Below are 57,155 nucleotides of genomic sequence, written 5' to 3' on the forward strand. Positions count from 1 at the left end.
GGGAGCGGGGGGAGAGGGGTTTCCCTGGGGGAGTGCCCCCTTCTGGGGAGGGGGGCCCCCCCCCCCCCCCCTGGGAGCCGGCGCATAGGGTCGGTCGACCACCAGCGAACCCGGGAGCCGTTCCATGCCGTCCGCCAAGCCCCGTCTCCTGCTCGTCACCGACCTCGCCTACGAGGCGCGGGGCCGCCGCTACTGCGACGAGGACATCGCGCTCGCCTCCCGCCTGCGCGAGGACTTCGACACGGCGCTCTGCCATCCGCTGGACGCGGCCGCGCTGATGGACTCCTTCGACGCGGTACTGATCCGCAACAGCGGCCCGGTCCTGCACTACCAGGCGGCCTTCGACGCCTTCCGCACCCGCGCGCTCGCCTCGGGCACCCGCGTCCACAACCAGCTGACCGGCGGTGCGGACATGGCGGGCAAGCAGTACCTCGTCGACCTGACGGCACAAGGCCACCCGGTGATCCCCACCGTCGACCGCCTGACGGACCTCGACAAGCTCCCGGACACCGCCGAGTACGTGATCAAGCCCAAGCTGGGCGCGGACTCGATAGGCCTGAAGATCCTCTCCCGGGCCGAACTGCCGGACCACGTCGGCGACGGGGACACCTTCCTCGTCCAGCCGCGCGTCGACTTCACGTACGAGGTGTCGTTCTACTTCATCGACGACACCTTCCAGTACGCCCTGCACGCACCGCACCCCGACAAGCGCTGGGTCCTCGAGCCCTACGCCCCGACCCCCGCCGACCTGGCCTTCGCCCAGCGCTTCATCGACTGGAACACCCTCACCCACGGCATCCAACGCGTCGACGCCTGCCGCACCCGGTCGGGAGATCTATTCCTGGTCGAACTGGAGGACCTCAACCCGTACCTGTCCCTGGACCTCGTCCCCCGGGAGCGCCGCGACGCCTTCATCACGAACCTGAAGGCGTCGCTGCGCAGGCTGCTCGCGGGCTGAGGGTCAGTCCGCGACCACCAGCGCCGGGGTGTCCCGCTTCAGGACCTCGCCGCGGAAGAACGCCGGACTCTTGCGGCCCATCACCAGCATGATCACCACGCCGAGGAGCAGCAGGCCCACGCCGATCACGAAGACCGAGCCGACACCGAAGACAGAGGAGCCGCTGCCGTAGGCGGGGTTCCACATGTCGATCAGGGTCTTGGTGAAGACGCCGGTCAGCAGGACGCCACCGAGGATCGGGAGCAGGCCCTTGAAGACGAAGTCCCGGACGGAGCCGAAGAGCTCGCGGCGGAAGTACCAGGCGCAGGCGAAGGCCGTCAGCGCGTAGTAGAAGCAGATCATGAGGCCGAGCGCGTAGATCGTGTCGACCAGGACGTGCTCGGAGACCAGCGTCATGACCGTGTAGAAGACGGCGGTGGCGACGCCTGCCGTGACCGTCGCGCGGCCCGGCGTCTTGAAGCGCGGGTGGACGCGTGCGAACGACGACGGGAGCGCCTCGTACGAGGACATGGCGAGGACCGTGCGGGCCACGGGGATGAACGTGGTCTGCAGGCTCGCCGCCGCCGACGCGAGGACCGCGACGAAGAGCAGGATGCCGAGGGTCGGGCCCATCACGGGGCCCGCCAGGACGGCGAAGACGTTGTCGGAGGTGTCGGGGTTGGCCAGGCCGAGGCCCTTGGTCCCCGCGCCCACCACCATCTGCGCGGCGACAGCCGTGGCGAGGTAGGAGCCGACCAGGACGACCATCGCGATGAGCGCGGCGCGGCCGGGGGTCTTGTCGCTGCCGGTCGTCTCCTCGTTGGCGGCCAGGCACGCGTCCCAGCCCCAGTAGATGAAGATCGCGAGCGAGAGGCCCGCGGTGAAGGAGGAGAACGACTTCACGGCGAACGGGTTCAGCCATGACCATGAGAAGTCCTGCGACAGCGGGAAATCCGCGCTGCCCGCCTTCTGGAAGGCCATCACGACGAAGATCGCGAGCACGACGAGCTGGAGCCCCACCAGGGCGTACTGCACGCCCTTGGTGGCCGTCATCCCCCGGTAGCTGATCGCCGTCGCCGCGGCGATGAGGGCGAGGCACGTGAGGATGTGGACGGCCTTGTTGTCGTCCAGGGCGGCCACCGAGTCGCTGCCCGTGATCTCGCCCGCCAGGAGCCAGAAGTACGAGGTCGCCACGCCCGCCAGGTTCGACAGGACGATGATCGTGGCGATGACGAGGCCCCAGCCGCACATCCAGCCGATCCGCGGGCCGAAGGCCTTGACCGTCCAGGTGAAGGACGTGCCGCAGTCCGGCATGGCCTTGTTGAGCTCCCGGTAGGCGAACGCCACCAGGAGCATCGGCAGGAAGCCCGCGAGGAAGACCGCGGGCATGGCGAGGCCGACCTCGCCGGCCGTGGAGCCGAGGGTCGACGTGAGGCAGTAGACGGGGGCGACGGTGGAGATGCCGATGACGGCGCTGCCCATGAGGCCCACGGAGTTCCCGCCGAGGCCTTTGGCGCGTACGCCCCCGTCGGGGGCGCCGCTTACCGTGTCTCCGGCCTGTGGCCGTACGTCCAACTGGGTCATGAACAGGACGTTAAGTCCTGCGGTTTCCACATGCGGAAGGTCGAGATCCGGATCTCTTGGCTTGTAATCGACGGAGGAAACAGGGCACTCGCCATTGATTGGCAGAGCTCTTAGCGAAAATGCTTATTCATTGCCAGGCAAAAGCCAGACTGTCCGGTATGCGGGAACCGCAGCCCTGTCCATTTTGACCCGTTTCCAAATTTTCCCGCGCCACTTCCCGCATTTCACATACCGGACTTCTCGCGGCCCTCAGCCCGGCCACACGATCGACTGCAGCTCGCTGTACGCGTGCAGCGCGTACGAGCCCACGTCCCGGCCCACCCCGCTCTTCTTGAACCCGCCGAACGGCGCCTCCATGTTCCGGCCGATCGTGTTCACGCCCACCCCGCCCGCACGCAGCCGCCGCGCGACCCGGAAGGCGCGGGCCACGTCGCCCGACCAGACGTAGTCGAGGAGGCCGTAGTCGCTGTCGTTGGCCAGCGCGATGCCTTCCTCCTCGTCCTCGAAGGGGACCACCACCACGACCGGGCCGAAGATCTCCTCCCTGACCACGCGCATGTCGTTCGTGCAGTCCGCGAGCAGCGTCGGGGCCACGTAGAAGCCCTTCTCGAACACGGCCGGGCGCTCGCCACCCGCGACGACCCGCGCGCCTTCCTTGCGCCCCAGCTCGACGTACGACTCGATGCGGTCCCGGTGCGCCGCCGAGATCACCGGGCCGACGATCGTCCCCTTCTCCCGCGGGTCCCCGACCTTCATGAAGCCGATGTAGCCCGTCAACTTCTCGATCAGGGCGTCATGGACCGCGCGGTGCACGATCACCCGGGTCGGGGCCGTGCAGATCTGTCCGCTGTAGAAGGAGAACGTCGTCCCGATCCCCGCCACCGCCGAGTCCAGGTCCGCGTCGTCGAAGACGAGCGCCGCGCCCTTGCCGCCCAGCTCCATCAGCTGGCGTTTCATGTCGCGGCCGCACACCTCCGCGATCCGCTGCCCCACCGACGTCGAGCCGGTGAAGCTCACCATGTCGACGTCCCGGGAGTCGACGGCCGCCTCGCCCACCTCGGGCCGCGCGCCGCTCACCACGTTCACCACTCCCGGCGGCGCCCCCGCCTCCTCAAGGGCCGCCGCCATCCGGTACACCGACAGCGGGTCCTGCGGGGCGGGCTTCACGAGGACCGTGTTGCCCATGGCCAGGGCGGGCGCCACTTTGCCCGCCGGGTTGGCCCACGGGTTGTTGTACGAAGTGATGCAGGTGACGACGCCCACCGGCTGGCGGACGGTGAGCGCCCCCACGACGCCCGCCTTCCCCATCGGCCCAGCCTCGTTGATCTGCGGGGGCAGACCCGCCTCGACCGGTTCCATCGCCCCCTTCGCGTACCTCTTGAAACGCGCCACCGACACCGCGACCTGCATGCCCCGCGCCGTACCGGTCGTCGCGCCGCTCTCGGCCTGGGCGAGCTCCGCGTACGGGCCCAGGTCGCGCTGCATGATCGACGCGGCGCGGTCGAGCACCGTGGCCCGTTCCTCCGGGGTCGTACGCGACCAGGTGGCGAAGGCCTCGCGGGCGGCGCCGGCCGCCGCGTGCACCTGCTCGCGGCTCGCCTCGGGAGCGAGCCCGACCACGCCTTCGGTGGCCGGATTGACGACCTCGTAGTACCCACCGGCGGGTTCGACCCACTCCCCACCGATGAACAGCCTTTGCTCCTCGGGGAGTTCGCCGCTCACTTGGTGCTCACCGTCCGGGTGTCGCGCCCCGAACGGAGCACCGTGCCGGGAGTCGCGCCCGTCACCCGGTCCTCGCGGATGGCCTCGACGCCGTTGACCCAGACGGCGTTGATGCCGATGGCCTTGGAGTCCAGGCGCGGGCTGTCACCGGGCAGGTCGTGCACAAGGGTGGCCTTGCCCGCGTCGATGCGCTCGGGGTCGAAGAGGACGAGGTCGGCGTGGAAGCCCTCCTCGATGCGGCCCCTCTCCCGCAGCCCGAAGAGCTGCGCGGGATCGTCGGTGAGCATCTTCACCGCTGCCTCCAGACCGACGAGCTTCCGCCCGCGCAGACAGTCCCCTATGAACCGGGTCGTGTACGGGGCTCCGCACATGCGGTCCAGGTGCGCGCCCGCGTCGGAGCCGCCCAGCATGACGTCCTCGTGCTGCCAGGTCTCCTGCCGCAGGGCCCACGAGGCGGGGTCGTTGTCGGAGGGCATCGGCCACAGGACCGTACGCAGGTCGTCGTTGGCGCAGATCTCGACGAGGCACTGGAAGGCCTCCTGCCCGCGCTCGGCGGCGATGTCGGCGACGACGCGGCCGGTGAGTCCCTCGTTCTCCTTGGAGTACGTGTCCCCGATGACGTATCGGTCGAAGTGCGCGAGCCGCCGGAAGACCCCGGCCTCCTTGCTGTCGGCGCGCCGCAGCATCTCGCCCCTGACGTCCGGGTCGCGGAGCTTGGTGATGCGCTCGGGCACGGGCAGGCCCAGTACGTCTCCCCAGCCGGGGATCAGGTTCAGGGCGCAGAAGGTGCCGAGCGACATGTTCATGGGGGTGAGGATCGGCATGGTCAGCGCGACGATCCGGCCGCCGGACTCACGGGCCCGCTCACTGGCGATCAGCTGCCGTGGGACGCGCTCGGGCACGGCGGCGTCGATGGTGAGGACGTTCCAGTTGAGCGGCCGCCCGGCGGCGGCGCTCATCTCGACGAACAGATCGATCTCGTCGTCGCTGAACTGATCGAGACAGCCCGCGACGATGGCCTCCAGCTGGGTGCCCTCGTGCTCGGCGACGGCCCGGCTGAGCGCGAGCAGTTCGGCGGGCTTCGCGTGCCGGGAGGCGACCGGCTGCCCGTCGCCGTCGGAGTGCGTGGACGACTGGGTGGTGGAGAGCCCCCAGGCGCCGGCGTCCATGGCGTCATGGAAGAGCCGCAGCATCTGGTCGAGCTGCTCGGAAGTCGGCTGCCCGCCCACCGCGTCCGCACCCATGACGTACCGCCGCAGCGCGCAATGCCCCACCATGAACCCGGCGTTGACGGCGACACGCCCCTCCAGGGCGTCCAGATACTCGCCGAACGAACTCCACGACCAGGGCGCCCCCTCTTCGAGGGCCACCAGGGACATGCCCTCGACCTTGGACATCATCCGCCGCGTGTAGTCGGCGTCCTCGGGACGGTCGGGGTGCAAGGGGGCAAGGGTGAAACCGCAGTTGCCGCCCGCGACGGTGGTGACGCCGTGGTTCAGGGAGGGGGTCGCGTAGGGGTCCCAGAAGAGCTGGGCGTCGTAGTGCGTGTGCGGGTCGACGAAACCGGGGGCCAGCACCCGCCCCTGGGCGTCTTCGCTGGACCGGGCCTCTTCGGTCGTGGTCCCCGGCTCGGCTATGACGGCGATGCGCCCGTCCCGGATGCCTACGTCGGCGGTGTACGCGGGGGCGCCGGTTCCGTCGACTACGGTCGCGCCTTTGATGAGGTGATCGAGCATGACGGTGGACAGCCCCCTTGATCGGCGGTTTTCGGTGCGGATTCGGCCCGTCCAGAACGGGTGGGCGGGCGGGATAGAGCCCGTCCGGCGCTTGAGGACACGCCCGAAGGGCGCAGAGGGTGCCCCGGCCTCCGTCCGGGAAGAGGAAGCCGGGGCAGCTAAGGGGGGGTCAGGAAGCCCCCGCCTGACGGAAGCGCGACGTCCGGTGCACAGGATCCGTATCGATCTTCGGAATGACGTGCTCACCGATCAACTTGATCGTGTTCTTCGTGTCCTCGGGCGAGATCCCGATCGGCAGACCGAAGCTGAGCTGATCCGCCCCCGCCTGCTCCCACCGCTTGCACTGCGTGAGCACCTCGTCCGGGTCGCCGCAGATCATCAGCTCCTCGGCGATGAGCAGCTCGATGATCTCCTCGGTGTACTCGGGGAGCAGCTCGGGCCACTCGGGGATGCCCTCCGGCCGCGGGAAGGTGTCGTGGTACCGGAACAGCAGCGACTGCAGATAGTTGAGCCCGCCGCTGACGGCGATCTCCACGGCCTTCTTGTGCGTCTCCGCGCAGATCGCCGTGGAGGTCACCATGACGTTGTCGTTGACGAAGTCACCGACCGGCTCGGCGTTCTTCACGGCCGTCTTGTACGACTCCAGGACCCACTCCATGTCGGAGACCTTCTGCACGCTGAAGCCCAGGACCCCGAGCCCCTTCTTGCCGGCCATCGCGTACGAGGGCGGAGATCCGGCGGCGTACCACATGGCCGGATGCGACTTCCCGTACGGCTTGGGCAGGACCTTGCGGGGCGGCAGCGACCAGTGTTTGCCCTGGAAGCCGACGTACTCGTCCTGGAGCCACATCTTGGGGAACTCGGCGATGGTCTCTTCCCAGAGTTCCTTGGTGTGGTTCATGTCGGTGATGCCCGGCATGAAACCCAATATCTCGTGCGACCCGGCCCCGCGGCCCGACCCGAACTCGAAGCGGCCCTCGGAGAGATGGTCGAGCATGGCGACCTTCTCGGCGACCTTGACCGGGTGGTTCACCGGGGCGAGCGGGTTGAAGATCCCGGAGCCCAGGTGGATGCGGTCGGTCGCGTGGGCGAGGTAGCCGAGGAAGACGTCGTTGGCGGAGAGGTGTGAGTACTCCTCCAGGAAGTGGTGCTCGGAGGCCCAGGCGTACTTGAAGCCGGACTTGTCCGCCTGGATGACGTACTCGGTCTCCTCGATGAGCGCCTTGTGCTCTGCTTCGGGGTCGACCTTGGCCCGCTTGGCGGGCACGTATCCCTGTACAAAGAGGCCGAATTCCAAGGAGGTTCACCATCCTCGTGAGTATCTTCGAGTTACGAGTTTCTGACGAACCGTCAGATCGTGATGCGACGACTGTTCCACCGGCCGCGGGGACCGTCAATACCCGCGGGCGTCGATACTGACGTTCCGTCAGACGATGCTGACCCCCGCCAGCCACCCGCCGTCGATGACGAACGGCTGCCCGGTGATGTACGCCGAGTCGTCCCCGGTCAGGAAGAGCGCGAGCGCGGCCACCTCCTCGGGCCTGCCGATCCGCCCGAGCGGCACGAGCTTCTTGTAGAGCTCGGCGACGGCGTCGCCCGCCTCGACGGGGTCGGCGGTCGGGTCGAGCTGCGCGGGATTGGTCATCGGGGTGTCGACGGCTCCCGGGCAGACGGCGTTGACGCGGATGTTCCGGGCGGCGAGCTCCAGCGCGGCGACCCGGGTGAGCCCGAGGATGGCGTGCTTGGTCGCGGCGTACGCGCCGACGTAGGCCATGCCCGTCATCGCCGTGTACGAGGCGGTGTTCACGATGGTCCCGCCACCGGCGGCGGCGATCTCTGGGGCGACGGTGCGGATGCCGAGGAAGCAGCCGACCTGATTGACCTGGATGATCTGCTGGAACTCTTCGAGCGGGGTGCTGACGAGCTCGTTGAAACGCAGGATCCCCGCGTTGTTGACGAGGCCGTCGATCTTCCCGAAGGCGTCCTTCGCGGCGGACACGGCCGCACCCCAGTCGGCCTCCTGGCTGACGTCGAGGTGCACGTACTTGGCTGTCTCACCGCCGAGCTCCTTGGCGAGAGCCTCGCCCTGGTCGTCGAGCACGTCCCCGATGACGACCCGCGCCCCCTCGGCGGCGAAAAGCCGTGCCTCCTGCTCGCCCTGCCCGCGCGCGCCGCCGGTGACGATGACGACGCGGCCGTCCAGCTTGCCCATACGAGTCTCCTTGAGTGAGGTCAGGGGGTGCTCAGTTGAGGTGCGGGGCGACTTCGGCGGCGAAGGCGGCCATCTGGTCGGTGAGTTCGGTGCGACTGCGACTGCGGAACCGCACCTGGACCTGCTGCACACCCATGGCCCCGTACGCCCGCAGCGACTCGGCGAGCGCATCCGGCTTCCCGCTCAGGGTTCGCCGCCCCACGGACCAGGTGGGCTCCCCCACGTACAGCGGCTCGGCGATCGCCCCCACGACGACCGGCTCCGCGACCCCCGCCTCCTCCCTCAGCCGCTTGAGCCTGGCGATCTGCGCGGGCAGCTTGTCGCGCGGGTCGCCCTGCGGCAGCCACCCGTCACCGCGTACGGCGGCCCTGCGGACGGCGGCGGGCGAGGAGCCCCCCACCCAGACGGGCACGCGTTCCTGCGCCGGGCGCGGCAGCTGACCGAGCCCGCTGAAGTCGTACCGCTCGCCGTGGTGTTCGGGGTACTCCTCGGGCCCGAGGGCGCCCTTCAGCGCGTCAATGCTCTCGTCGAGCACGGGCCCACGCCGCTCGAAGTCGGCACCGACGGCGTCGAACTCCTCTTCCACGTGACCGGCCCCCACGCCCAGGATCAGCCGCCCACCACTGAGCCGGTCGAGGGTGGCGTACTGCTTGGCGCTGACGAGCGGATGCCGGAGGCCGACGACGGCGACGTGGCTCATCAGCCGTACGTTCTCGGTGATCCCGGCGAGGAAGGAGAGCGTGGCCACCGGGTCGTACCAGACGGTGCTCATGGTGTCGGCGAGCCGCCGCGGAATGGCCACGTGATCACAGCAGGCGACGTACACGAAGCCTCCGCGGTCGGCGGCGCGGGCGATCTCGGCGAGGTCGTCAACGGTGGCATCCGCCTCCCACGCCTCGGCGTAGATGACGCTCTGCGACTGGACCGGAAGCTGCATCCCGTAGACCAGCCGCCCCTGCGGAAAGATGTGCGCCAGCGCGTTGGCAGCCATGAAAACCCGACCCCTTTTGCTCGATCTGACGGTACGTCACATGAAGCGACGGCACTCATCGTCGTAGCTGATGGGACGTCAGGCAAGGGGTTGGGGGCGGCGTTCGCGGGACGATGCCGCCGGAAGCCATCCGCCGGGCAAGGGGCCCTGGTCGCCGCCCGCCGGGCAAGCCGCCGCAGGCCGCTGCCCCTCCGGGCAGCGGCCTGCGGGGTGGCTCCGTGACTACGCTCCAGGCCCCGCCCACAGCCCGTCTGCCGTCAGACCGAGCAGGTCGATCGCGTTGCCCCGCACGATGCGGTCCACGATGTCCGGGGCGAGGTGACCCATCTGGGACTCCCCCACCTCCCGCGACTTCGGCCAGGTCGAGTCGGAGTGCGGGTAGTCCGTCTCGTAGAGGACATTCCCCACGCCGATCGCGTCGAGGTTCTTCAGCCCGAAGGCGTCGTCGAAGAAGCACCCGTACACGTGCTCGGTGAAGAGCTCGGACGGCGGCCGGTGCACCTTGTCGGCGACCCCGCCCCACCCCCGGTTCTCCTCCCACACCACATCGGCGCGCTCGAGGATGTAGGGAATCCACCCGATCTGCCCCTCCGCGTACATGACCCGGAGATTCGGGAAGCGCTCGAACTTGCCGCTCATCAGCCAGTCGACCATCGAGAAACAGCAGTTGGCGAAGGTGATGGTGGACCCGACGGCGGGCGGCGCGTCCGCGGACGTGCTCGGCATCTTGCTGCTGGACCCGATGTGCATGGCAATGACCGTGCCGGTCTCGTCACACGCGCGCAGGAAGGGGTCCCACTCGTCCGTGTGGATGGAGGGGAGGCCCAGATGGGGCGGTATCTCGGAGAAGGCGACGGCACGCACCCCGCGAGCGGCGTTGCGCCGGACCTCCGCGGCGGCGAGCTCCGCGTCCCAGAGCGGAATGAGGGTGAGGGGGATCAGCCGGCCCCGCGCCTCGGGCCCGCACCACTCCTCCACCATCCAGTCGTTGTACGCGCGGACACCGAGCAGACCCAGCTCGCGGTCCTTCGCCTCGGTGAACGTCTGCCCGCAGAAGCGGGGGAAGGTGGGGAAACAGAGGGCGGACTGGACGTGGTTGACGTCCATGTCGGCGAGACGGTCGGGCACGCTGAAGGACCCCGGCCGCATCTGCTCGTACGTGATGACCTCCAGCTTGATCTCGTCCCTGTCGTACCCGACGGCGGTGTCGAGACGGGTGAGGGGCCGGTGCAGGTCTTCATAGACCCACCAGTCACCTATCGGCCCGTCGTCCCCTTTCGCCCCCATCACCGGGGCGAACTTCCCGCCCATAAAGGTCATTTCCTTCAGCGGCGCCCGGACGACACGCGGCCCGCTGTCGCGGTATCGGGCCGGGAGCCGGTCCCGCCAGACATGGGCGGGCTCCACGGTGTGGTCGTCCACCGAGATGATCCTCGGGAACGTCGGCAAGGTCTCAGTGGTCTCCATGTGCTCCACGGTAGCGCTGATCTGACGACCCGTCAGCTACCTGTCAGGCACGAGTACGCGGGCTGTCGCCCGGCCCCTGTGTGCGTGGACCCTGTGAGAGCCGTCTCGCACGGCTGACGTATCCGCCATGAACAAGGCAAACTGGCGGGCAGCAAGAATCAGGTAAAGAACGGAACCTGGACAAGCACAGAAGGCACGCAAGGCGCAGAGGCACAGAAAGCGCAGAAAGCACGCACATCGCGGGCAGGGCAGACCCGCGGCGCACGACCAGGCACGGTGACGGCCGGGCACGTCAGGGCAGCAGGGGGAGCGATGGACGGTGTACCGCGAGTACCGGACCAGAGGCGTCCGGCCCCGGGGAACGCCCCCGAGGAACTGAGACCGCACTTCAGCGTGCTCGGCCCCGTACGCGCATGGCACGGCGCCGAGCAGCTGTCCATGGGCTCACCGCAACAGCGCGCGCTCCTCGCGGCGCTCCTGCTGCGCGACGGGCGCACGGCGACCGCACACGAACTGATCGACGCGCTCTGGGGCGACGACCCGCCCTCGCAGGCCCTGGCCGCGGTCCGGACGTACGCGTCCCGGCTCCGCAAGGTGCTGCCCGCGGGAGTCCTGGTCAGCGAATCGGGCGGGTACGCCATCGCGGTGGCCGAAGGCGCACTCGACCTGGCCCTCGCGGAAGACCTGTCGACGGAGGCGGAGAAGGCACGCGGAGTGGCCGACCTGTGCCAGGCCCGCTCCCTGCTGAACAAGGCCCTGAGCCTCTGGGACGGCGAACCCCTCGCCAACGTCCCCGGCCCGTACGCGGAAACGGAACGCACACGCCTGGAGGAATGGCGCCTCCAACTCCTCGAATCCCGCCTGGACATGGACCTGGAGGTCGGCTGCCACGCGGAGGCCGTCTCCGAACTCACGGCCCTCACCGCGGCACACCCCCTGCGCGAACGCCTGCGCGAACTCCTGATGCTGGCGCTGTACCGCAGCGGGCGCCAGGCGGAGGCCCTCGCGGTGTACGCGGACACGCGCCGCCTGCTCGACGACGAACTGGGCGTGGACCCCCGCCCCGGCCTGAAGGAACTCCAGCAGCGCATCCTCCAGGCGGACCCGGCACTGACGGAACCCTCGGCAGCAGCCCCGGAACCGGCGGCGGCAGTCGTACGCCCCGCACAACTCCCCGCCACTGTCCCCGACTTCACCGGCCGCGCATCCTTCGTCACCGAACTGAGCGAGATCCTCTCGGCGGCCGAGGGCCGGGTGATGGCGGTCTCGGCGCTCGCGGGCATCGGAGGCGTGGGCAAGACGACCCTCGCCGTCCACGTGGCCCACGTGACACGGACGCACTTCCCCGACGGACAGCTGTACGTGGACCTGCAAGGCGCCGGCGCCAGAGCCGCGGAGCCCGAAACAGTCCTCGGCGCGTTCCTCCGCGCCCTCGGCACCCCGGACACCGCCATCCCGGACTCCCTGGAGGAGAGGGCGGCGCTGTACCGCTCGGTCCTCGACGGCCGCCGGGTCCTGGTGGTCCTGGACAACGCCCGCGACGCCGCCCAGGTACGCCCCCTGCTCCCGGGCATGGAAGGCTGCGCGGCCCTGGTGACGAGCCGCATCCGCATGGTGGACCTGGCCGGCGCGCACCTGGTGGACCTGGACGTGATGTCCCCCGAGGAGGCCCTCCTCCTCTTCACCCGGATCGTCGGCGAGGAGCGGGTCACCTCGGAGCGCAAGGCCGCGCTCGACGTGGTGGCGGCGTGCGGCTTCCTCCCACTCGCCATCCGCATCGCCGCCTCCCGCCTCGCCGCCCGCCGCACCTGGACGGTCTCCACCCTCGCCGCGAAGCTGGCGGACGAACGCCGCCGCCTGGACGAACTCCAGGCGGGCGACCTCGCCGTCAAGGCCACGTTCGAACTGGGCTACGGCCAACTGGAACCCGCCCAGGCACGAGCCTTCCGCCTCCTCGGCCTGGCGGACGGCCCGGACCTCTCCCTCGCAGCGGCAGCAGCGGTACTCGACCTGCCGGTCGAGGAAACAGAGGACCTCCTGGAATCCCTGGTCGACACATCCTTGGTGGAATCCGCAGCCCCCGGCCGCTACCGCTACCACGACCTGGTCCGGCTCTACGCGCGTGCGTGCGCGGAACGCGACGAGCTGCCGCCGAGTGAGCGGGGGGCGGCGATGTCGCGGTTGCTGGACTTCTACCTGGCGACGGCGGCGGGGGTTTACGCGTTGGAGCGGCCGGGGGACCGGACGGTCGACCACCTGGAGGTCACCGAACGCGTCGGCCTGGACTTCACCGACGGCACCAAGGCCTTCGACTGGCTCCACGCGGAGGCCTCCTGCATCCTGGCGTGCGTCCAGCATTCGCTGAGCAAGGAGGGCCTGCGACGCGCGGTGGACCTGCTGCTCGCGGCGAAGGACCTCGCCGAATCCGGAGCCATCTCGTACCGGTACGAGATGGCGACGCGAGCCGCATGCGAGGTCGCCACCTCGGTCGGCGACGCACGCGCCGAAGGACGCGCGAGGGTGAGCCTTGCCCAAGTCCTCAACAAGGTCGGCCGATTCGACGACGCCGCCGTCGAACTGGAGCGCGCCGCCGCGCTCGCCTCGGGCTCCGGTGACCCCTGGACCACCGGGAACGCCCTCAACGAGCAGGGAATCATCAACAACTGCATCAACCAGCCCGCGGTGAGCGAGATCCATCTGCGCAAGGCCATCGACGTCTTCCGGGCCGACGGCAACCGCCACAGCGAGGCGAGCGCCCTGTGCAACCTGTCCCGGGCCCTCCTCGCGATGGGTCGCACCACCAAGTCGATCGACCTCGCCCAGCAAGGGATCGCCATATACAGCGATCTCGGGGTCACCTTCCGGCTGGCCAACGCGAAGTACGCCCTCGGACTCGCCCTCAGCGGCGCCGACCGACGCCCGGAAGCCCTCGATCAGCTGAACGACGCGTTGCAGATCTTCGCCGAGAACCGTCAGCGCCTGTGGGAGGGGACCACGCACTACCGCATTGCCCAGGTCTATCTCGCTGACTGCCATGCGACGCAGGCGGCCCAGCACTCCGAACAGGCGCTCGCCATCGGGTGCGTCGGTGGCGAGTGGATGCGGGCCAACGTCCTGACCCTGCTGGGAAGGTCTCTCGTGGACCTGGGGCAGGTCGACCGCGCGCAGGCCTGCTGGCGCGAAGCGCTGGCCATCCACGAGGAAGCGGGCGCCCCGGAAGCCGCTCAGGTGAGACAGCTCCTCGCTCCGGCCACCGCCGCCTGACGACGCCCGAAGCGGCGTTCATCGAACGTTTATGAGTGGCTGCCACTCTCATGGGGTCGATCCGTCGCGTCGGGGGGCAGACGGGTCGCACGGGCCCTACGGATAAGGTAAGCGGCCCAATACGCCCGTTCGGCGATCCTCGGGGGAGTTGCCGAACGGGCGTATCCGATCCCGAAGCCCCGCCCAAAGCTTAGGAGTTGTCCCATATGAGCGCAGTCGACAAGAACACCGGCATCACCACCATGGGCGAGGGCCACACACCTGCCCCGCCGAAGGACGGCACGGCCACCACGCAGGGCGAAGGCCACACGCCCGCCCCGCCGAAGGACGGCACGGCCACCACGCAGGGCGAAGGCCACACGCCCGCCCCGCCCAAGGACTGACCCAAGCCGCACATCCCGACGGGGGAACGATCGGCCGCGACGGCGCGGAGGGGGAGCCGTCGCGGCCGACGCATGTCCGGATCCGGCCGCGGACCGTCGCCGCCGACGCATGCCCGGGGGCCGGACGCGGACCATCGCCGCCGAAACATGCCCGGGAGCCGGACGCGAACCGTCGCCGCCGACGCATGCCCGGGGGCCGGACCCGGACCGTCGCCGCCGACGCATGCCCGGGGGCCGGACCCGGACCGTCGCCACCGACGCATGCCCGGGGGCCGGACGCGGACCGTCGCCACCGACGCATGCCCGGGGGCCGGACGCGGGCCGTCGCGACGCATGTCCGGAGCCGGACGCGGGCCGTCGCCGCCGAAGCGTCAGCTCGGCCTGCCCCATCGTGCTGCCCGCGCCCCGCCAACGCCGACGCCAGCGCCGGCGCCTACGCCTACGCGGCAGTCAACTCACACCACACGTACTTCCCTCCACCCCCACCAGCACCACCACCACCCACCCCGGCAAGGGCATACCACCCCCACCCGTCGGAGCAGGTCCGCACGAGAGCCAGCCCCCTCCCCTCCTCCGCATACGCGGAGACGACGTCCGGCGGCGGCTCCGGTGGTGTCGGGTCGCCGTCCCACACCCCGATCCGCAACACCCGCCCCGCCCACCGCAGCCGCAGCGCGGCCGGCCCCTTCGTATGTCGCAGCGCATTGCTGACCAGCTCCGTCGCCACCAGCTCGGCCACCTCCGCGAGGTGCGGCAGACCGTGCGCGGCGAGGATGAGCCGCAGGGTCCGGCGACCGATGGTGACGGCGCGAAGGTCGTGGGGGACGTAGAGCGTGTACTCCCAGGGTTCCTCCGCAGGGGCGCAGCTCTCGGCGCAACTCGTGGCACGTCTGGTTTCGGGCATGGGGGTACTCCTGTTGCGGTGAGGGTGGGGCGAGAGACCGGGCAACACTGCGGCGGGGGCCCGGTGGCCATGCCGCAACCGCCAAGGCGTGACGGGGCGGTGCGCTTCCGGGGCTTGGAGTTCCGCAGGGTGAGTGTTGCGTCACTGACAGTAGGGGTTCAGTTGAACCCCGTCAATCGCAACTGGGATACTCGGCTCCTACAACTCCCCAAAGGAGCACCGCACATGCCGGCGAGAAGCGTCATCACCGCGCGCCAGGAACGGCTCGGCACCGAGCTGCGCAAGCTTCGCGAACGGGCGGGCCTGACCGGCAGGGAGGCAGCTCGGGCCGCCGGAATCGCAGAGACCAAGGTCTCCGCGACAGAAGCCGCCCGGGTCGGCGTGAGCGAGGAGCGCGTACGCCACCTGGCCAGCCAATACGCGTGCGACGACGCAGCACTGATCGACGCCCTGTCCGTCATGGCATCCGAGCGGACACGAGGCTGGTGGGAGAAGTACAGGGAGCTGGTGCCGTCGGGCTACCTGGACCTGGCCGAACTCGAGCATCACGCAGCCCACTTGTGGACCTTCCAGAGCGTCCACATCCCCGCCCTCCTGCAGACGGAGGACCAGGTCCGGGCGATCTTCACCTCCACGGTCCCGAGACTCCCAGAGGAGGAACTCGAAGTCCGCGTACGGTTCCGCCTCCGCCGTCAGGGAATCCTCGACGCCGACCGGCCCCTCCGCTACGAGGCAGTGATCCACGAAGCGGCACTGAGAATCCGGGCTGCCGACGGAAAGGTCGCCCGAGACCAGTTGCAGCACATCCTGGAGCGGTCGGATCACCCCCAAGTGACGATCCGAGTCGTCCCGTTCGACGTGGACGGCTTTGCCGGAATCGCGGACACGCTGCTCTACGCCCGTGGGCCCGTACCGCAACTGGACACCGTACTGATGGACACCCCGCACGGGGGCGCCTTCCTGGACGCGGAAGCGCAGCTCAGCCGCTACCGAGAGGTCCTGCGCAAGCTGGAGGGGGCAGCGTTGGGCGCCATAGGGTCGAGGGACCTCATCCACCGCATCATGCAGAGCATGTGAAGGACCTCGACATGACACAGCAGACCGTATGGCAGAAGTCCTCGTACTCCGGCGGCGGCGACTCATCCGACTGCGTCGAACTCTGCGCCCAGCCACAACAGGGAACCGTCAAACTCCGCGAAAGCGACGCCCCGTACACCGAACTCTCAACAACCCCACAGGGCCTCGCCCACCTCATACGCCACGTAAAGAGCAACGCACCGAACCCCCCGCGCGCGTAACGGCGAGGCTTGGCGAGCGCCCCGCTGCGCCACCATCCCTCCGCCCCGGTCCGGTAGCGGAATCACCGGGGAGGCGCGGGCTGGGGATGGGGCTTGTGGCTGGCGCGCTCTCCAACTCACCCCTGGCTCCACTTACCGTCCATTTCGGATGGCTGGGGCCCCAGCCCGCCCCCCGTACGCAACTTTCTCCCACCCCCAAGCACCCACCCCGCCCCCCCCCACGGGATTCTTCTGCAACCCACCCCTCCCAACACCCCCTCACCGCCGCGCCACCTCATCCACGCACACACACCCCGCCCCACCCAGCGTGGCAACCCCAAACCACCCCATCGCCCGAACACCCACGCGCCACCCCAACTCCCCCGACGGCCCTGGTCAGCCCCTTCCCGTGACGTCCGCCCCGGAAGAACCAGTCCGCACCCGGCCGGAGACGTGCCCCCGCCACCGGAGCCGAGCCGCTCGGCCAGGCGGCCACGATTCCCGTGACGTCCGCCCCGGAAGAACCAGTCCGCACCCGGCAGCGAAACCTGTCCCCGCCACCGGCCGCAGCCATACGCCCCTCCCCGGCCGCCCGGTACACGAAGCCCTTGCGGTGGAGGTGGGGCAGTCAAGGGTGGAGCGCAGCGGAATCGGCGCAGCCGACGCGACGCAGGAGCGCCCTTTACTGGCCCGCCGGAACCGCCACACTCCGGAGCACCGGGCGGCCCCGGCCACCACCCGACCCCGGCCCGCCAAAGCCCCCGGCCCGTCCTTGGGCGCCCAAAGCTTCCGTCACGACCTGGCCCCCGCCCCACCAAAGCCCCTCCCCCTCCCCTCCCTCCCCTCCCACCCCCGGCAACATCAGCCGCCCCCTCGCCTCAACCTCCCCGCGCCCGCTCCCCGCGCCCCCTCCACCGCCCCCCGCACCCTCTTCACGAACGCATCCGGTGCGGTGAAAACCTCCTCCGCGGCGAAGCGCAGGACCATCCTGACCTCGGGGCATGACGCCAGGTCGTTGTAGCGGGCCAGGTCTCGGCGGTGGGCCTCCCTCGTGCCGTGGTAGGCGAAGCCCTCGATCTCGACCACCACGCCCTCCCCGCGGAAGAAGAAGTCCGGGCGCAGTAGGCGGCCCGTCGGGGTCAGAATCCTTGCCTGGGACTCCGGGTGCAGGCCCGCGTCCCGCATCCGGAGTCGGGCCACCGTTTCCGCCGGTGAGCCCGCCCCCGGGTCGGCCAGCGTCAGCCAGCGGCGCGCCCTCACCGCCCCCGCCGACCGCGCCACCGGTGGGGAATCCAATGCCGCGGCCACCGTGTCGATACCGCCGAGCAACGGGCCCCGCCAGTACCGGCCCCCGTAACGGCGGCTGCTCAGCGCCGAGTCGAGGGCCACCACGGCATCCTCGCGAGGGCCGCGGCGCAACAGATCCGCCAACGTACGCGCGACCGTCGTCACCCGTAGGTCCCCCACCACAGTGATCTCCGCAGGCGGCAGCGGAAGCCAGTGGACGCGCGCCCCCGTCTTGCGGCCGACCCCCCGAGGGTCGGTGAACTCCAGCTCCTCCCGCAGCACTTCGATACTCCACAGCCTCGCCGCCGACCGGTGGCTCGCCACCAGGCCCGGCATCGTCAACTGCCCCGCCCAGACACGTAACGTCAGGTCGAGCGCCCGCCCCGGCTCCGCCCAACCACCGCCCGGGATACGCGTCCACCCCTCGGCGGCCAGACTCCTGGCCAACGTGCTCCTCGGCCAGCCCGCATCCTTGGCCCAGCGCGTGAGCAGCACCCCTTCCACGGCCAACTCCCGCAGCTCACCCCACTTCCTCCCACCTCTCGACTCTCTCGACTCTCTCGAACCCCCCATGACCTCAGGCTGCCGTACATCGGCCGCGCGCGTTTCAGCCTGTGGATAACCGACCTCATGGGGATAACTCCCTCAGGCCCCATGAGGGTCCCCCCATACAGATGACCGGCCCCCACTCCACGCGCTCTCCATGGCAGTAAAGGTGGGCTGCTCGTCATTGCGGACATCCCCGCCCGCCTGAAGACTTGAGCCCACGACCACGACCACGACCAGGGCCAGGACCACGACCACGACCACGACCAGGACCACGACCACGACCAGGGAAAGGGACCCCATGCAGATCGCGATCCTGCTCTACGACAACTTCACCGTCCTCGACGCCATAGGCCCCTTCCAAACCCTCTCCTCGCTCCCTGACGCCGACGTCGTCTTCGTCGCCGAGCAGGCCGGGCCCGTGCTCGACGACACCCGCACCCTCTCCCTCGTCGCCACGAAATCCCTCGCCGAGGTCAGCAGCCCGGACATCGTCGTCGTACCCGGCAGCCCCGAGCCCGACCTGAAGAACGAGGCCGTGCTCAGCTGGCTGCGTGCCGTCGACGCCACCACCACCTGGACGACGTCCGTCTGCACCGGGTCGCTCATCCTCGCCGCCGCCGGGCTCCTCAAGGGCCGCCGCGCCACCTCCCATTGGCTGGCGCTCGAACAGATCAAGCAGTTCGGGGCCGAATCGACCGGGCAGCGCGTCGTCTTCGACGGGAAGTACGTCACCGGCGCGGGCGTCTCCGCCGGAATCGACATGGGCCTCACACTCGCCGGGAAGATCGCGGGCGACGAGCACGCGCAGACCGTACAACTCCTCATCGAGTACGACCCCCAGCCGCCGTACGACGCCGGCTCACCGGACAAGGCCCCGGCCGCCCTGGTCGAGAAGTTCCGGACGCAGCTCAACGCCTAGACCGGCGCCTGGACCGGCACCCAGACCGCCACCCAGACCGCGTCCTAGCCGTGTCCAGAGCGGGCCGTACGCCTCGCGCAACCGTGGCAGAGTCACCGGCATGGTCAGCTTGAGACGCACATTCGACATGGTCCGCCTGAGACGCACGCTCGGCATGGTCCGCCTGAGACGCACGCTCGGCATGGTCCGCTCGAGACGCACGCTCGCCGTGGTCACCCCGACGCAGCGGCGCCGCCTCGGTGTGGTGTCCGCTCTCCTCGTCTGCGCCGCCGCGGCCTCGCTCACCGGCTGCGGCGAGCAGCGGCACGACACCCCGGCGAACCCCTCCGCAGCCGCGGCTCCCACCACGTCCGCCGCCGGCGCCTCCCCCTACGTGGAACCCGGTGTCGTCGACGGCGCCCCGCACAACGGGGACAACAACGCCTACCGTCGGCCCGGTGACATGTCCCCGGCGAGCGAGGAAGCCGCCGAGGCCGAGGCCGCTCGTATCAAGCCCGTCCTCAAGCGGTTGCACGCGGCGAAGAAGTGGGATGCGGAGAGCGTGCGGGCGGCCCTCACCGGTGAGCTCGGGTACAAGATCCAGAAGATCGACGGCAAGGGCAAGGTCCTGAGCGGCGAACTCACCGTTCAAGACATGCGCGCGCGTTACGAGAACGACGAGTACGTCACTCCCGAGGGCACCATGATCGGCCTGCGCGTACGCGATGACGCCTGCGTCACCGCCTTCGTGCAGCCGACCAATTACGAGGCGCTGGCCAACGGTCCCTTCATGGAGACCGGTTGCCTCTCTCCCCCCACCGGCCACTGAAAGCGCAAAAGCGCACGGCGGTCACTCCCTACGGAGTCCCAGCGTCCGCAACCACCCCACCACCAACCGATTCACCTCGAACGCCCTCTCCTGCTGCACCCAGTGCCCGCATCCCTCCAGGATGTGCGCGGACACCAGGCCCGGCAGCGTCTCCGGGAATGCCTTGATCGCGTCCGCCAGCCACGTCGTCGACGCGTCCTGGTCGCCGCCGATGAACAGTGACGGCTGGGTGATCGGGGCTCCGTCCCACTCGGCCAGGTCCTCCCAGTCGCGGTCCACGTTGCGGTAGCGGCTCAGCGCGCCCGTCAGGCCGGTGCGCTCGAACTCCTCGGCGTAGAAGTCGAGATCGGCCTCCGTCAGCCAGGAGGGCAAGGGAGGCGTCCCTCCCGGTGCGAAACGGTCCGACATCTTTCCGCCCCTGGCCACGAAGTGCAGGCTCGGGCCGCCGTCCGGCTTCGGCATCGTGTCGGCTGAAAGTCCTGCGTAGAACCCCGCGAGCCAGCCCCGCACGTCGGGCTCGATCTCCGCCTCGGCTCTTCCCTCCTCCTGGAAGTAGCTGACGTAGAACTCCTCGTCGCCGCCGATCATGGCGAAGGTGTCCGTGGGGCGGAGGCCGTTGCGCGGCGCGTAGGGAACGCTCAGCAGGCCCACCGCCGTGAAGACGTCCGGCTGGAGCAGTGCGGAGTTGGCGGCGATGGTCGAGCCCCAGTCGTGGCCCACGATCGTCGCGGTCTCCTCGCCCAGGGCGCGTACGACCGCCACGTTGTCGGCCACGTGAGCCGTCATCCGGTACGCCTCCACCTCGCGCGGCTTCGACGAGCGTCCGTAACCGCGCACGTCGATCGCCACCGCGCGGAAGCCCGCCTCGGCGAGCACCGGCATCTGGTGACGCCACGAGTACCAGGACTCGGGGAAGCCGTGGACGAGGAGCACCAGGGGGCCCGTCCCCTGCTCCACCAGGTGGATCCGGCCTCCGGGGACATCGACCAAGCGGTGCTGCGTTGCGTGCGGCATGTTTACTCCCATACCTGGATGAAAACGACGGGGCGTACCGAACGAGTACGTACGTCATGATGCTGTCCCCTCGCGTCACCACTCGCGAGGAACTTTGCCGACCCGGCAAATAGCTCAGCCCTCTGCCCAGAAGAAGCCCCCCCCCGCCCCGTAATCCGGTGGACATCCCCCACCCCATAATTCGGTGGACACCCCCCACCCCCCACCCTGATAGTGCCGCCCATGACCTCTCTGGTGCGCCACCTCACCTTCGACTGTTCCGACGCCTACCGTCAGGCCACCTTCTGGGCCGAGATACTCGACGGGAAGGTCGCCGACGACGACTTTCCCGGCGATCCCGAAGCCCTGGTCACCGCCGAGGGCATGACGCTGCTCTTCGTGACCGTGCCCGACGCCAAGTCCGTCAAGAACCGTGTGCACGTCGATCTTCAGCCGCAGGACCGCACCCGCGACGAGGAGGTCGAGCGGGTCGTCGGACTCGGCGCCAAGATCGTGGGCGACCACCGGCAGCCCGACGGGCGCGGCTGGGTCACCCTCGCCGACCTGGAGGGCAACGAGTTCTGCGTCGAGCGGAGTGCCGCCGAGCGTTCGGCCTGAGCGGGAATTCACTGCCCCCGGCGAGCGCTCCGCAGCTCCCTGAGCTCCCTCTTCAGCACCTTCCCGCTCGCGTTCCTCGGCAGCTCCGTGACGAACTCGATCTCCCTGGGGACCTTGTAGTTCGCCATCTCCCGGCGTGACCACGCGATCAGGTCGTCGGAGGTGAGGACCGCCCCCGGCCTGCGCACCACGTACGCCTTGCCGACCTCGCCGAGGCGCGGGTCCGGTACGCCGATCACCGCCACGTCCGCTACTTGCGGGTGTACGCCGATGAGTTGCTCTATCTCGGCGGGGTAGGCGTTGAAGCCGCCGACGATGAACATGTCCTTTATGCGGTCCGTGATGCGGAGGTTGCCGGCCTTGTCCAGGACGCCGACGTCGCCGGTGCGCAGCCAGCCGTCCGGTGTGAGGGTCTTCTTCGTCTCGGCCGGGTCCTCGAAGTAGCCCTGCATGACGTTGTGTCCGCGTACGAGGATCTCGCCCGGGTGGCCCGGTGAGAGTGCTTCGCCGCCGGGGCTCACCACCCGTACCTCCGTGTCGGGGATGGCGCGGCCCGAGGTGGAGGCGATGACGCGCGCGGCGTCTCCCTGGCGGCACATGGTGACGATGCCGCTCGCCTCGGAGAGGCCGTACGCCGTCAGGACCGTGGCGATGTGCAGTTCGGTGCGCAGGCGTTCGACCAGGCGGAGGGGCACTACCGCCGCGCCCGTCACCACCAGGCGCAGGGCCGAGAGGTCGTGCTGGTCGCGGGCGGGGTGGTCGAGGAGGGACTGGTGGAGGGTGGGCGGGCCGGGGAGGACGGAGATGCGTTCCGCCGCCACGTTGGCAAGGACCGTGTCCACGTTGAAGACCGGCTGCGGGATCATCGTCGCGCCGCGCATCAGGCAGGCGATGATGCCGGCCTTGTAGCCGAAGGTGTGGAAGAAGGGGTTGACGATGAGGTAGCGGTCGCCTTCTCGCAGGCCCGCGAGCTCGCTCCAGACGTCGTAGCAGCGCAGGGTCTGGGCGTGGGTGATGACGGCGCCCTTGGGGCGGCCCGTCGTGCCCGAGGTGTAGATGATGTCGGAGGGTGTCGCGCCGTCGACGCTTTCGGCGCGTCCTCGTACGTCGGTGCCGCTCACCCCGTCGCCGCTGGCCACGAAGTCCTTCCAGGTGCGGAAGTCCTCCGGGGCGTCGTCCGAGAGCACCACCACCTGCTCCAGGTGCGGGAGGCCGGGCAGCGGGCCGTCCCCCTCGCCCTCCTGGGTGGCGCGGCGCAGTGAGGCGACGTACGAGGTGCCGAGGAAGGTGCCCGTCACGAAGAGCAGTTTGGCGCGGCTGCGTCGCAGTACGTAGGAAGCCTCCGCGCCTTTGAAGCGGGTGTTGAGGGGGACGAGGACCGCGCCCGCCGAGACCGCGCCCAGCGCGGAGACGATCCAGTCCAGGGTGTTGGGGGCCCAGACGGCCACTCTGTCACCGGAGTTGACGCCGTTGGCCATGCACGCGGCGGCGGCCCTTTCGACGCGTCGGCCGAGTTCCGTGTACGTGACGCGGGTGCGGCCCTCGACGACCGCCTCCCGGTCGCCGTACCGCTCGGCGGCCGCCCGGACAAGTCCCGGGATGCTGCCCCACTCCAGGTCGCCGCGCATCGCAAGCCCCTCCGCCGCAGTAGCTGACTATCCGTCAGATTAGCTGTAACCTGACGCGCTGTCAGCAGTCGGGACGACGTATGGCGAAGCCCTGGAGCCTCGCCACTCGCGGAGGTGCCGTTGCCCATGGCTTCACTCAAAGACGCTACAGCGATAGTCGGGATCGGACAGACCGCCTTCGCGAAACAACTGGCCGAGGACGAGAAGACGTTGGCCTGCCGGGCGATCATCGCCGCCCTTGACGACGCGGGCATCGCACCGTCCGAGGTCGACGCCTTCGCCTCGTACACGATGGAGGAGACGGACGAGGTCGAGATCGCCAAGGCGATCGGCGCCGGTGACGTGACCTTCTTCAGCAAGGTCGGCTACGGGGGCGGCGGTTCCTGCGCGACCATCGCGCACCTCGCGGCAGCCGTCGCCACCGGGCAGGCGAGCGTGGGCATCGCCTGGCGGTCCCGCAAGCGGGGCAGCGGGCCGCGCCCCTGGAAGAACACCGCGGTCCAACTCCCCACCCCGGGGCAGTGGACGCGCCCCTTCGGCCTCCTGCGGCCCGCTGACGAGATCGGGATGCTGGCCCGCCGCTACATGCACGAGTACGGCGCCACCCGCGACCACCTTTTCAACGTCGCCCTCGCGTGCAGGAACCGGGCCAACCAGAATCCCGCCGCGATGATGTACGAACGGCCGCTCACCCGCGAGATGTACATGTCCTCACGCTGGATCAGCGAGCCGCTCTGCCTCTTCGACAACTGCCTGGAAACGGACGGCGCGTTGGCGTGCGTCATCGTCTCCGCCGAGCGGGCGCGGGACTGCCGGCAGAAGCCCGTGTACGTCCATTCCGTCGCCCAGGGGCTGCCCGCGCAGCACCACGGAATGGTCAACTACTGGAACGACGACCCGCTCACCGGACCCGCGTGGACGGCGGCCCGACACCTCTGGAAGCAGGCGGACTTCGCGCCCGAGGACGTCGACGTGGCGCAGATCTACGACGCGTTCACCCCCCTCATCCCGCTCTCCCTGGAGGGCTACGGCTTCTGCGGCCGCGGCGAGGGCGGCGCGTTCACGGAGGGCGGTGCGCTGGAGAGCGGGGGCCGGCTGCCGATCAACACCGGGGGCGGCGGTCTGAGCGAGGCGTACGTCCACGGCTTCAACCTCATCAACGAGGGCGTGGAGCAGCTGCGGGGGACGAGCACGGCGCAGGTGCCGAACGCGGCCACGTGCCTGGTGACGGCGGGCGAGGGCGTGCCGACGTCGGCTGTGCTGCTGCGTGCCCCATAAGGGGCGCGGGGCTGTGACATATGCGGCTCCGCCGCGTGAGCGCGAGCAACCCATCGAACCCCGCAGCCGCAAAGGGACACCCACATGACAGACGCGACGAAAATGACCGAGCCCCTGCTGACCCCCACCATCGACACGGACGGCGCCCCCTTCTGGGAGTACGCAGCCCGGGGCGAACTCCGGATCCAGTCCTGCACCGCCTGCGGCGAGCTCCGGTTCCCGCCACGGCCCTGCTGCCCGCATTGTCAGTCCTTCGAGAGCGAGTGGCGCCGCATGAGCGGCAGGGGCCGCATCTGGTCCTACGTCCGCCCACACCCGCCGCTGCTCCCCGCGTACGCGGCAAACGCCCCGTACAACGCGATCATCGTCGAGCTGGCCGACGCCCCCCGCATCCGGCTCGTCGGCAACCTCGTCGCCGCCCCGGACGCCTCGCTCGACTCCGTCGAACCCGAGCGGCTGCGCATCGGCGCGAAGGTGCAGGTCGCGTTCACCGACGTGGGCGGGATCGCGATGCCCCGCTGGCTCCTGGAGCGGCCATGAGCGTGCGCGCAGAGACCGACAAGGACACGGGCGTCGCGGTGGTCACGCTCGACCGCCCCGCACGGCACAACGCCATAGACGGGGAGTCGGCCGAGCAACTCGCTGCCACCTGGCGGGAGTTCCGCTGCGACGACTCCGTGCGTGCGATCGTCCTCACCGGAGCCGGGGACAAGGCGTTCTGCACCGGCATCGACCGTGACACCGTCGTCCCGCAGCCCGGCTCCCCCTACTCGATGGACGATCCGCTCCTGACCGTCGGCCCCAAGGCCAACGACCTGTGGAAGCCGGTCATCGCCGCCGTCAACGGCATGGCGTGCGGCGGCGCCTTCTATCTCCTGGGCGAGGCGGAGTTCGTCATCGCCGCCGAGCACGCCACGTTCTTCGACCCGCACACCACCTACGGCATGGTCAGCGCGTACGAGGCGATCCTGATGGCGCAGCGGATGCCGCTCGGCGAGGTCGCGAGGATGTCGCTGATGGGTACGGCCGAGCGGGTCTCCGCGCGGCGGGCGTACGAGGTGGGTCTGGTCTCCGAACTCACCGCGCCGGAGGACTTGTTGCCGGCTGCGACCCGCGCGGCCGAGGTCATCGCCTCGTGCCCGACCGAGCCGGTGCAGGGCACTGTACGAGCCCTCTGGGCAGCGAAGGAGGCCGCCCGCACCCAGGCCCTGTCCCAGGCCCCACACCTCATCGCACTGGGCAACCTGCCCCCGGAGCGACAGGCGGGTCTCTTCACGGGGCGCGGCAGCGGCTTCCGTATCAGGTGAGCGCAGCAAACAACCGCCTCGCGCGGTTCACGCACTCGGCGTAACGTCACGAGTGGACGGCCGCCGTCCGGAGCCCCTTCCAAAGCTGGTACGACGGCCGTCACGAGGCGTGTTCTGCGCCCGGTGGCTCGACGCGGGGTAATCGGGTGGCTGGGCGGGAGAGATCCGCGGCGGCGCAGGTCGGACGCGGTCGGCACCCGAGCAGCACCCCAGGTCCGCTACGACCGAGCCGTGCCCGTCCCCCGCTCCGCGTCCAGCGCGTACACGCAGCGGTCCTTGCTGCACGCGTACACGACGCCGTCCCGCACCACCGGCGCTCCGGTGATCTCGCCGCCCGTGGCCAGCTTCCAGCGCAGGCGGCCGTCGTCGGCCTTCAGCGTGTACAGCAGGTGGTCCGTCGACCCGAAGTGGATCCGCCGGTCGGCCACGACGGGCGTGCCGACGACCTCGCCGCCCGCCTGGAAGCGCCACTTCGGCGTGCCCGTCACCGCGTCCAGGGTGTAGAGCCCCTTGCCGCTGCCCACGTGGACGTGGCCGTCGGCGACCAGGACGGGCTCGATCGACGCCCGGGACTCCGTGGCGATGCGCCACCGGTCACGGCCGTCCGTGGCGTCGAGGGCGTACACGGTGCCGAGGTAGTCCGCGAGGTACACGCCGCCGCCGGTCACTGCGGGGCCCGGCGCGAACGCGGGCGGGCACAGGAACGCGGCGGGTGCCTCGAAGTGCCAGCGGACGTGGCCGCCCGCCACGTCGATGGCGAGGACCCGGGAGCCCGCGGACACGTACACGTACCCGTCCTGGGCGGGCGCGAGGCGCACCGGGACGCCGCCGCAGGAGGCCGCGTCGCCGATGGGGTACGACCAGCGCTCGTCGCCCGTGCGGGCCTCCAGGGCGCGCAGGCGGGCGTTCTGCCAGACGTAGACCGTGCCGTCGTGGACGACGGGTCCGGCCTCGGGGGTCTCGAAGTCGGTCTGGGCCCCGGTGATCTCCCAGAGCTTCTCGCCGTTCGCGGCCTCCCAGGCCTGTACGCCGCCGCCGCGCGTCCCGGTGACGACGGTGCCGCGGTCGGCCTGGAGGGAGTAGACCCAGGCGTCGGTGTTCAGGCGCCACAGGTCGGTGCCGTCGGCGCCGTCCAGGGCGTAGAGCGTGGGGCCGTCGGAGGCGTGGATACGTCCGTCGGCGACGCCCATGGACCAGGCGACGTCCCGCGTCTTGAAGCTGCGGCGGCCGGTGCCGACGTCCAGGGCGTGCACCTCGAAGGACGTGACGTACACGAGGTTGCCCGCCACGGCGGGCGTACCCCACACGTCGTTCGACATCCGGAAGCGCCACGGGCGCCACGCGGCCCCCGCGTCCGGCGCGGCGGCGGGGGCGGGCACCACGGGATCGGCGCCGTTGACCGCGGCCTTGGACCGCGACCAGGAGGCGGCGAGCCCGGTGTCGGCGGGCACGGCACCCACGGCGGCGCGGGCGTCGGCCACCCGCGGCCCCGGACCGATCGGCACCTTCGCCCCGGCGAGGTGCACGGGGCCGGCGTCCGGGACGCCTCCGAAGGGCGGCGGCTGCGTGGGCGGTACGGGCGGCGCGTGCCGCGGAGGGGGCGGGGCGACGGCGGGGGCGCCACCGCGGCCGCCACTGCGCCCGGAGGAGGCGAGCGCGGGCCGCGCGGGCGGACGGCCGCCCCGGCGGGACTCGATCAGGGCGACGGCGCGCTCCGGAAGCCAGGCGGAGGCGGTGCCGCTGTCGCCGTCCTCGCTCTCGGAGGCGAAGAGGTGCGGGGCGAGCTGGGCCTGGAGGTCGGCGGGGCTGGGCCGCAGCGGGGCCTCCATCTGCATGCACGTCTCGATGAGCGGACGCAGCTCGTCCGGGAGTCCCTCCAGGTCAGGGCCCTCGCGGAGCAGCATGAAGACGGTCTCCACGGGGTTCGCGCCGTGGAAGGGGGCGTGCCCGGTGGCGGCGAAGACGAGCATCGACCCGAGCGAGAAGACGTCACTGGCGCCGGTGACGCTGCGTGAGTCCTTCGCCTGCTCGGGCGACATGTACGCGGGCGTGCCCACGGCGACGTTCGTCATGGTCAGGCGGGTGTTGGAGACGCCCGACGCGATGCCGAAGTCGATCACGCGGGGGCCGTCCTCCACCACGAGGACGTTCGACGGCTTGAGGTCACGGTGGACGAGGCCCGCGCCGTGGATGGACTCCAGGGCCTCGGCGACGCCCGCTGCCAGCCAGCGCACGGCCTGGGTGGGCAGCGGCCCGTGTTCGTTCACTATTTCTTCGAGCGAGGGCGCGGGCACGTAGGCGGTGGCCAGCCACGGCACGGCCGCGCGCGGGTCGGCGTCGACGACGGCGGCCGTGTAGAAACCGGACACCGCCCGTGCCGCCTCGACCTCGCGCGTGAAGCGGACGCGGAACAGCTGGTCCTCGGCGAGCTCGGTCCTGACCGTCTTGATCGCCACGCGCCGCCCTGACGCGGAGCGCGCGAGGTAGACAAGGCCCATGCCCCCGGCCCCGAGCCGGCCGAGCACCTCGAACGGGCCGATCCGCCTCGGATCGTGCTGCGTCAGCTGATCCACCACTTGCCCTGCCACCTCCCCGTACCCGGGCGCCGTATGAGCGGCCCCGTGCAGCGTCTCACCACCGAGCCGCTACGGCGGCACGCACCCTGATTCTTCCTGTCCGGGCCGGTGGTTGCGAACCCGGGGCGGGATCGGGGTGTTGTGGGGCAAAGACGACGCAAGAAGGAAGAAAGAAGAAGGAGATATGCGGGCGAAACTTGATTCGAACGGTTTCTCGAACATGTGATCTATTCCATGTACGGTCGCCGCCGACGGCCGCCACCTCACGCGCGAGCGGCCCCCAACCCCATTTGCACTCGGCCGAATCGCGCTCCGATCACCCCTCGGTAAGCTGACGGCATGACAGGACAGGTACGTACCGTCGACGGCCGCGTGGCCGGTCGGCGCGGTCAGGCGACGCGTCAGAAGCTGCTCGACTGCCTCAGCGAGATGCTCAGCTCCTCGCCCTACCGGGACGTCAAAGTCATCGACGTCGCCCGGAAGGCGGGGACTTCACCCGCGACCTTCTACCAGTACTTCCCGGACGTCGAGGGCGCCGTCCTGGAGATCGCCGAACAAATGGCCACCGAGGGAGCTGAGTTGACCCAGCTCCTCGACGGCCGCTCCTGGGTCGGCAAGGCGGGGTGGCAGACCGCACAGGAGCTGGTCGACGGCTTCCTCGACTTCTGGCGCAGGAACGACGCGATCCTCCGGGTCGTCGATCTGGGCGCCGCCGAGGGCGACAAGCGCTTCTACAAGATCCGCATGAAGATCCTGAACTCGGTCAACAACTCCCTTACGGACACGGTCAAGGAGCTCCAGTCCAAGGGCAAGGTCGACAAGGACGTGAACCCGGCGGCGATGGCGGGTTCCCTGGTCGCCATGCTCGCCGCGGTCGCCTCGCATCAGCGGGGTTTCCAGACCTGGGGCGTCAAACAGGCCGAACTGAAGCCGAATCTCGCACTGTTGGTTCATCTGGGCGTAACAGGCAAGAAGCCGACGAAGTAGGGCATCCAGACGACTCTTACGACGTCTCCTCCCGCACGACGTCCCTTCTGACGCTTCCCAAGTCCTGTCACCACAGCGGCGGATCACGGTCTACCAGTGATCCGCCGCTGTGTTACGCCCGTAGCCCCGCGCCCGCGCTCACGCAGGCACTCCCTGCTCACGCAGCCACTCCCCTACTCCGTGCGTCGCTCCAGGCGGAACAGGCGGATCTCCCGCTCCACGCGTGACTGGTACGCCGCGTACGGCGGCCAGAACTTCAGCGCCGCCTCCCAGGCCGCAGCACGCTCGTCGCCTGCCAACAGCCGTGCCCTGACGGGAATGTCCACGCCCTTCCAGTTGACCTCGGCATCGGGATGGGCGATGAGGTTGCCGGTCCAGGCGGGGTGCCCAGGGCGCCCGAAGTTGGATCCGACGAGAATCCAACTCCCCTTTTCCTCCGGCATGCAGGCCAGCGGAGTGCGCCGCGGAAGGCCGCTCTTGGCGCCGCGCACCGTGAGGATCACCCCCGGCAGCATCCTCGCGCTGAGCAGCACCTTGCCGCGCGTGAGGCGGTGCACCGTACGGTCCATCGCGGGGATGAAGTGCGGGGCGATCTTCGCGAAGGCCCGGGTGGACGAGACCTTCTGGACGAGGCGGACACCAGGGGGCATCAGACGGCCGCCTTCGGCTGCGAAGGGGCGGGCGGCGGCACGTCCGCCGTGGTGAACAGCTCGGCCCGTTCCGCCGCGCGCGCCCGCAGCCGGTGCACGGGCCCGAAGAGCAGCTCGTCGCTCGACGCCCGCTTGAAGTACAGATGCGCCTCGTGCTCCCAGGTGAACCCGATGCCACCGTGCAGCTGCACGGCCTCGGACGCCGCGGTCCGCAGCGCGTCGAGCGCCTGCGCGAGCGCGAGTCCCCCCACCTGCTCGGAGCCCGCGCCCGTGGCCCACGCCGCGTAATACGCCGCCGACCGGGCGGCCTGCACCTGCACGTACACGTCCGCGAGGCGGTGCTTGACCGCCTGGAAGGAGCCGATCGCCCGCCCGAACTGCTCGCGCTGCTTGACGTACTCGACGGTCCGTTCGAGGGCGCGGTCCGCCGCGCCCACGGCCTCGGCGGCGAGCACGGTCGCGGCGACGTCACCGACGGCGGTCAGCGCTCCCGGCACATCGGCGGCGTCGGTGGCGCCCAGCAACTCGGCCGCCACGTCGCGCAGTTCGACGCGCGCCTGCGGCCGGGTCTCGTCGAGGGAGGTCTGCCGGGTGCACGCGAGCCCGGCGGCGTCCTCGCGCACGAGGTAGAGGAGCGTACGGGACCTGGCGAAGCCCCCCGTGTGCGCGGCCACGACGAGCAGCCCCGCACTGTGCCCGTCCAGGACCTGCTCGGCCTGCCCGTAGAGCCGCCAGACCCCGTCATCCGACAGCTTGGCCTGCACTCCGCCCGCACGGCCGCCGCCCGACCAGTCGCCAAGGTTGTCGCCGACCAGGCCGAGGGCGGTGGCGAGGCCCGCGCCGGGCACGGCGAGCGCGGCGGTGAGGCCGCCGGTCGCGATGCGGGGCAGTATCTCCGTCCGCTGCTCGTCGGTGCCGAGGCGCTGGACGAGCGGGGCGACGAGGGCGGCGGTGGCGAAGAGGGGCGAGGGGGTCAGGGCGCGGCCCAGCTCCTCGCTGCCGAGGGCGAGCTCCGCCGAACCGCACCCCACACCCCCGTACGCCTCGGGGACGGCGATACCGGGTAGGCCGAGCTGTTCGGCGAGGGCGGACCAGAGGGCGGCGTCGTGTCCCGCGGGGGTGCGGACCGCGGCCTTCACCTCGTCGGGGCCGCAGCGTTTGGTGACGAGCTCACGAAGGGTGCGGCGGATTTCTTCCTGCTCCGCGGTGAAGGCGGCGTCCATCGGCAGGCTCCTCCCCCGGGTCGCGGCCGTGCCCCTCGGCAACGTGCACGAGGGCGTGCCGACCCGGATCTGACGGGTCGTCATGCTAAGGCGGCACCCGCCAGATGCACAGGGCCGCGACGGACGTAACGCCCTCCCATGGCCATACGTATCTGATGTACCGTCAGATTCATGCCAACTCCCTTGCCGCCAGGCCCAAGTGAGTCACCGTCGGCGCCGGGTGCGGACGCGTCACCCCACCCGCGCGCCCCGCGCACCCAACCCGCCCCAAGCACCCCACGTACCCCGCGTACCCCGCGCAAGGTGGCCGTCGTCGGCGTCTCCCTCTCCGACTGTGGCCGCGTCGACGAGGCGACGCCCTACGCCCTGCACGCCCAGGCGGCCCGCCGCGCCCTGGCCGACTCGGGCCTCGGCCGCGAGGTCATCGACGGCATCGCGTCGGCGGGCCTGGGCACGCTCGCTCCGGTCGAGGTCGCCGAGTACCTCGGCCTGAAGCCGCGCTGGGTCGACTCCACCTCCGTCGGCGGTGCCACCTGGGAGGTCATGGCGGCGCACGCGGCGGACGCGATAGCGGCGGGCCGCGCCAACGCCGTGCTGCTCGTGTACGGATCGACGGCACGGGCGGACATCAAGGCGGGACGACGCACGTCGAACCTCTCCTTCGGTGCGCGCGGGCCCCTCCAGTTCGAGGTCCCGTACGGGCACTCCCTGATCTCCAAGTACGCGATGGCCGCGCGCCGTCACATGCACGAGTACGGCACGACGCTCGAACAGCTCGCCTCGGTGGCCGTCCAGGCACGCGCGAACGCGGCGACGAACCCCGACGCGATGTACCGCGACCCGATCACGGTCGACGACGTCCTGGGCGGCCCGATGATCGCGGACCCGTTCACCAAGCTGCACTGCTGCATACGGTCCGACGGCGGTTGCGCGGTGCTCCTGGTGGCGGAGGAGTACGTGGCCGACTGTGCGTCCACCCCGGTCTGGGTGCTCGGGGCCGGGGAGCACGTCTCGCACACGACGATGTCGGAGTGGGAGGACTTCACGGTCTCCCCGGCGGCGGTGAGCGGCCGCCAGGCATTCGAACGGGCTGGGGTACGCCCCGAGGACGTAGACATCGCACAGATCTACGACGCCTTCACCTACATGACGCTGGTGACCCTTGAGGACCTGGGGTTCTGTGCGAAGGGCGAGGGCGGCGCGTTCGTCGAGAAGGGCCGCTTGCTACGGGACGGCGAGCTGCCGACGAACACGGATGGCGGCGGCCTCTCCGCCCAACACCCCGGCATGCGCGGCCTGTTCCTCCTGGTGGAGGCGGTACGACAGCTGCGCGGCGAGGCGGGCGAGGGTCGTCAGGTCCGCAGGGCGGGAGGGAGCCTGCCGGAGGTGGCGGTGGCGTCGGGGACGGGCGGGTGGTTCTGCTCGTCAGGGACGGTGGTGCTCGGCCGGTGAGGCCGGGCTTCGGGTCGCACCTGTAGTTGTTGAAGCCCTCGCGTGAAGAAGCGACGGGTGCGCAACGCCTACGCAGGAACGGCGAACGAAGCCCAAGTGCCGTTTGACAAAGGGAGGTTGCACAACACCAGGGCGCGCACCTGCATTCAAACACCGGGACTTCATACGGCTGCGACGCCTGCTCCCGTAGATTCACCGAATGAACGACACCACCCCCCAGGCCAGCCCCCAGCCCAGCCCCCAGACCGACGACGCAACCGCCCGAAACGGCCGGGCCCTCCTGCGCACCCTCCGAGTCTGGGACACCGACCTGCCCCCGTTCGACCTGGAGGCGGCCCCCGACCGGCCGCTGCCCCTGTTCTGGCAGTGGTTCACGGAGGTGGCGGGCGCGGGGCAGGTGGAGCCGCACACCATGAGCCTGGCGACGGTCGACGAGTCGGGCCGCCCGGACGTACGGACGCTGATGCTGCACGACGCGGACGAGGCCGGCTGGCACTTCGGCTCGCACGCGGGCAGCGCGAAGGGCCGCCAGCTCGCGGCGCACCCGGAGGCGGCGCTCGGCTTCTACTGGCCCGCGCAGGGCCGCCAGGTCCGGGTACGCGGCCACGTCACGGCAGCGGACCCGGAAGCGAGCCGAGCCGACCTCGCACACCGCTCGACGGGATCCCTGGCCTCGGCCCTGGTCGGCAGACAGAGCGAGTTGCTCCCGTCGTACGAGGAGCTGACGACCGCAAGCCAGGCCGCTTGGGAGCGCGCCCAATCGGAACCGGACGCCCCGGCACCGAGCTGGACGCTGTACGTACTAGACCCGACGGAGGTCGAATTCTTCCAGGGCGACGCACGACGCCGCCATGTACGGCTGCGGTATCGGGCCGGAGACGCGGGATGGGTCAGGGAACTGCTCTGGCCGTGAGAACGCCGGACGGGAGCCGCGAGGGACGGCGCCAGGGGGAGCCAACTCCCGGCAGCCGCGGGGTGCGGGCGGCTGGCGTGAGGGGCACCACGGGGACGTCAGCTCCCGGCGGATGACAGCCGCGGGGCATGGGCTCGGTGCAGGCGACTGTCGCAAGGGACACCGGGCAGGCGCGAGCGGGTGACGACCGCTGCCGCGAGGGACGCCACGGGGCGCCCGCCCCGCCAGCCGGAGCCGCGAGGGGCGGCGCCTGCACGTAGATCCCGGCAGGCGGCGCGGCAGGGTGGGAGTTCGGTGCGGGCGGCTGATGTGAGGGGCGCCCACGCGCACATCGGCACCTGCCGGACGGCAGCCGCGAGAAGTGGCACGTCCGCATCGGCCCCCGACACGCGGCACGGTGGGAGTTCATGCGGACCGCTGGCGCGAAGGCGCCGCGGGGACGACCGCCCCCGCTGGACAGCAACCGCGAAGAGCGGCGCCTGCACGACGAAGATCCCGGCAAGCGACGCGGCGGGGTGGGAGTTCCGTGCGGGCGGCTGTCGCGAGGGCAGCCACGCGCGTCGCCCCCTGCCGGACGGCAACCGCGAAAGGCGACAGGCGGCGCGGCAGGCTGGGAGTTCGGTGCCGGTGGCTGGTGGGGGCGCCACGGGGGCGTCAGCTCCCGGTATATGGCAGCCGCGGGGTGTGGGCTCGGCGCGGGCGCCTGTCGTGAGGGACGCCGGGCAGGTGTAAGCGGGTGACGACCGCTGCCGCGAGGGACGCCACGGGGACGTCTACCCCCGCCGGACGGCAGCCGCGAAGGGCAGCACCTGCACGTAGATCCCGGCAAGCGGCGCGGCAAGCTGGGATTTCAGTGCGGGCGGCTGATGTGAGGGGCGCCCACGCGCACATCGGCACCTGACCGACGGCAGCCGCGAGAAGCGGCACGTCCGCATCGGCCCCCGACACGCGGCACGGTGGGAGTTCATGCGGACCGCTGGCGCGAAGGCGCCGCGGGGACGACCGCCCCCGCCGGGCGGCAACCTCGAAAGGCGGCACCTGCACGCAGATCCCCGCAGGCGGCGCGGCAGGCTGGGAGTTCGGTGCGGGTGGCTGGCGTGAGGGGCGCCACGGGGGCGTTAGCTCCCGGCGGATGGCGGCCGCGGGGTGTGGGCTCGGTGCCGGCGCCTGTCGTAAGGGGCACCGGGCAGGGGTGAAACGGGGACGACCGCTGCCGCGAGGGACGCCACGGGGACGTCTACCCCCGCCGGACGGCAGCCGCGAAGGGCGGCACCTGCACGTAGATCCCGGCAGGCGGCGCAGCAGGCTGGGAGTTCGGTGCGGGCGGCTGGCGTGAGGGGCGCCGCGGGGCAGCTCCTGGCGGTGACAGCCGCGGGGTGTGGGTTCGGTGCAGGCGGCTGTCGTAAGGGGCACCGGGCAGGGGTGAAACGGGGACGACCGCTGCCGCGAGGGACGCCACGGGGACGCCCGCCCGCCGGACGGCAGCCTCGAGAAGCGGCACGTCCGCATCGGCCCCCGACACGCGGCACGGTGGGAGTTCATGCGGACCGCTGGCGCGAAGGCGCCGCGGGGACGACCGCCCCCGCTGGACAGCAACCGCGAAGAGCGGCGCCTGCACGACGAAGATCCCGGCAAGCGACGCGGCGGGGTGGGAGTTCCGTGCGGGCGGCTGTCGCGAGGGCAGCCACGCGCGTCGCCCACTGCCGGACGGCAACGCGAAAGGCGGCACTCGTCGGCCCCCGGCAGGCGGCGCGGCAGGCTGGGAGTTCGGTGCCGGTGGCTGGTGGGGGGCGCCACGGGGACGTCAGCTCCCGGCATATGGCAGCCGCGGGGTGTGGGCTCGGCGCGGGCGCCTGTCGTGAGGGACGCCGGGCAGGTGTAAGCGGGTGACGACCGCTGCCGCGAGGGACGCCACGGGACGTCTACCCCCGCCGGACGGCAGCCGTGAAAAGCGACACCTGCACGAAGATCCCGGCAAGCGGCGCGGCGGGGTGGGAGTTCCGTGCGGGCGGCTGGTGTGAGGGGCGCGACGCGCACATCGGCACCTGACCGACGGCAGCCGCGAGAGCAGCACGTCCGCGTCGGCCCCCCGGCAGGCGGCGCGGGAGGTCAGTGCGGGAGCGGCGGCCGCGATGGGCGGCACGCGCACCTCGCACCTGCCGGGCACAGCCGCGAATGCCGGCAGGCTGCAGGCCGCAGGGTGGGAGTTTGGTGCGGGCGGCAGCCCCGAGGGTGTCTCGTGTACGTCGGGCCCTGCTGCCGGGTGGAAGCCACGGCGGCCAGGTGTCAGCGTGTGAAGTTGTACTGCGTGAAGTCACCGATCGGGCGGTAGCCGAGGCGTTGATACAGCGCGTTGCTCGTGAGGTTGTCGGCGTCGGTGAAGAGCAGTACCTCGTCCGCGCCTGCCGCCAGCGCGGCACGGCTCACCTCGGCGGTAACCGCGCCCGCGTAGCCGCGTCCCCGCAGGTGGGCCGGGGTGTAGACCGGCGCGACCCGGACCTGGCCCGCGACCCGGCGGGTGTTGCCCGCCATGGCGACAGGGGTGCCGTCGGGGGTCTCCCAGAGGGTGACGCCTCCGTAGGTGATGCGGGCGTCGGCCCACTCGCCGGCCCCCATCGCCCCCTTCTCCCCGAGGGCCTCATGGAACTCCCCGTGCCACCGCACGAGCAGCTCCCGGTCGGCGTCGATCGCGATGCGCGCGGCTCCCGTCGGTGCGGGCTCGAGAGGGGTCAAAGTTCCGAGGCGGTACAGCCGCTGGGGGTAGCTGACGGCCGCGGTGGCCTTCGTCCGCCGCTCCCAGGCCGACGCGAACATGGCTGCCGTGGCGCTCTCGGCCCCGACCCCGGCAGGTTCGAGGCCCGCGTCCGCGAGTGCCCCGGCGAGCTCGTCGGCAGCGGCCTCGTCAGGGAGCGGGCTCAGGGCCAGGAAGTGGGGCGGGGTCCACAGAAACGCACCGGTCACCCCCTTGCCGGCCATGGCCGGCTTGCCGACCATGGCCGACTCGGCGGGCTTGCCTCGCTTGCCTGGCTCGGCGGGCTCGGCTGGCTCGGCGGGCTCGGCGGGCTCGGCTGGCTCGGCGGGCTCGGCTGGCTCGGTGGGCTCGGTGGGCTCGGTGGGCTCGGTGGGCTCGGTGGGCTCGGCTGGCCTACCTGCCTCGCCGGCCCCGGCTTCCGTGTGGATTCCGAAGAGCGGTTCCTTCTCCCCGTACACGTGCAGCCCCCGCACCCGCAGCGTGTCGGTGACGCTGAGCAGTGCGGTGTGCAGGGCGGGCGCCGAGTGCAGGAAGGCCGCCGCGCGGGAGAGGAACTCGCCGAGGTCAGAGGTCAACTGCCAGCCGGAATGCGGATACGGAGAGGAAGCCATGGGCCATGATCCCCCGCACTGTCCCGCCGGCAGAAGCAATTTACGGGGGCGGAGCACCCCGAGCACCCCGAGCACCCCGGGGCCGGTCAGCCCTCCGCCGCCCGCCGGAACACCGGCACCGTGACCCCCGCAGCACCCTCAGCCCCCTCAACGCCCCCCTCTCGGAACGCGACCTCCACCGCCATCCCGATCCGCAGCTCACCCTCCCCGGCGCCGACGATCTCCGTCATCATGCGCGGGCCCTCGGCGAGGTCGACGACGGCGGCGACGTACGGGACGCGGGAGCCGAACGGCGGCAGGTCGTTCCGGTGCACCACGGACCAGGTGTAGAGCGTGGCGGCGCCGCTCGCCCGCTCCCAGGTGACGTCCTCGCTCCAGCAGTGCGGGCAGAACTCGCGCGGATAGTGGTGCGCCTTGCCGCAGCCGCCGCAGCGGCGGATCAGGAGCTGCCCGTCGGCCGCCGCGTCCCAGTAGGTGTGGGTGAACGCGTCGGGCTCGGGAACGTCGAAGCGCGGGGCCGGGGCCGGGGCCCGGGCCGCGGGTGAGGACGGGGTCGCGGGTGAGGACGGGGCCGGCGACGGCGACGTGGCGCTCATAGGAACAGCCCCAACGCGTCGTCCAGCGACCACGCCTGCCAGGACATGGCGAACAGCGCGACGAGCGAGATCAGCGCCATCATCGCGTTCTGCCCCTGCTCGGCCCAGTCGTGGATCATGAGGACGAGGTAGAGGAGATTGAGCAACAGGCCGCCGATCAGCGCGATCGGGGTCAGGAATCCGACGATCAGGCCGAGCCCCAGGGCGAGTTCGGCGTACACGACGACGTACGCCATGGTCTTGGGGCGGGGCGCGACCACCGTCGAGAAGCCGCTGCGGACCGCGTTCCACTTGTGCTTCTGCGCCACGTCCGCCGCCCAGGCGATCCCCGTGCCCCGCTCGAACCAGCCCTTCTTGTCCTTGTGCCGCCAGCTCTCCAGCCACCACAGGCCGAGGCCTATGCGCAGCACGGCGAGCCATTCGGCGCCGGTGAGCCAGATCGTGTCCATGCGGCGGCTTCTCCCAGTCCGGTAGGTACAGGTCGTTGGCGGGATGCCCACGTACGCATCCCACAACGGCACGCCAGTCACCAACTTCTGACGGTACGTCAGTTCAGCGCATGGCCGTCACGTGCGCAAGGGGCGTACGCAAGAGGCCGTACGCCGCGCGGGCCCGCCGACGTGCCGCGCGCCCCACGGACTCAGGGCGCGCCGCGTACACCCGTGATCAATTCGCAACCGGTTTGGGGCTTGACCGTCCCCCATCAAGTGACCGCGTGATTACTCTCAGATTCATGGCCGACACCACTCCCCCACAAGCGCCACAACAAGACCGCCCTGTGTACGTCGTCGGCGGCGGACCCGGCGGGCTTTCCGTCGCGGCCGCCCTGCGCGCCCGCGGCGTACGCGCGGTCGTGCTCGAGAAGTCCGACCGGGTCGGCGCCTCCTGGCGCGGGCATTACGACCGCCTGCACCTGCACACGACGCGCCGCCTCTCCGGCCTGCCCGGACTCGCGATACCCCGTTCCTTCGGACGCTGGGTGTCACGTGACAACGTCCTGCGTTATCTGGAGAAGTACGCGGAGTTCCACCAGTTGGAAACAGTCACCGGCGTCGAGGTGTCCCGCCTGGAGCGGGCGGCCGACGGCAACGGCTGGCTGCTGCACGCCACCGGCGGACGCGAGCTGACCGGCAGCGCGGTGGTCATCGCCACCGGGTACAACCACACGCCCCACGTGCCGGACTGGCCCGGCCGAGACACGTACTCGGGCGAACTCGTGCACGCGAGCGCCTACCGCGACCCCGGTCCCTACGCGGGCAAGGACGTCCTGGTCGTCGGCGTCGGCAACACCGGCGCCGAGATCGCCGTCGACCTCGTCGCGGGCGGCGCGGCCCGCGTCCGGCTCGCGGTGCGCACCGCGCCGCACATCGTCCGCCGCTCCACGGCGGGCTGGCCCGCGCAGCGCACCGGAATCCTGTGCCGCAGGCTGCCCGTCGCGCTCGTGGACCGGCTCGCGGGCCCGATGGCGAAGGTGAGCGTCCCCGATCTGTCCGCGAAGGGGCTGCCGCGCCCCGACACGGGCCTGTACTCACGCGTGAAGGAGGGCGCGATCCCGGTCCAGGACGTGGGCCTGATCGACGCGGTGCGCAAGGGCAAGGTCGAACCGGTCGCGGCGCTCGACTCCTTCGAGGACGGCAAGGTCGTTCTCGCCGACGGCACGCGGATCGGCCCCGAAGCGGTCATCGCGGCCACGGGGTACCGCCGCGCCCTCGAACCGCTCCTCGGCGACCTCGGCGTACTCGACGCGAAGGGCTCCCCGCTGGTCCGTGGCGCCCGCACCTCGAAGTCGGCCCCCGGCCTGTACTTCACCGGCTTCACGAACCCCATCAGCGGAATGCTCCGGGAGATGGCCCTGGACGCGGAAAAGATCGCGAAGGCGATCGCAAGGGCAGCCTGAGGCCTTCGAAGGGCACGCGGCCGAGGCCCGCAAGGGTCGCGGGGGACTGCGCGACCACCACGACGGCCCGCAGACACCCGACGGACACGTCGCCCCCAAAGGGGCGCGGGGAACGGCGCGACCAGCCACAACAAACCCGCAGACACCCCACGGCCCTCCACAAGCCCCAGTGGCCGGTACTACCCCCTCCCGGCACCCCCGCCCCCGGAGGGGGGAGTAGCCCCCCAGGGCACCTGGGTACGCCTGCACCTGAGTGCGCCCCCACCGGGGGCACCGCTCAAGGGCCGCCCCCACTCTTTGCATGCAGCCCTGTTCCTGACGCAGCGTCAGTTCAGTAATCTGACTATGCGTCAGTTGCACTGCATTGCTGTCACACAGGAGCGGGCGGACCGATGCTTGGATCGACATACGGCACCTTCACCACCGACCCCCGCCGCGCGCGTGTTGTGGCCTGCGGCGAAGCCCCGGCACCCGCCGTCCACGGACACGCCGCCACGGCGGACGACCTGGACGTCAGCGGACGCCCCCTGTACGCCGACACACCGGATCTGGACCGGTTCTTCCGGCCCGAGTCCGTCGCCGTCATCGGCGCGTCGGACGCCGAAGGCCGGCCGAACACCGGCATCACGCGCCAGCTCATGGACTGGGCCGAGCGGTGCGGTGCCCGGCTGCACCCCGTGCATCCCACCCGTCAGACCGTCTTCGGCACCCCCTGTTACCCCTCCGTCGCGGACCTGCCGGAGCAGGTGGATCTGGCCGTACTTCTCGTCAGTGACCCCCTTCCGGTGATCGAGGAACTCGCCGAGTCCAAGGTGAAGTTCGCCGTCGCCTTCGCCTCGGGATTCGCGGAGACCGGCGAGGAGGGCGCGGCCGCCCAGGCCCGCCTCGCCGCCGCCGTGGAACGCTCGGGCCTGCGACTGCTCGGGCCCAACACCAACCTCAACGCCTTCGAGAAGTTCCGCGACGACCTCGAAGGCCCCGCCATCGCCCTGATCACCCAGTCCGGCCACCAAGGGCGCCCCGTCTTCACGATGCAGGAGATCGGCGTACGCCTCTCGCACTGGGCGCCCACCGGCAACGAGGCCGACCTGGAGACCTCCGACTTCATCTCCTACTTCGCCGAGCGCCCCGAGGTCGGGGCCATCGCCTGTTACGTCGAGGGGCTCAAGGACGGCCGCGCCTTCCTGCTCGCCGCCGACCGCGCCGCCCAGCGCGGCGTACCCGTCGTCGCGGTCAAGGTCGGCCGCACCGAGACCGGCGCGCGCATGGCCGCCTCACATACCGGCAAGCTCACCGGCGCCGACACGGTCGTCGACGCGGCGATGCGGCAGTACGGCGTGATCCGCGTGGACGGTCTCGACGAACTCCAGGACACCTCGGCCCTGTTGGCGCGCGCGAGGCCTCCGCAGGCCGAGGGCGTCGTCGTGTATTCGATCTCGGGCGGCACGGGCGCGCACTTCTCGGACCTGGCGACCGAGGCGGGGCTGCGCCTTCCGCCCCTCTCGGACGCCAAGCAGGCGGAGCTGCACCAGTGGATACCCGGCTACCTGAACGTCGCCAACCCCGTCGACAACGGCGGGCACCCGGTGGGCGACTGGCGCGGCCGGAAGATCATCGACGCGATCCTGGACGATCCGGAGGTGGGGGTGCTGATCTGTCCCATCACCGGCCCCTTCCCGCCCATGAGCGACAAGCTGGCGCAGGACCTGGTGGACGCGGCCGAGCAGACGGACAAGCTGGTGTGCGTGGTGTGGGGCTCGCCCGTCGGCACGGAGGATGCCTACCGCACGACGCTGCTCGGCTCGTCCCGCGTCGCCACCTTCCGCACGTTCGGCAACTGCATCACGGCGGTGCGGGCCTATCTCGACCACCACCGCTTCACGACCCGCTACCGCTCCCCCTTCGCCGAGGCCCCGCGCACCGCCTCGCCGTCCTTCCGCAAGGCCCAGGCGCTGATGCGGTCCGGCCAGCAGTTGAGCGAGCACGCGGCGAAGCAGTTGCTGCGCGCGTACGGGATTCGCGTACCGCGCGAGCAGTTGGTGACCAGCGCGGCGGCGGCCGTGCGGGCGGCGGGGCTCGTCGGCTACCCGGTGGTGATGAAGGCGTCCGGGTCGCGGCTGGCCCACAAGAGCGACCTGGGCCTGGTGAAGGTGGGCTTGACCTCGGCGAGTCAAGTGCGGGACGCCTACCGGGACCTGACCGACATCGCCCGCTACGAAGGCATCGCGCTGGACGGTGTGCTGGTCTGCCAGATGGTGGAGCGGGGCGTCGAGATGGTGGTGGGTGTGACACAGGACGAGCTGTTCGGGCCGACGGTGACCGTCGGGCTCGGGGGCGTGCTCGTCGAGGTGCTGCGGGACGTGGCCGTACGGGTGCCGCCCTTCGGGGAGGACCAGGCCCTCGCGATGCTTTCCGAGCTGCGCGGGCGGCCCCTGCTCGACGGGGTGCGCGGAGGGCCGCCGGTCGATGTCGACGCGCTCGTCGAGGTGGTGCTGCGGGTCCAGCGGATGGCTCTTGAGCTGGGCGACGAGTTGGCTGAGCTGGACATCAATCCCCTGATGGTGCTGCCGCGGGGGCAGGGGGCGGTTGCCCTGGACGCCTTGGCCGTCTGCCGCTGAGCGGCTTCTCGGGGCGCCACTACGCAGCCAAGACCTCCCGGCCATCCGCCCGGCCACCCGAACCCGCCACCGGATTGGCCACCCAGCCACCCGACCGGCCATCCGCCCGGCCACTCTCCTAAGCACCCCGCAGCGAAATGGAGTACGCAGCCCCATGACACCACCACCCTCCCCCGAAGCCGGAACTGATCCAACCGATCCAACCGATCCAGCTGATCCAACCGATCCCCTCGACTCATTGGTACTCCACGCCACTGACAACGGCGTCTCGTGGATCACGCTCAATCGGCCCGAAGCCATGAACGCCGTCACCTGGGACCAGCGCGAACGCGTCATCTCGCTCCTCGCGGACGCCTCCGCCGACCCCTCGGTGCGAGCCGTGGTGATCACCGCCACCGGCAGGGGTTTCTGCGCGGGGGCGGATCTACGCGGGGCTCCGGGTTCCGGTGCCGAACGCGTGCCCGGTGATGTGGCCCGCGTGATCAGGCTGGGTGCCCAGCGCCTCATCGCCGCCGTGCTTGACTGCGAGAAGCCGGTCATCGCCGCGGTCAACGGGATCGCAGCGGGGATCGGCGCGCATCTCGCGTTCGCCTGCGATCTCGTCATCGCCGCCGAACAGGCCAAGTTCATCGAGGTGTTCGTCCGCAGGGGCCTGGTGCCCGACGGTGGCGGCGCCTATCTCCTCCCTCGCCTCATCGGCCCGCAGCGGGCCAAGGAGCTGATGTTCTTCGGGGACTCCGTGCCGGCCGCGGACGCCGAACGGCTCGGCCTCGTCAATCGCGTCGTACCGGCCGACGAGCTGGAGAAGACGGCCCGCACCTGGGCGGAACGCCTCGCCACGGGGCCGACCCGCGCCATCGCCATGACCAAGCAACTGGTCAACGCGTCCCTTGATTCGGACCGAGCCGCCGCCTTCGCGGCGGAGGCGGCGGCCCAGGAGATCAACATGACGACGACGGACGCGAACGAGGGCGTGACCAGCTTCGTGGAACGCCGCTCACCTTCGTACGAGGGCCGCTGAGGCCCCACGCGACCCCATGCAGCCTCATGCAACGCCACGCGGCCCCATACAGTCCCACGCGGCCGCCGACGCGACATTCCCGCGCCCCTCGACGGCTCCACCCCTTCCCATCTGACGACCCGTCAGCTTCAATGGCTGATGTGATGGGACATGCGGGAATGGCGGCCACCGTCGTCCGATACCTCAGGTCGGTCGGAGCGCCGACCACCAGCGGGCCGGTCGAGGCCCTTCCGCGGCCGCAGTTGCGGGCCGTCGGGGACGACGAGCGGGCGCCGCTCGGTGCGGGCGAGTTCCGGCGTGTGCTCGGGAACTTCGCGACCGGCGTGACCGTTGTCACGGCACCGGCATCCGAAGGGGAGGAAGGACCGGCGGGGTTCGCCTGTCAGTCGTTCTCCTCGCTCTCCCTCGACCCGCCCCTGGTCTCCTTCATGGTCGCGCGTACGTCGACGACGTGGCCCCGCATCGCACGCGCGGGCGTCTTCTGCGTCAACATCCTGGGCGCCGACCAGGGAGCCCTGTGCCGCGGCTTCGCGGTGAGCGGCGCCGACAAGTTCGCGGGGGTCGTGTACGACGCGGCGCCCGTCACCGGCTCGCCCCGCCTGGCCGGCGTACCGGCCTGGATCGACTGCACGATCCAGGCGGTGCACACCGGGGGCGACCACCTGATCGTGGTCGGCAGGGTCGACGCCCTGGGCGCCACCGACGACGGCGAACCGCTGCTCTTCCACCGGGGAAAGTTCGGCAGGTTCGGCGGGCTCGGCAGCGTCGACGCGCCCGCTACGTGAGAGCGGGCGGCCGCGCGGCCGACTCGTCCCCGACCCGCCGGATCACCAGCGCCATCAGCGCCGCCGCCGCGCACAGCGCCCCCGAGGCGATCCACATCACGTCGTACGACCCGAAGGCATCGCGCACGACACCGCCGATGACGGCCACGAGCGCGGCGCCCACCTGGTGCGAGGCGAGCACCCAGCCGAAGACGATGGCGCTGTCGTCGCCGTACTGCTCGCGGCACAGGGCCAGGGTCGGTGGCACGGTCGCCACCCAGTCGAGGCCGTAGAAGACGATGAAGAAGATCATCGGCGGGTGCACGGTCGGCGCGAGCAGCAGCGGCAGGAAGAGCAGCGAGACGCCGCGCAGCGCGTAGTACACGGCAAGGAGACGCCGCGCGTCGAAGCGGTCGGTGAACCAGCCGGAGGCGATCGTGCCCACGACGTCGAAGACGCCGATGACGGCGAGGAGCGAGGCGGCCACCCTGACCGGCATGTGTTCGTCGTGCGCGGCGGGTATGAAGTGCGTCTGGATCAGGCCGTTCGTCGAGGCGCCGCAGATGGCGAAGGTCCCCGCGAGCAGCCAGAACGGGCCGGTACGGGCCGCCTTGAACAGCACCGTCACCGCACGTCGCGCCGCCCCCGTCGCGGGCGGCGGCTTCTCCACGAACTGCTCGGAGCCGTACGGCTTCAGGCCCACGTCCGCCGGATGGTCGCGCAGCAGCAGCCACACGAACGGGACAACGGCGAGGGCTGCCAGGGCGACGGTCACCGCGGCGGGCCGCCACTCATGGGCCTGCACGAGCCAGGAGAGCACCGGCAGGAAGATCAGCTGCCCGGACGCGGAGGCCGCCGTCAGGATGCCGGTGACGAGTCCGCGCCGCGTGGTGAACCAGCGGTTGGTGACGGTGGCGGCGAAGGCGAGCGCCATGGACCCCGAGCCGAGTCCGACGAGCAGGCCCCAGCACAGCAGCAGCTGCCAGGCGTGCTGCATCCACACGGTGAGGCCGGAGCCGAGCGCGATCACGACGAGCGCGACGGCGACGACCCTGCGGATACCGAAGCGGTCCATCAGCGCGGCGGCGAACGGTGCGGTGAGTCCGTACAGCGCGAGGTTGATGGAGACCGCGAGGCCGATCGTGCCGCGCGACCAGTCGAACTCGTCGTGCAGCGGGTCGATGAGCAGGCCCGGCAGGGAGCGGAAGGCGGCGGCGCCGATGATCGTCACGAAGGTGACGGCGGCGACGAACCATGCCCGGTGGATACGACGGCGGCGCCTCGGCACCTCCAGGGGCGGCTCGACCGCCTGATTCACGTCTGTCTGGGTCACGACAATCAGCATCGGGACACGTCCAGGCCCGAACGAGTGGCCCGAAGGACAGCATTGGCTAGGATCGGGCCATGACCGCAGCCAAAGGCGCCCCGGGAGTGCCCGCCACCGCACGTCACCGTGTGGTGGTCCTGGCCCTGGACGGCGTCATCCCCTTCGAGTTCGGCATCCCGCAGCGGATCTTCGGCCGCGCGCGGACCGCTGACGGCGCGCTGCTGTACGAGGTCGTGACCGCCTCCGTCCGCGAGCCGGGCCCGGTGCGCACGGACGCCGACTTCTCGATCCTCGTGGAGAACGGCCCGCAGGCCCTGGCCACGGCCGACACGGTCGTGATCCCCGCGTCGTACGAGCTGGGTCCGGTCTACGAAGAGGGCCGCCTGACCGGCGAACTGGCGTCGGCCCTGGCCCACGTCCGGCCGGGCACCCGCATGATCTCCATCTGCACGGGCGGGTACGTCCTGGCCGCGGCGGGCTATCTCGACGGCCGCACGGCGACGGCGCACTGGGCGTCGGCGGAGCACTTCCAGCGGCTCTTCCCGCGGATCACGGTGGATGCGGAGGTGCTCTTCATCGACGACGGCGACGTGCTCACCTCGGCGGGTGTGGCGGCGGGCATCGACCTCTGCCTTCATGTCGTGCGCGGTGACCACGGGTCGGCGGTCGCCAATGATGTCGCGCGCCGTACGGTGGTGCCGCCGCACCGGGACGGGGGTCAGGCCCAGTACATCCAACGCCCGGTTCCGGAGCCGCAGTTCGCGACGACGACGTCCGCGCGGGCGTGGGCCCTCGCCCGGCTGCACGAGCCGATCCAGCTCCGGGACATGGCGGACCAGGAGTCCATGTCCGTACGCACCTTCACGCGCCGTTTCCGCGAGGAGGTGGGCATCAGCCCCGGCCAGTGGCTCGCGCAGCAGCGGGTCGAGCGGGCCCGTCATCTCCTGGAGTCGAGCGATCTCTCCGTGGACCGGATCGCGCGGGACGCGGGCTTCGGCACGGCGCAGTCGATGCGGGGGCACTTGCAGGCGGCTCTGGGTGTGACGCCCACGGCCTACCGCCGCACCTTCCGAGCGGGGGCGCTGACCGAGTCTCGACGGTGACCCCGGGGCCGCCCCTCCCCTTACCGAACAAGCCTTTCCCGCCCACCCACCCGATTGCCCCGCAGCACCACCTGAATGAACAGACCGGGCCCCATCTCAGAATGTCAGCACCCCCCGCGCCACCCGTCCCGCCTCCGCGTCCCCCACCGCCTTTGCGAAGTCCTCCACCGGGTACGTCTCCGTCACCAGTTCGTCCAGTAGCAGGCGCCCCGCCCGATACAGCTCCGCGTACAGGGCGAAGTCCCGTTGCGGGCGGGCCGAGCCGTAGCGGCAGCCCAGGATCGACTTGTCCAGGAACAGGGACGACACCAGGAACGACGCCTCGGCCGTGGCCGGCGGCACCCCGAGGAGGATCGCCTGGCCATGCCGGTCCAGGAGGTCGACCGCCTGCCGGATCAGCTCGACCCGGCCCACGCACTCGAAGACGTGGTCCGCCCCCGTCGGCAGCAGTTTCCGCACGCCGTCTGCCGCCGCCGACGAGAAGAAGTGCGTCGCGCCGAACTGCCGTGCCACCGGCTCCTTCGCGGGGTTCGCGTCGACCGCCACGATCCGCGTCGCACCGGCGATCCTCGCCCCCTGGAGCACGTTCAGGCCGATGCCACCGGTCCCGATCACCACCACACTGTCCCCGCGGTCGACCTTCGCCCGGTTGAGGGCGGCGCCGACCCCCGTCACCACCCCGCAGCCGATCAACGCGGCCGACGTCAGCGGAATGTCCTCCGGGATCTTCACGGCCTGCACGGCCTTCACCACGGTGCGTTCCGCGAACGCGGAGTTCGCCGCGAACTGGTAAATCGGCTCGCCGCCCCGCGAGAAGGGCTGGTCCGGCATCCCGATCGCGCGCCGGCACATGGTCGGCCGCCCCCGGTTGCACTCCCCGCACGCCCCGCAGCTCGCGATGGTCGACAGGGCCACGTGGTCACCGGCCGTCACATGGGTCACTCCCGCGCCAACCGCCTCCACCACCCCCGCCCCTTCGTGCCCGAGCACCACCGGCGAAGGGAAAGGGATGGTCCCGTCGATCACGGAGAGGTCGCTGTGGCACAGCCCTGCGGCCTTGACGGCGACCAGTACCTCCCCCGGCCCCGGGTCCCGTATCTCCAGGTCGTCGACGACCTCGACCCTGCTCCCCTCGGCCCTGCTCCTGTCGAAAACGACACCCCTCATCGCGACTCCCTCGGCAGGCCGAGCACGCGCTCGGCGATGATGTTCCGCTGAATCTCGTCCGAGCCGCCATAGATGGTGTCGGCCCGCGTGAAGAGGAAGAGCCGTTGCAGCGCGTCGAGTTCGTAGGGTGCGTCCTCGCTCCAGTCACCGGGGCCGACCGCCCCCGCGGGCCCCCGCACGGCCATGGCCAGCTCCCCGAGGCGCTGATGCCACCCGCCCCACAGCAGCTTGGCCACACTCGGCACCCCCGCGTCCGCGCCGCCCGAACTCCCCAACGTACGCAGCGCGTTCCATCGCATGACCCGCAACTCCGCCCACTGCCGTACGAGGCGGTCCCGCAGCACGGGGTCTTCGACGGCGCCGCTCGTGACGGCCTCCCGGACGACGCCTCCCAGCTCCTCCGCGAATCCGATCTGCTGCACCAGAGTCGAGACGCCTCGCTCGAAGCCGAGCAGACTCATGGCGACGCGCCACCCGTTGCCGGCGCCGCCCACCACGTGCGAGGCACGCGCGATCGCCCCGTCGAAGAAGACCTCGTTGAACTCGCTCGTCCCCGTCAACTGCCGTATGGGCCGCACCTCGACGCGCCCCGGCTGGTCCATCGGCACCAGCAGGAAGGAGATTCCCCGGTGGCCGACGGACCCCGCCTCCGTCCGCGCGAGGACGAAACACCAGTCCGCCTCGTGCGCGAGGGAGGTCCAGATCTTCTGCCCGGTGACGCGGTACACCTCGCCGTCCCGCACCGCCGAGGTCCACAGCCCCGCCAGGTCCGATCCGGCCCCCGGCTCGCTGTAGCCCTGGCACCACAGCGCCTCGCCGCGCGCGACGGGCGGCAGGAACTCGTCCCGCTGCTCCTGCGTGCCGTGGGCCAGGAGCGTGGGGGCCAGCAGGTTCTCGCCGATGTGGCCGTAGCGTCCGGGTGCCCGCACGCGCGCGTACTCCTCGGCCCAGACGACCTGCTGGGTCAGCGTCGCCCGCCGATTCCCGTACGCACCACGGCCCGGCCCCGAACCGTCCTTCGAGTCCGCGCCTTCGCCCTCCCCGGCGCCCCACCCGAGGCCGATCCACCCGCCCCGCCCCAACTCCCTTTCCCAGGCGCGCCTTTCCGCCGGCCCCTCATGCTCACTGCCGGGCCCGCCGCGCCCCGCAGCCCCGGCGAACACCCCCGTCAGGTGCTCCCCGAGCCACGCCCGTGCCTCCGCCCGGAACTCCTCGTCCTCGGGACCGAATCCGAACTCCACCGCCCGGCCCGCCCGGCCTACGCGTTCGGCCGGTCTTTGGCGGCCGCGGCCTTCGCCATCGCCTCCAGCTGGGCCAGCATCGGCATCGGGTCGACCCCCACCGTCCCCGGCAGGAAGTCGGCGATCTTCTCCGGGGTCCAGCCGCCCTCGACATACCCGGCACGCAGCTCACGCGGCTGGGCCCATACGGCGATCTTCGGGCCGGCGACCGTGTAGACCTGCCCGGTGATCTTCTCCTCCCGGGCCCGCTCGCTCAGCAGATACGTGACCAGCGCGGCCACGTCCTCCGGCTCACCGATCTCCTTCAGCTCCATGGGCACGTTGGCGGACATCCTCGTGCGCGCGACAGGAGCCACCGCGTTCGCCGTCACCCCGTACTTGTTCAGGCCGAGGGCCGCGCTGCGCACCAGCGAGATGATCCCGCCCTTGGCCGCGCTGTAGTTGGCCTGCGCCACGGAACCCTGGTGGTTGCCGCTGGTGAAGCCGATCAGCGTGCCCGTGCCCTGCTTGCGCATGACCGCCGACGCGGCCCGGAAGACGGTGAACGTGCCCTTCAGGTGCGTGGCGACCACCGGGTCCCACTCCTGTTCGGACATGTTGAAGAGCATCCGTTCGCGCAAGATCCCGGCCACGCAGACCACGCCGTCGATGCGCCCGTACTCGGCGAGCGCGATGTCGACGATCCGCTGGCCGCCCGCCATGGTGGAGATGTCGTCGGCGACGGCCACGGCCTCGCCGCCCGCCGCCTGGATCTCCTTGACCACGCCGTCGGCTATCTCGCTGGTCGGTTCCGCGCCCTCCATGGAGACGCCGTAGTCGTTCACGACGACCTTCGCCCCCTCGGCCGCGGCGGCGAGCGCGACCGCTCTGCCGATGCCGCGCCCGGCACCGGTCACGGCCACCACCTTGCCTGCCAAGAAGTTCCCCACGTCCGGCCCCTTCCCGCGGTTTCTGACGGACCGTTAGATTCTATGACCCGTCAGATACCCGAAGACAAGACCCGGGGAGGACCCATGTCAGACTCGGCACCCACGCGACCCGCAGAATCGGCCCTGCCGCCCGAGTTCTTCGACATCGCCAAACGCGTGAACAACTGGGGACGTTGGGGCGTCGACGACGAGATCGGCACCCTCAACCTCATCACCGACGAAGTCGTCCGCGAGGCCGCCGCGTCCATCCGCACCGGACGCCGCGTCGCGCTCGCGCTGCCCCTCAAGGAGGACGGCGTCCAGACGGGCCTGATACCCGGCCGCGTCAACCCCCTCCACTCGATGGTGCAGATCAACCAGGAGCTCTTCGGTCCCGGTACGGTCGCCACCAGCGACGACGCCGTCACGATGGGCCTGCAGACGGCCACCCACTGGGACGCGCTCACCCACGCGTCGCACTCGGGAAAGATCTACAACGGCCGTCCCGCGGACACCATCACCGCCCACACCCGCGCGCAGTTCAGCGGCATCGACAAGGTGCCGCATCTCGTCTCGCGCGGTGCACTCCTTGACGTCGCCCGCGCCAAGGGTGTGGACCGGCTGCCCGGCGATCACGCGGTCACCCCCGAAGACCTGGCGGAGGCAGAGGAGTTCGCGGGGGTCACCGTCCGTGCCGGCGACATCGTCCTCGTACGCACCGGGCAGATCCAGACCTATCTGGCGGGCGACAAGCACGCGTACGGATATCCGTCCCCCGGCCTTTCGGTGCGCACCCCCGAGTGGTTCCACGCGCGCGATGTCGCGGCGGTCGCCAACGACACCCTCACCTTCGAGATCTTCCCGCCGGAGATCGAGAACCTCTGGCTGCCCGTACACGCACTCGACCTGGTGGAGATGGGGATGCTGCAGGGCCAGAACTGGAATCTGGAAAAGTTGTCCACAGCCTGTGCAGAAGTTTCCCGCTACAGCTTCCTTCTCTCCGCGATGCCCGAGCCGTTCGTCGGCGGCACGGGGACCCCTGTAGCGCCGGTCGCGGTGTTGTGAGCTTCCCGAACCTTCCGTGAGCCTTCGGATGGCGGCGCCCCGGCTCCCGCCCCGAGCGCGTTGCCGCGCGCGCCGCCATCCGGCTCCGGCGCCCTGGTCCTGCCCTACTCGGCCACGAAGGGACCGACGCCGACGGCGACCCACATCTCGCCGAGGTCCGGGTCACAGGCACCGTCCCTCGACGTCCCCTCGCGGCGAATCGCTGCACACAAGCGTGATCAATCGGACACGGTACGTCAACACCCGTCCGGTGATTAATGAATTATGCCGCTTATGTACCGGACGCGCACGGCCGCGCACCGTGGCACGCGACGGCGCATGCGGACGACCGCAACCGCCCTACGATCGCGCAGGACCACCGCATGGCCCGCCAGGGACCGCCATTCGGTCGCGCAGGACCACCGCATGGCCGCCAGGGACCGCCATGCGGGGCTCAGACCGCCTCGTACGCCACGTCCTCGTAGGTCGTCCCGTCGAACGCGACCGCCGCGACTCCCGGCTCGCACCGGTCCACCTCGCACCAGATGCTCTTTCCCGCGCCCTCGGCCTGCCAGCCCCAGCGGTCGGCGAGGCCGTCGACGAGTTCCAGGCCCCGGCCGTTGGTCGCGTCGCCGTCGGCGTGCCGCTGCTTGGGCGGACGCGCGCTGGCATCGCAGACCTCGACCCTGACCGTTCCCGGACCCGCGCCGGCCGTCCCCGGACCCGCGCCCGCGGCTTCGTCGGGCACGTCCGGGACGTCGGGGAGCCGCATACGCAGCACGGCCGGACAGCCCGTGTGCACCACCGCGTTGGTGACCAGCTCCGAGATCAGCAGGATCAGCGTCTCCGCCAGTGGCTCGTCGACCCTTATCCCGGAACCGGCGAGCCGCGAACGCGCCCACCTTCGGGCCCGCCCCACCTCTGCGGGGTCGGGCCTGACCTCCAGCTGAACTTGAAGCACCTGCACCGCTCACACCATCCGAACCGGCGGACACATCGCCTCGCGACTCCACGGGGTCACGGAACGTGATCCCCTTGAGAGACAGCATGGTTGACGTTCAGTCACCCCAACAAGCGCTTCAGGCATATTCCAGCGCGAAGGAGTACGCGTGCGGCATACTGTGCGACGCGCGCTGCAGGGGGTCGAACAGGCGGGCATGAAGCCCCTTCCTGCACTGCGAGCGGCATGCATTGCCAGCTCCGGCGCCGCCTCACAGGCAACACCGGCATGGCTCGACCTCAGAACCACTCGCATCTGACACAAGGTACCGGAGCGGAAGCCCGACTCCATGCCGTGACGAGTCACGCATAGGACACAACCCGGTATCGACGCTCAGTAGCCTCCCCCCACTTCGCGGACTTCACAAGTCGATCACTCTGCGCGCCCACAAGGGGCTTGGGGCCTACAGGGCCGCCGCCAACTCTTCCTCGGCCCGGGCGGCCGACTGTCCGAGCCCGGCCCGCGCCCAGGCCCGCTTCAGATGCAGGTGGACGTCGGCCTCCCACGTGAAGCCCATCCCGCCGTGCACCTGGAGGCAGTCGCGCGCGCCGCGCACCGCCGCGTCGTCGGCGAGGAGCTTGGCCGCCGCCATCTCCGCGGCGTCACCGGTGACCGACGCTGCGTACACGGCGGCGCGGGCGACCTCCGTGCGGACGAGCATCTGCGCGCAGAGGTGCTTGACGGCCTGGAAGGACCCGATGGGGCGGTCGAATTGCGTACGTTCTCGGGCATAACGGACCGCTGTCTCGCAGGTCTTGCCCGCGCTGCCGAGCTGTTCCGCCGCGAGCAGCAGGTCCGCCTCCGGTGCCGCCGAGCCTTCCGAAGCCGCCGACCCGTCCGTCCGTTCACCCGGCACCCGGTGCAGCGGCGTCAGCGGGTCGACCGACCGCAGCCGTACGGCGCCGGAGGCATCGCCGTGGACCACGTCCGCCTCGTCCAGCCACGGAACGAGACCACCGGACACGGCCGTCACCACCGTCGCCCCCTGGGCCGCTCCCGTGACGTGGGGCACCGCGAGGAACGTGGCCACCAGCGGCCCGGGGAGCAGCACGCGCCCCGCCTCCTCGAACGCCAGGACGGCTTCCGGAAGTCCGAGTCCGACCCCGCCCTGCGCCTCCGGCACCCGCAGCGAGAAGAACCCGGCGTCCCCGAGCTCCCGCCACAGGGCCCGGTCCAGCGCGGGCGCCCCGGAGTCCGCCGCTTCCCGCAGCGCGACCCCGCCGAACCGCCCCTCCAGGACTTCGCGCACCCCGTCCCGCAACGCCTGTTGATCTTCCGTGAGTTGGAAGTCCACGTGGCCCCTCACCGCCCCTTCGGGAGGCCGAGTATGCGCTCGGCCACGATGTTCTGCTGGATCTGCGAGGTCCCGGCGGCGATCGTGTACGAGAGGGAGGAGAGCCGGTCCAGGGTCCACTCGTGGCCGAGGTCCAGCGCGCCGGACCCGAGGACCTCGCTCGCCGCCTCGTACAGCTCCTGGCGTGCGTGCGAGTAGCGCAGCTTGAAGACGGAGCCGCCGATGCCCGGCACGCCGGTGCCGGCCCGCTGGGACTCGCTGACGTTCCACTGCGTGAGCCGCCACAGCGCCCCGAACTCGGCGCTGAGCCTGCCGAGCCTGCGCCGGAGCACCGCGTCGTCCCAGCGGCCGTTCTTGCGGGCCTCGCGGGCGAGCTCGCCCAGGACGCGTCGGCAGGCGACGACCTCGCCCACGAAGGCCGTCCCCCGCTCGTAGGACAGGGTCACCATCGTCACGCGCCAGCCGTCGTTCTCGGCGCCGACCCGGTTGGCGATCGGCACCCGCACCTCGTCGAGGAACACCTCGGCGAACTCGGTCGACCCGGCGAGTGTGCGCAGAGGGCGGACGGTGATGCCGGGGGCGTCCATCGGCATCGCGAGCCAGGTGATGCCGCGGTGCTTGGGGACGTCCTCGCTCACCGGTGTCGTCCGCACGAGGAGCTCGCACCAGTCGGCGACCTCCGCGTGCGAGGTCCAGATCTTGGAGCCGCTCACCACGTAGTCGTCGCCGTCCCGCCACGCGCGCGTGCGCAGCGACGCGAGGTCGGAGCCCGCGTCCGGCTCGCTGAAGCCCTGGCACCACACCTCGTCGCCGCGCAGTACGGGCGGCAGCCACCGGGCCCGCTGTTCGGCGGTTCCTTCGGAGGCGATGGTGGGGCCCGCGTGCAGCAGGCCGACGAAGTTCGCGCCCACGTAGGGCGCGCCTGCCTTCTCGGTCTCCTCCAGGAAGATCAGGTGCTGGGTGGGGGTGGCTCCTCGGCCGCCCGCGTCGACGGGCCAGTGCAGGCCCGCGTACCCGGCGTCGTACAGCCTGCACTGCCACCCCATGTCGTACGACCTGCGCCCCGGCCAGTCCAACGGGTCGGGGCGCGGCGGCAGTTGCGGAAGTGTGCGGGCCAGCCATGCGCGCAGGCCGGCCCGGAAGGATTCCTCCTCCTGCGTGTAGGTGAGGTCCACGTCAGGCCCGCTTGCCCTGGTCCAGGTCGCGATGCAGGTCTCGGTCCAGGTCGAGGCCCAGCATGCGGATGGCGTTGCCGCGCATCAGCTTGTAGACCGTCTCGTCGTCCAGGCCCTTGACGTGGTCGAGGGCGACTTCCTTGGTGTGCGGGAAGGTCGAGTCGACGTGCGGGTAGTCGGTCTCGAAGGTGGCGTTGTCGCGGCCGACGACGTCGAGCGAGGCGACGCCGTGCTTGTCGCGGAAGAAGCAGCAGAACATCTGCCGGTAGTAGTACGTGGAGGGCGGCTCGGGGATCAGGTCGCGGACGCCGCCCCAGGCGCGGTGCTCCTCCCACACGTCGTCGGCACGTTCGAGGGCGTACGGGATCCAGCCCATCTGGCCCTCGCTGTAGGCGAGTTTGAGGGTGGGGAACTTGACCAGGACCCCGCTGAAGAGGAAGTCCATCATCGAGGCCATCGCGTTGTTGAAGGAGAGCGCGGCCTGGACGGCGGGCGGGGCGTCCGGTGAGGCGGCGGGCATCTGGGAGCTCGACCCGATGTGCATGTTGACGACCGTGCCGGTCTCCTGGCAGATCGCGAAGAAGGGGTCCCAGTAGCCGGAGTGGATCGAGGGCAGCCCCAGGTAGGTGGGGATCTCGGAGAAGGTGACCGCCCGGACGCCCCGCGCGGCATTCCGTTTGATCTCGGCGACGGCGAGGTCGATGTCCCACAGCGGGATGATGCAGAGCGGGATGAGCCGGCCGCCGCTGTCGCCGCACCACTCCTCGACCATCCAGTCGTTGTAGGCGCGCACGCAGGCCAGGGCGACCTCCTTGTCGTGCGCCTCGGCGAAGGTCTGGCCGCAGAACCGGGGGAAGGTGGGGAAGCAGAGGGACGCCTCGACGTGGTTCAGGTCCATGTCCTTGAGCCGTTCGGCCGGGTCCCAGCAGCCGCGGCGCATCTCGGCCCGGGTGATCCCCTCAAGGGTCATGTCGTCGCGGTCGAAGCCGACCGCCGCGATGTTCCGCTTGTACGGGAACTTGAGGTCCTCGTAGATCCACCAGTCGGTGGGAGGGCCGTCCGGGTCCATCGTGATCTGGTACTTGCCCGCCACGTAGGCGAGTTCGCCGATGCCGGCTGTGAGGGGCTTGGGGCCGCGGTCGCGGTATTTGGCGGGCAGCCAGGTGTCGAAGAGATGCGGCGGCTCGATCACGTGGTCGTCGACGCTGACGATCCGGGGAAGCTCGGTCATGGTGTCCTGCCTTTCAAGGGGCCTGGCGGTCATCTCTCCGGTCCCTCCGGGCTATCTGATGACCCGTCAGATAGCAGGCTAGCCGCGCACCCCTGGACCGACAAGGCGGTGAGGCTTACGCTCTCGGCACGATCTGACTGGCCGTCAGTTCAGTTGCTGTCGTGAGGGGATCGCATGAGGACCTCGGAGAACGAGACCGCGTACGAACTGGGGGCATCCCGCACCCTCTGGGAGCTCATCGACCGCCGCGCCCGGCTCACTCCCGACGCACCCGTCCTCATCCAGGCCGCGGCCGACCCCGCCGACGACCGGACGCTGACCTTCGGCGAGCTGCGCGACCGTGCCGAACGGGTGGCCGCGGGCCTGTACGCGATGGGGGTGCGCCCCGGCACCGTCGTGGCCTGGCAGCTGCCCACGCGCATCGAGACCGCCCTGCTCTCCTTCGCGCTGGCCCGCATCGGCGCCGTCCAGTCACCGGTCATCCCCTTCTACCGCGACCGCGAAGTCGGCTTCGCGCTACGGGAGTCGAAGGCGGAGTTCTTCGCCGTGCCGGGCGTGTGGCGGGGCTTCGACCACACGGAGATGGCACGACGGCTCGGCGCGCGGGGCGTATTCGAGGCGTACGCGTACGACGACCTGCCCGACGGCGACCCGTCCGCCCTGCCCCCGCCGCCCTCGGACGGCACATCGGTGCGCTGGATCTACTGGACGTCGGGGACGACGTCCGACCCCAAGGGCGTGCTGCACACGGACCGTTCGCTGATAGCGGGCGGCTCGTGCCTCGCGCACGCGCTGCACCTCTCGGCCGACGACATCGGCTCGATGGCCTTCCCCTTCGCGCACATCGCGGGCCCCGATTACACCGTGATGCTGCTCCTGTACGGCTTCCCCGCGGTGATGTTCGAGACCTTCGCGCTGCCGGACGCGCTCGACGGCTACCGGCGGCACGGCGTGACGGTGGCGGGCGGTTCGACCGCGTTCTACTCGATGTTCCTCGCCGAGCAGCGCAAGCTGGCACCCGGCGAGAAGGTCATCCCCACCCTGCGCCTCCTCGCGGGCGGCGGTGCGCCGAAGCCGCCGGAGATCTATCACGCGGTCGTACGCGAGATGGGCTGCCAACTGACCCACGGGTACGGCATGACCGAGGTGCCGATGATCACCATGGGGGCCCCGGACGACACGGCGGAGAACCTGGCGACGACGGAGGGGAAGCCGCCGGAGGGCATGGAGATCCGGATCACGGACACCGAGGGCAAGGAGGTGCCCGCCGGGGTCGACGGCGAGGTGCGGCTGCGTGGGGAGGCGGTCTGCCGGGGCTACTTGGACCCCGCCCAGAGCGAGGGGGTCTTCGACGCGGACGGCTTCCTGCTCACCGGCGACCTGGGCCACGTGCGGCCGAGCGGGCATCTCGTGCTCACCGGGCGGGCCAAGGACATCATCATCCGCAAGGGCGAGAACATCTCCGCGAAGGAGATCGAGGACCTGCTGCACCGGCATCCGGCCGTCGGCGACGCGGCGGTGATCGGCCTCCCGGACCCCGAACGGGGCGAGCGGGTCTGCGCGGTGATCGAGCGGCGGCCGGGTGCTCACGATGCTCACGACGCGCTGACTCTGGCCTCCCTGACGGCGTATCTGCGCGGGGAAGGACTCTCCACGTACAAGCTGCCGGAGCAACTGGAGCTGGTGGAGGCCCTCCCCCGCAACGAGACGCTGCGCAAGGTACTCAAGTACAAGCTGCGGG

47 protein-coding genes (1 of these 47 running past the window's edge) are annotated in these 57,155 nt (G+C 70.8%); 21 read left to right on the top strand and 26 right to left on the bottom strand.

All coding sequences use genetic code 11. The features are described 5' to 3' along the window. The first annotated feature begins 124 nt into the window (after window positions 1-124). Window positions 125-958 carry an ATP-grasp domain-containing protein gene (locus tag ACZ5U5_RS22235; RefSeq protein ID WP_469024290.1) on the top strand — a complete coding sequence of 278 codons (834 nt, stop codon included), beginning with the start codon at window positions 125-127 and terminating at the stop codon, window positions 956-958. A gap of 3 nt (window positions 959-961) precedes the next feature. On the opposite strand, the gene ACZ5U5_RS22240 is transcribed toward ACZ5U5_RS22235, so the two are convergent. From ACZ5U5_RS22240 to ACZ5U5_RS22270, 7 genes are all read right to left on the bottom strand, one after another. After that, window positions 962-2,521, bottom strand: coding sequence for an APC family permease (locus ACZ5U5_RS22240; RefSeq protein WP_469024292.1), 1,560 nt, complete (start codon window positions 2,519-2,521; stop codon window positions 962-964). Window positions 2,522-2,770: 249 nt separating this feature from the next. After that, window positions 2,771-4,243, bottom strand: coding sequence for an aldehyde dehydrogenase family protein (locus ACZ5U5_RS22245; RefSeq protein WP_469024295.1), 1,473 nt, complete (start codon window positions 4,241-4,243; stop codon window positions 2,771-2,773). After that, window positions 4,240-5,979, bottom strand: coding sequence for an N-acyl-D-amino-acid deacylase family protein (locus ACZ5U5_RS22250; protein WP_469024297.1), 1,740 nt, complete (start codon window positions 5,977-5,979; stop codon window positions 4,240-4,242). The genes ACZ5U5_RS22245 and ACZ5U5_RS22250 overlap by 4 nt, the downstream gene beginning before the upstream one ends. Before the next feature lie 169 nt (window positions 5,980-6,148). Further along, entirely contained in the window at window positions 6,149-7,276 is a 1,128-nt protein-coding gene (locus tag ACZ5U5_RS22255; RefSeq protein WP_469024299.1) for an LLM class flavin-dependent oxidoreductase, read from the bottom strand. 129 nt (window positions 7,277-7,405) lie between these two features. Continuing rightward, complete coding sequence (locus ACZ5U5_RS22260; RefSeq protein WP_469024302.1) at window positions 7,406-8,191, bottom strand: SDR family NAD(P)-dependent oxidoreductase; 786 nt, start codon at window positions 8,189-8,191, stop codon at window positions 7,406-7,408. 31 nt (window positions 8,192-8,222) lie between these two features. Next, the gene (locus ACZ5U5_RS22265) at window positions 8,223-9,182 is read right to left on the bottom strand and encodes an LLM class F420-dependent oxidoreductase (RefSeq protein WP_469024305.1); all 960 of its coding nucleotides are present in this window, start codon (window positions 9,180-9,182) and stop codon (window positions 8,223-8,225) included. Between the two features lie 222 nt (window positions 9,183-9,404). Further along, window positions 9,405-10,631, bottom strand: a complete 1,227-nt coding sequence (locus ACZ5U5_RS22270; RefSeq protein ID WP_469024997.1) for an amidohydrolase family protein — start codon at window positions 10,629-10,631, stop codon at window positions 9,405-9,407. Window positions 10,632-10,961: 330 nt separating this feature from the next. Between ACZ5U5_RS22270 and afsR the strand changes: the two genes are divergently transcribed. Beyond that, complete coding sequence (gene afsR, locus ACZ5U5_RS22275) at window positions 10,962-13,913, top strand: SARP-family global regulator AfsR (protein WP_469024307.1); 2,952 nt, start codon at window positions 10,962-10,964, stop codon at window positions 13,911-13,913. 206 nt (window positions 13,914-14,119) lie between these two features. Next, window positions 14,120-14,296: a sigma-like protein gene (locus ACZ5U5_RS22280; RefSeq protein WP_469024310.1), complete on the top strand. Its 177-nt coding sequence runs from the start codon at window positions 14,120-14,122 to the stop codon at window positions 14,294-14,296. Window positions 14,297-14,735: 439 nt separating this feature from the next. Here ACZ5U5_RS22280 and ACZ5U5_RS22285 read toward each other — a convergent pair whose 3' ends face one another. Further along, window positions 14,736-15,200, bottom strand: a complete 465-nt coding sequence (locus ACZ5U5_RS22285) for an ATP-binding protein (RefSeq protein WP_469024313.1) — start codon at window positions 15,198-15,200, stop codon at window positions 14,736-14,738. Window positions 15,201-15,425: 225 nt separating this feature from the next. Between ACZ5U5_RS22285 and ACZ5U5_RS22290 the strand changes: the two genes are divergently transcribed. After that, on the top strand, window positions 15,426-16,277 hold the full coding sequence (locus tag ACZ5U5_RS22290) for a helix-turn-helix domain-containing protein (RefSeq protein WP_469024315.1): 852 nt from the start codon (window positions 15,426-15,428) through the stop codon (window positions 16,275-16,277). Window positions 16,278-16,288: 11 nt separating this feature from the next. Then, window positions 16,289-16,498 (top strand): DUF397 domain-containing protein, encoded by a 210-nt coding sequence (locus tag ACZ5U5_RS22295; protein ID WP_469024317.1) that lies wholly within the window; start codon window positions 16,289-16,291, stop codon window positions 16,496-16,498. 840 nt (window positions 16,499-17,338) lie between these two features. Here the strand turns inward: ACZ5U5_RS22295 and ACZ5U5_RS22300 are convergent. Further along, a complete protein-coding gene (locus ACZ5U5_RS22300; protein WP_469024320.1) occupies window positions 17,339-18,268 on the bottom strand; it encodes a hypothetical protein in 930 nt (309 codons plus the stop codon). A 141-nt stretch (window positions 18,269-18,409) separates the two neighbouring features. Then, complete coding sequence (locus ACZ5U5_RS22305) at window positions 18,410-18,613, bottom strand: hypothetical protein (RefSeq protein WP_469024323.1); 204 nt, start codon at window positions 18,611-18,613, stop codon at window positions 18,410-18,412. Between ACZ5U5_RS22305 and ACZ5U5_RS22310 the strand changes: the two genes are divergently transcribed. Together ACZ5U5_RS22310 and ACZ5U5_RS22315 are read left to right on the top strand one after the other, a co-directional pair. Next, window positions 18,612-19,232: a DJ-1/PfpI family protein gene (locus tag ACZ5U5_RS22310; RefSeq protein ID WP_469024326.1), complete on the top strand. Its 621-nt coding sequence runs from the start codon at window positions 18,612-18,614 to the stop codon at window positions 19,230-19,232. The genes ACZ5U5_RS22305 and ACZ5U5_RS22310 overlap by 2 nt on opposite strands. 100 nt (window positions 19,233-19,332) lie before the next feature. Continuing rightward, the gene (locus ACZ5U5_RS22315) at window positions 19,333-20,040 is read left to right on the top strand and encodes a hypothetical protein (protein ID WP_469024329.1); all 708 of its coding nucleotides are present in this window, start codon (window positions 19,333-19,335) and stop codon (window positions 20,038-20,040) included. Window positions 20,041-20,061: 21 nt separating this feature from the next. On the opposite strand, the gene ACZ5U5_RS22320 is transcribed toward ACZ5U5_RS22315, so the two are convergent. Next, complete coding sequence (locus tag ACZ5U5_RS22320) at window positions 20,062-21,054, bottom strand: alpha/beta fold hydrolase (RefSeq protein ID WP_469024331.1); 993 nt, start codon at window positions 21,052-21,054, stop codon at window positions 20,062-20,064. 222 nt (window positions 21,055-21,276) lie between these two features. On the opposite strand from ACZ5U5_RS22320, the gene ACZ5U5_RS22325 reads away from it, so the two are divergent. Next, window positions 21,277-21,651, top strand: a complete 375-nt coding sequence (locus ACZ5U5_RS22325) for a VOC family protein (protein WP_469024334.1) — start codon at window positions 21,277-21,279, stop codon at window positions 21,649-21,651. An 8-nt stretch (window positions 21,652-21,659) separates the two neighbouring features. On the opposite strand, the gene ACZ5U5_RS22330 is transcribed toward ACZ5U5_RS22325, so the two are convergent. After that, on the bottom strand, window positions 21,660-23,279 hold the full coding sequence (locus ACZ5U5_RS22330; protein WP_469024336.1) for a FadD3 family acyl-CoA ligase: 1,620 nt from the start codon (window positions 23,277-23,279) through the stop codon (window positions 21,660-21,662). A 126-nt stretch (window positions 23,280-23,405) separates the two neighbouring features. On the opposite strand from ACZ5U5_RS22330, the gene ACZ5U5_RS22335 reads away from it, so the two are divergent. From ACZ5U5_RS22335 to ACZ5U5_RS22345, 3 genes are all read left to right on the top strand, one after another. Further along, a complete protein-coding gene (locus tag ACZ5U5_RS22335; RefSeq protein WP_469024339.1) occupies window positions 23,406-24,557 on the top strand; it encodes a lipid-transfer protein in 1,152 nt (383 codons plus the stop codon). A 114-nt stretch (window positions 24,558-24,671) separates the two neighbouring features. After that, window positions 24,672-25,097, top strand: coding sequence for a Zn-ribbon domain-containing OB-fold protein (locus ACZ5U5_RS22340; RefSeq protein ID WP_469025000.1), 426 nt, complete (start codon window positions 24,672-24,674; stop codon window positions 25,095-25,097). Next, window positions 25,094-25,864, top strand: coding sequence for an enoyl-CoA hydratase/isomerase family protein (locus tag ACZ5U5_RS22345; RefSeq protein ID WP_469024341.1), 771 nt, complete (start codon window positions 25,094-25,096; stop codon window positions 25,862-25,864). Before ACZ5U5_RS22340 ends, ACZ5U5_RS22345 begins: the two co-directional genes overlap by 4 nt. A 218-nt stretch (window positions 25,865-26,082) precedes the next feature. On the opposite strand, the gene afsK is transcribed toward ACZ5U5_RS22345, so the two are convergent. After that, window positions 26,083-28,440, bottom strand: coding sequence for a protein serine/threonine kinase AfsK (gene afsK / locus ACZ5U5_RS22350; RefSeq protein ID WP_469024343.1), 2,358 nt, complete (start codon window positions 28,438-28,440; stop codon window positions 26,083-26,085). Window positions 28,441-28,779: 339 nt separating this feature from the next. On the opposite strand from afsK, the gene ACZ5U5_RS22355 reads away from it, so the two are divergent. Then, complete coding sequence (locus ACZ5U5_RS22355; RefSeq protein WP_469024346.1) at window positions 28,780-29,427, top strand: TetR/AcrR family transcriptional regulator; 648 nt, start codon at window positions 28,780-28,782, stop codon at window positions 29,425-29,427. A 173-nt stretch (window positions 29,428-29,600) separates the two neighbouring features. Here the strand turns inward: ACZ5U5_RS22355 and ACZ5U5_RS22360 are convergent, their stop codons facing one another. After that, complete coding sequence (locus tag ACZ5U5_RS22360; RefSeq protein ID WP_469024348.1) at window positions 29,601-30,077, bottom strand: nitroreductase family deazaflavin-dependent oxidoreductase; 477 nt, start codon at window positions 30,075-30,077, stop codon at window positions 29,601-29,603. Continuing rightward, complete coding sequence (locus ACZ5U5_RS22365; protein ID WP_469024350.1) at window positions 30,077-31,300, bottom strand: acyl-CoA dehydrogenase family protein; 1,224 nt, start codon at window positions 31,298-31,300, stop codon at window positions 30,077-30,079. Before ACZ5U5_RS22365 ends, ACZ5U5_RS22360 begins: the two co-directional genes overlap by 1 nt. A gap of 171 nt (window positions 31,301-31,471) precedes the next feature. Here ACZ5U5_RS22365 and ACZ5U5_RS22370 point away from each other — a divergent pair, with 171 nt between their 5' ends. Further along, on the top strand, window positions 31,472-32,752 hold the full coding sequence (locus ACZ5U5_RS22370; protein WP_469024353.1) for a thiolase C-terminal domain-containing protein: 1,281 nt from the start codon (window positions 31,472-31,474) through the stop codon (window positions 32,750-32,752). A gap of 199 nt (window positions 32,753-32,951) precedes the next feature. Beyond that, window positions 32,952-33,665, top strand: a complete 714-nt coding sequence (locus ACZ5U5_RS22375; protein WP_469024355.1) for a pyridoxine/pyridoxamine 5'-phosphate oxidase — start codon at window positions 32,952-32,954, stop codon at window positions 33,663-33,665. A gap of 2,286 nt (window positions 33,666-35,951) precedes the next feature. On the opposite strand, the gene ACZ5U5_RS22380 is transcribed toward ACZ5U5_RS22375, so the two are convergent. From ACZ5U5_RS22380 to ACZ5U5_RS22390, 3 genes are all read right to left on the bottom strand, one after another. Beyond that, complete coding sequence (locus ACZ5U5_RS22380; protein WP_469024357.1) at window positions 35,952-37,028, bottom strand: GNAT family N-acetyltransferase; 1,077 nt, start codon at window positions 37,026-37,028, stop codon at window positions 35,952-35,954. A gap of 86 nt (window positions 37,029-37,114) precedes the next feature. After that, entirely contained in the window at window positions 37,115-37,624 is a 510-nt protein-coding gene (locus ACZ5U5_RS22385; RefSeq protein WP_469024360.1) for a Zn-ribbon domain-containing OB-fold protein, read from the bottom strand. Then, a complete protein-coding gene (locus ACZ5U5_RS22390) occupies window positions 37,621-38,073 on the bottom strand; it encodes a DoxX family membrane protein (protein WP_469024362.1) in 453 nt (150 codons plus the stop codon). Before ACZ5U5_RS22390 ends, ACZ5U5_RS22385 begins: the two co-directional genes overlap by 4 nt. Window positions 38,074-38,357: 284 nt before the next feature. Between ACZ5U5_RS22390 and ACZ5U5_RS22395 the strand changes: the two genes are divergently transcribed. From ACZ5U5_RS22395 to ACZ5U5_RS22410, 4 genes are all read left to right on the top strand, one after another. Continuing rightward, a complete protein-coding gene (locus ACZ5U5_RS22395) occupies window positions 38,358-39,521 on the top strand; it encodes a flavin-containing monooxygenase (protein ID WP_469024365.1) in 1,164 nt (387 codons plus the stop codon). Window positions 39,522-39,913: 392 nt separating this feature from the next. Next, entirely contained in the window at window positions 39,914-42,139 is a 2,226-nt protein-coding gene (locus tag ACZ5U5_RS22400; RefSeq protein ID WP_469024367.1) for an acetate--CoA ligase family protein, read from the top strand. A gap of 154 nt (window positions 42,140-42,293) precedes the next feature. Continuing rightward, on the top strand, window positions 42,294-43,160 hold the full coding sequence (locus ACZ5U5_RS22405) for an enoyl-CoA hydratase/isomerase family protein (protein WP_469024369.1): 867 nt from the start codon (window positions 42,294-42,296) through the stop codon (window positions 43,158-43,160). A gap of 143 nt (window positions 43,161-43,303) precedes the next feature. Next, window positions 43,304-43,945: a flavin reductase family protein gene (locus ACZ5U5_RS22410; protein WP_469024372.1), complete on the top strand. Its 642-nt coding sequence runs from the start codon at window positions 43,304-43,306 to the stop codon at window positions 43,943-43,945. Here the strand turns inward: ACZ5U5_RS22410 and ACZ5U5_RS22415 are convergent. Next, the gene (locus ACZ5U5_RS22415; protein WP_469024374.1) at window positions 43,938-45,269 is read right to left on the bottom strand and encodes an MFS transporter; all 1,332 of its coding nucleotides are present in this window, start codon (window positions 45,267-45,269) and stop codon (window positions 43,938-43,940) included. The genes ACZ5U5_RS22410 and ACZ5U5_RS22415 overlap by 8 nt on opposite strands. Before the next feature lie 59 nt (window positions 45,270-45,328). Between ACZ5U5_RS22415 and ACZ5U5_RS22420 the strand changes: the two genes are divergently transcribed. Continuing rightward, complete coding sequence (locus ACZ5U5_RS22420) at window positions 45,329-46,354, top strand: GlxA family transcriptional regulator (RefSeq protein ID WP_469024376.1); 1,026 nt, start codon at window positions 45,329-45,331, stop codon at window positions 46,352-46,354. A 96-nt stretch (window positions 46,355-46,450) separates the two neighbouring features. Here the strand turns inward: ACZ5U5_RS22420 and ACZ5U5_RS22425 are convergent, their stop codons facing one another. Genes ACZ5U5_RS22425 through ACZ5U5_RS22435 form a run of 3 tightly spaced genes read right to left on the bottom strand, consistent with a single transcriptional unit; the run spans window position 46,451 to window position 49,691 of the window. Continuing rightward, window positions 46,451-47,521: a Zn-dependent alcohol dehydrogenase gene (locus tag ACZ5U5_RS22425; protein WP_469024379.1), complete on the bottom strand. Its 1,071-nt coding sequence runs from the start codon at window positions 47,519-47,521 to the stop codon at window positions 46,451-46,453. Continuing rightward, window positions 47,518-48,762 carry an acyl-CoA dehydrogenase family protein gene (locus ACZ5U5_RS22430; RefSeq protein WP_469024381.1) on the bottom strand — a complete coding sequence of 415 codons (1,245 nt, stop codon included), beginning with the start codon at window positions 48,760-48,762 and terminating at the stop codon, window positions 47,518-47,520. Before ACZ5U5_RS22430 ends, ACZ5U5_RS22425 begins: the two co-directional genes overlap by 4 nt. Before the next feature lie 17 nt (window positions 48,763-48,779). Next, the gene (locus tag ACZ5U5_RS22435; protein WP_469024384.1) at window positions 48,780-49,691 is read right to left on the bottom strand and encodes an SDR family NAD(P)-dependent oxidoreductase; all 912 of its coding nucleotides are present in this window, start codon (window positions 49,689-49,691) and stop codon (window positions 48,780-48,782) included. Window positions 49,692-49,775: 84 nt separating this feature from the next. Between ACZ5U5_RS22435 and ACZ5U5_RS22440 the strand changes: the two genes are divergently transcribed. Then, on the top strand, window positions 49,776-50,735 hold the full coding sequence (locus ACZ5U5_RS22440) for a cyclase family protein (RefSeq protein WP_469024386.1): 960 nt from the start codon (window positions 49,776-49,778) through the stop codon (window positions 50,733-50,735). 433 nt (window positions 50,736-51,168) lie between these two features. Here the strand turns inward: ACZ5U5_RS22440 and ACZ5U5_RS22445 are convergent, their stop codons facing one another. From ACZ5U5_RS22445 to ACZ5U5_RS22460, 4 genes are all read right to left on the bottom strand, one after another. Then, window positions 51,169-51,681 (bottom strand): ATP-binding protein, encoded by a 513-nt coding sequence (locus ACZ5U5_RS22445; RefSeq protein ID WP_469024388.1) that lies wholly within the window; start codon window positions 51,679-51,681, stop codon window positions 51,169-51,171. Window positions 51,682-52,117: 436 nt separating this feature from the next. Then, window positions 52,118-53,008: an acyl-CoA dehydrogenase family protein gene (locus ACZ5U5_RS22450; protein ID WP_469024390.1), complete on the bottom strand. Its 891-nt coding sequence runs from the start codon at window positions 53,006-53,008 to the stop codon at window positions 52,118-52,120. A gap of 8 nt (window positions 53,009-53,016) precedes the next feature. Next, the gene (locus ACZ5U5_RS22455; RefSeq protein ID WP_469024393.1) at window positions 53,017-54,183 is read right to left on the bottom strand and encodes an acyl-CoA dehydrogenase; all 1,167 of its coding nucleotides are present in this window, start codon (window positions 54,181-54,183) and stop codon (window positions 53,017-53,019) included. A gap of 1 nt (window position 54,184) precedes the next feature. Next, complete coding sequence (locus ACZ5U5_RS22460; RefSeq protein ID WP_469024395.1) at window positions 54,185-55,414, bottom strand: amidohydrolase family protein; 1,230 nt, start codon at window positions 55,412-55,414, stop codon at window positions 54,185-54,187. Window positions 55,415-55,588: 174 nt separating this feature from the next. Between ACZ5U5_RS22460 and ACZ5U5_RS22465 the strand changes: the two genes are divergently transcribed. Next, window positions 55,589-57,155, top strand: partial view of a class I adenylate-forming enzyme family protein gene (locus ACZ5U5_RS22465; protein WP_469024397.1) — the 5' portion only. It continues 20 nt past the right edge of the window; 1,567 of the gene's 1,587 nt are visible here — the first part of the coding sequence; the start codon lies at window positions 55,589-55,591; the stop codon falls past the right edge of the window.

Source organism: Streptomyces sp. NPDC033177, assembly GCF_055577715.1.

Excerpts from the sequence above, each read along its gene's own strand:
- ACZ5U5_RS22385 (WP_469024360.1), bottom strand. The coding sequence starts at position 37,624 with ATGAGCGCCACGTCGCCGTCGCCGGCCCCGTCCTCACCCGCGACCCCG.
- ACZ5U5_RS22330 (WP_469024336.1), bottom strand. The coding sequence starts at position 23,279 with ATGCGCGGCGACCTGGAGTGGGGCAGCATCCCGGGACTTGTCCGGGCG.
- ACZ5U5_RS22295 (WP_469024317.1), top strand. The coding sequence starts at position 16,289 with ATGACACAGCAGACCGTATGGCAGAAGTCCTCGTACTCCGGCGGCGGC.
- ACZ5U5_RS22310 (WP_469024326.1), top strand. The coding sequence starts at position 18,612 with ATGCAGATCGCGATCCTGCTCTACGACAACTTCACCGTCCTCGACGCC.
- ACZ5U5_RS22390 (WP_469024362.1), bottom strand. The coding sequence starts at position 38,073 with ATGGACACGATCTGGCTCACCGGCGCCGAATGGCTCGCCGTGCTGCGC.
- ACZ5U5_RS22440 (WP_469024386.1), top strand. The coding sequence starts at position 49,776 with ATGTCAGACTCGGCACCCACGCGACCCGCAGAATCGGCCCTGCCGCCC.
- ACZ5U5_RS22365 (WP_469024350.1), bottom strand. The coding sequence starts at position 31,300 with ATGGACGCCGCCTTCACCGCGGAGCAGGAAGAAATCCGCCGCACCCTT.
- ACZ5U5_RS22335 (WP_469024339.1), top strand. The coding sequence starts at position 23,406 with ATGGCTTCACTCAAAGACGCTACAGCGATAGTCGGGATCGGACAGACC.
- ACZ5U5_RS22280 (WP_469024310.1), top strand. The coding sequence starts at position 14,120 with ATGAGCGCAGTCGACAAGAACACCGGCATCACCACCATGGGCGAGGGC.
- ACZ5U5_RS22370 (WP_469024353.1), top strand. The coding sequence starts at position 31,472 with ATGCCAACTCCCTTGCCGCCAGGCCCAAGTGAGTCACCGTCGGCGCCG.
- ACZ5U5_RS22235 (WP_469024290.1), top strand. The coding sequence starts at position 125 with ATGCCGTCCGCCAAGCCCCGTCTCCTGCTCGTCACCGACCTCGCCTAC.
- ACZ5U5_RS22400 (WP_469024367.1), top strand. The coding sequence starts at position 39,914 with ATGCTTGGATCGACATACGGCACCTTCACCACCGACCCCCGCCGCGCG.
- ACZ5U5_RS22285 (WP_469024313.1), bottom strand. The coding sequence starts at position 15,200 with ATGCCCGAAACCAGACGTGCCACGAGTTGCGCCGAGAGCTGCGCCCCT.
- ACZ5U5_RS22240 (WP_469024292.1), bottom strand. The coding sequence starts at position 2,521 with ATGACCCAGTTGGACGTACGGCCACAGGCCGGAGACACGGTAAGCGGC.
- ACZ5U5_RS22345 (WP_469024341.1), top strand. The coding sequence starts at position 25,094 with ATGAGCGTGCGCGCAGAGACCGACAAGGACACGGGCGTCGCGGTGGTC.
- ACZ5U5_RS22425 (WP_469024379.1), bottom strand. The coding sequence starts at position 47,521 with ATGAGGGGTGTCGTTTTCGACAGGAGCAGGGCCGAGGGGAGCAGGGTC.
- ACZ5U5_RS22380 (WP_469024357.1), bottom strand. The coding sequence starts at position 37,028 with ATGGCTTCCTCTCCGTATCCGCATTCCGGCTGGCAGTTGACCTCTGAC.
- ACZ5U5_RS22405 (WP_469024369.1), top strand. The coding sequence starts at position 42,294 with ATGACACCACCACCCTCCCCCGAAGCCGGAACTGATCCAACCGATCCA.
- ACZ5U5_RS22265 (WP_469024305.1), bottom strand. The coding sequence starts at position 9,182 with ATGGCTGCCAACGCGCTGGCGCACATCTTTCCGCAGGGGCGGCTGGTC.
- ACZ5U5_RS22460 (WP_469024395.1), bottom strand. The coding sequence starts at position 55,414 with ATGACCGAGCTTCCCCGGATCGTCAGCGTCGACGACCACGTGATCGAG.
- ACZ5U5_RS22360 (WP_469024348.1), bottom strand. The coding sequence starts at position 30,077 with ATGCCCCCTGGTGTCCGCCTCGTCCAGAAGGTCTCGTCCACCCGGGCC.
- ACZ5U5_RS22395 (WP_469024365.1), top strand. The coding sequence starts at position 38,358 with ATGGCCGACACCACTCCCCCACAAGCGCCACAACAAGACCGCCCTGTG.
- ACZ5U5_RS22415 (WP_469024374.1), bottom strand. The coding sequence starts at position 45,269 with ATGCTGATTGTCGTGACCCAGACAGACGTGAATCAGGCGGTCGAGCCG.
- ACZ5U5_RS22355 (WP_469024346.1), top strand. The coding sequence starts at position 28,780 with ATGACAGGACAGGTACGTACCGTCGACGGCCGCGTGGCCGGTCGGCGC.
- ACZ5U5_RS22320 (WP_469024331.1), bottom strand. The coding sequence starts at position 21,054 with ATGCCGCACGCAACGCAGCACCGCTTGGTCGATGTCCCCGGAGGCCGG.
- ACZ5U5_RS22315 (WP_469024329.1), top strand. The coding sequence starts at position 19,333 with ATGGTCAGCTTGAGACGCACATTCGACATGGTCCGCCTGAGACGCACG.
- ACZ5U5_RS22325 (WP_469024334.1), top strand. The coding sequence starts at position 21,277 with ATGACCTCTCTGGTGCGCCACCTCACCTTCGACTGTTCCGACGCCTAC.
- ACZ5U5_RS22290 (WP_469024315.1), top strand. The coding sequence starts at position 15,426 with ATGCCGGCGAGAAGCGTCATCACCGCGCGCCAGGAACGGCTCGGCACC.
- afsR (WP_469024307.1), top strand. The coding sequence starts at position 10,962 with ATGGACGGTGTACCGCGAGTACCGGACCAGAGGCGTCCGGCCCCGGGG.
- ACZ5U5_RS22250 (WP_469024297.1), bottom strand. The coding sequence starts at position 5,979 with ATGCTCGATCACCTCATCAAAGGCGCGACCGTAGTCGACGGAACCGGC.
- ACZ5U5_RS22305 (WP_469024323.1), bottom strand. The coding sequence starts at position 18,613 with ATGGGGTCCCTTTCCCTGGTCGTGGTCGTGGTCCTGGTCGTGGTCGTG.
- ACZ5U5_RS22375 (WP_469024355.1), top strand. The coding sequence starts at position 32,952 with ATGAACGACACCACCCCCCAGGCCAGCCCCCAGCCCAGCCCCCAGACC.
- ACZ5U5_RS22420 (WP_469024376.1), top strand. The coding sequence starts at position 45,329 with ATGACCGCAGCCAAAGGCGCCCCGGGAGTGCCCGCCACCGCACGTCAC.
- ACZ5U5_RS22260 (WP_469024302.1), bottom strand. The coding sequence starts at position 8,191 with ATGGGCAAGCTGGACGGCCGCGTCGTCATCGTCACCGGCGGCGCGCGC.
- ACZ5U5_RS22410 (WP_469024372.1), top strand. The coding sequence starts at position 43,304 with ATGGGACATGCGGGAATGGCGGCCACCGTCGTCCGATACCTCAGGTCG.